Raw genomic sequence first — 57671 nt, 5'->3', positions numbered from 1 at the left:
GAGATGGTTATGTCCATCGGGAGTTTCTCGAACCTCCAAGATTCGGGACGTTGGGTAGTAAGCGTAGGTGACGGATAGGGCAGTTGCGCCCGGCGGCCGCTTGGATGGGCCCGCGGGCACAGGAGCGATCGCTAGATTACGAAGAGGATCACCGCCATGAACTGGAAGATACTGCCGGCGAGCACCCACAAGTGAAACACACTGTGCAGGTAACGCACGTTTTTGGCGATATAGAACGGCACGCCCACGGTGTAGCACACGCCGCCGACGGCGAGCAGGGCAAGCGCCACGGGGTTGAGCAGCGACACGAGCTCGGGCAGCTTAAAGACGACAAGCCAGCCCATCAGCAGGTAGACCAGGCCACTTACCCAGTGCGGTTGACGCTCGCGCATAAAGCACTCGAGGGCAATCCCGACGATGGCGATGGCCCACACGGCAAAGAACAGCGCAGGGCCGCCGTCGTTTGCGAGCGTGATGAGGCAAAACGGCGTATAGCTGCCGGCAATGAGCAGGTAGATGCAGCTGTGGTCGATGATGCGAAACACACGCTTGGCGCCCGCGGGCTGAATCGCGTGGTAGAGCGTGGAGGCTAGGTATTCGAGGATAATGCTGACACCATAGACAATCGCCGCGGCCATGTGGGCCGGGCCTCCGCCGCGCAGGGCAGCGAATACGATCAGGAGCACCAGGCCCGCGATACCCAGCAGGCAGCCGACACCATGGGTGACGGAGTTCATGATCTCCTCGCCCACCGTGTAGTGTGGAACGGCCGCGGTCTTGGGTCGCGGCTTAGAACTGTCGCTCGAATCGGACATGCCGGTTACATCCTCCAACATAAAAGAGTTCTCAACACTATATCAAAGCGTCTGGGCGCGTGCGAAATTTGCACCATACGTGACCCTTTGTTTACCCATTCTTTGTCTGTTGACGCATCAACGGCGAACGTCCATAATGCGCTTGCATTAAATGTTGATGTATTAACATCTTATAGGAAAGCTTCTTATGTCTCAAAACGCACGTTCCCATCGAAAGCTCAAGATAGCCGGCATCGTTGCACTGGTGGCTGTCGTTGCGCTGCTCGGATTTGCCGGCAACTTTCTGTTCGACTTTGCCCTGAACCCTCGTGCCCCCTACACCATGAAGATGATGCAGGACGGCAAGGACGACAAAGAAAGTGAGCAGCCGGATGCCGAGGGAACCGAGGCGCGGGCATGGTTTAAAGAGAACCGCGAGAGCAGTAGCCTCACCGCAGATGACGGAACCGAACTTGCCGCTTGGTATTTTGCCGCCCCAGAGACCACACACAATTACGCTGTCTGCTTACACGGATACACCGATGAGCCTATCGGTATGGCCCGATACGCCAAACGATTCCATGACCGCGGCATGAACGTACTCGCACCCGCCGCCCGCGCCCACGAGCGCTCCGGCGGCGACTATATCGGCATGGGCTGGCCCGAGCGCCTCGACATCGTCGCGTGGATCGAGCGAATCGTTCAAGCTGACCCCGAGGCGCGCATCCTAGTCTTTGGCGAGTCGATGGGTGCGGCAACCGTCATGAACGTCGCGGGAGAATCTTTGCCGCCCAACGTGAAATGCATCATCGAGGACTGCGGTTATACGAGTGTTTGGGACGAGTTTTCTCTGCAGCTCAAGGACGTGTTCGGCCTGCCCAGCTTTCCCTTGCTCGATGTAGCAAACTTGGTGTGCAACGTGCGCGCGGGCTACGACTTTCATAAGGCGAGCAGTGTGGAGCAACTCAAACACGCGACGGTTCCCATGCTGTTTATCCACGGCGACCAGGACACCTTTGTGCCGTACAGCATGCTCGACCAAAACTACGACGCGTGCGCCAGCAAGGTCAAGCAAAAGCTCACCATCCATGGCGCCACCCACGCCAAGAGTGCGCAAGTTGACCCCGAGCTCTACTGGAATACGGTCGACGACTTCCTCGGAAAGAATTTTTAGGCAAAAAGCAACGTCCGGGGCTTTATCTGACCCCCTATTTTCGAAGTATGCGGCAAAATCTGGAACTGCCGACCAGACCGCAGTTTTATCAACAATTTATCAAGGGTTTTGTTGCCAAAAAACGTCGTGTGCTCGGCGGTCTCGAAATTTGCCGCATACTTCCGGAAATCCGCCCGCGAGCGCTGTGCTCGCGGGCGGATTTTGCTCGACTTACGCCACAGAGGCGCTTGTTTTGTCCAATAGCTAGGTGCTACTTGACCTCGATGAGCTCGTACTTACTCGTGCCCAGGCCGATCTTCTCGGCATGAGCGATGCACGCGCGCCAGTCGGTGTCGGGATGCGTGATGCAGAAGGGATCCTTGGCCTGCTCGCCCTCCAAATGCTCGTGGTTATGCTCCATCTTGGCCGCGCTGTCGGTAAGCTCGGTGTTAGGCAACGGCTCGGACGCCAGGACAGCGTCGGCGCAGGCCTGATCGATGGCGACCGGGTCGAAGCTCGCGAACATGCCGATATCGTTGACGATAGGCGTGTCATTCTCGGGATGGCAATCGCAATTGGGGCTGATGTCCATTGCGAGCGAAATATGGAAGCTGGGGCGATCCTGGACAATGGCCTTCGTATACTCGGCGATCTTGTAGTTGAGTACGTCGGCCGCGGCATCATAGTCGGGCTTGATGCAGTCCTGGTTGCACGCCGCAATGCAGCGTCCGCAGCCCACGCAGCGATCGTGGTCGATGGCAGCCACGTGAACCGTGCGGGTGCTGCCGTTGGCAAGCTCGCGCTCACGCGTACCGTCAAACGTGATGGCGCTGTGCGCGCAAATCTTCTCGCAGGCACGGCAACCTACGCAGTTGGTAGTATCGACGCTCGGCTTGCCGGCGGCATGCTGCTCCATCTTGCCGGCACGGCTGCCGCCTCCCATGCCCAGGTTCTTCATGGCGCCGCCAAAGCCCGCCTGCTCATGGCCCTTAAAGTGGGTGAGGCTAATCACGATGTCGGCGTCCATGAGCGCCTGACCGATCTTTGCCTCGCGCACGTACTCACCGCCCTCGACCGGGACGAGTGCCTCGTCGGTGCCCTTGAGGCCGTCGGCGATGATGATCTGGCAGCCCGTGGCATACGGGGTAAAGCCGTTCTGATACGCGGTGTCGATGTGCTCGAGCGCGTTTTTGCGGCTACCCACATAGAGCGTGTTGCAATCGGTGAGGAAGGGCTTGCCACCCAGCTCCTTCACGACATCTGCGACGGCGCGGGCGTAGTTGGGGCGCAAAAAGCTCAGATTGCCCAGCTCGCCAAAGTGAATCTTGATGGCGACGAACTTGTTCTCAAAGTCGATCTGCTCGATACCGGCGCGGCGAATGAGGCGCTTGAGCTTGTCGAGCTGGCTCTCGCGAGCATGCGTGCGCAGGTTGGTGAAGTACACCTTAGCGGGTGCTGCGGGTGCAGTTGCGGTCATAGATCTATCCCCTCGGTCTATATGGCGTTACAGACATAAGAGGATGGTACCCGTTGAAGTAGGGTCGAAGTCAAGCGCAACACCGAGTCGTTAGGCACTCATTGGGGACAGACTTAAATGAGTGAAACCACTCATTGGGGACGGACTTAAATGAGTGGCAGCTAGGAACGTTCCCTTCCTGCCGACAGTTGAGGACAGTCCTTGCCAGCCCGGCCGGCGAGCCGGCGAATCGGCAAAGACCGTCCCCGATGACTAGTCGTTCAAGAACGTCCCCGATGACTACTCTTGCACCTTGAGGGCCTCGGCTAGGCTGACGTGCTTGATAGAGCGCGTGTGTAGCAGCGCCACGACCAGGTAAGTTGCAAAGCCGATGCCCACGCACGCCGCCATGGACCAAGTGGGCACGTAAATCTCGATATTGCCGTTATAGGCGAGCAGCATCGAGCGGAAGATGGCCGTGAGCGAGCCAATAATGACCGGCAGGCTCAGCACGAGCGATGCCACCACGCACAGCGTGATCGAGCGGATGTACAGATGCGAGATCTCGCTATCGCGATAGCCAAAGACTTTCATGTAGCTGATCGAACGGGCGCTGTGGTCGATCACCGCTTTGGTCAGCAGGTACATAAACAGCAGGAAGATAAACACCGCGAGCCCGATCATCATTCCGATCATTTTGCTCATCATGCCGATGAACTGGTCACCCACGGCGCGCATGTCGTCGGGCGTGGTGTCGCCGGCAAAGTAGCGCGCATCGAGGTCGAGCTCCTCATCGCTCACATAGCCGTTGAAGTAGGCGGCATCGTTGCCGAACAGCTCGTTAAAGTCGTCGATACTCATGTAGATATTCATGTCCGACTTGGAGCCCCAGGCGCAGTCCTTGCCCGCATACTCAAGGGAATAGTGCTCGCCCTCGTACTTGTCGCTGAGCGCGACCTTCTGGCCCTCGCTCCAGCCAAACTTGTCGAGCAGGCCGCCGCCAAAGACAACGCGGCCGTCGCCGACATCGAGGTTCTTCCAGTAGCGCGAGTTGGGCGAGATGCCGTAGACAGAGATGGCCTCTGTGCCGTTTCCCTCGCCTCGGTCGTATTGCAGCTGGTAGACGGCATATTTCTCGGCCTGCGCGATTGCGCCCGCGCCGTTGTCGGTCGTATTGACCGGGTGGATATCGTCGTTGTCAGTGTCGATTTTCGACGCCTTGTCGATCAGGTCGATAGCCTCATCGCGGTCGCAGCCGAGGGCATCGGCAAGATCGTCAAGGCGCGCGTAGAGCGCATCCCTCTTGTCCTGGACCTTGGCGAGCGCATCCTGCGCTGCGGCCAGGCTCTCGGCAGACGGAGATGCGTTCGCGGCGTCGGCTGCCGCCTGCGCCGCATCGGCCGCGTCGTCAAGCTCGTCATCGGCATCCTGGGCGGCGGAAAGCAGCGCGCCGTCAACCGACTGCAAGCGCTCGAGTGCCGACCACTGCTCGCGCTCCTCGGCAGTGCCCTCGAGCTCCAGCGGAGCCTTAAGCGTGTACTGGTGCTCGGCGACCAGGCTCGTCTCGAGGTTGTCCGCGTAGTGCGTCATCGTGGGCAGAATCGCCAGGCCAAAGAGCAGCAGCAGCGAGGCAAACGCAATGCCCACGAAGAGCGTGGCGAAGTTGCCCAGGTTGCGCAGGAAAACGCGCAGGCGAAAGCGCGAGACAAAGCCCATGCGCTCCGGCAGCTGCATACCGCGCTTGGTGCCCGACTTACCGCTCGCCTCGTGACGAAGGAACTGCAACGGCGTCTTGCCCATCTTGCGAAGCAGACCCACCAGCGTGATGAGAATGAGCGCGGCGGCGGGAACCACGGCACACTTCACGAAGATCTCCCAGCTCCAGTACACCTGGAAGGGCGGCAGGCTGTACGAGCCGTAGTAGAGACCGCGCATGGGCTCGGTAAAGAACGCAACGCCGAGTGCGGTGCCCAAAAGCGCCGCGACCACGCCCACGATGGCGGGAAGTGCCAGGTAGTGCAGCACGATCTCGCGGCGGCGATAGCCGCTGGCGAGCAGCGTGCCGATGATGGCGCTCTCCTCCTCGATGGTGGCGTCGGTGAGCACCACAAAGACAAACGCCATGATCACGATGATGATGTCGAGCAACGTCATCCACATCATGGAGTCGCCGTCCACGTCGTCGCGCGCATAGCCAATGCCCTGGTTGGAATCGGCATCGATCAGATCGTCCACGCGCGCATCGGCATCGGTCAGCGCCTCGACCATATCCTGCTCCGCATCGATGCGATCCGCGGTGGGGAGGTCGCGATCGGCAAAGGTGAAGGAGTAGGTGTAGGCAGGCGCGCCGCCGGCATCCTCGAGCGCAGCAAAACCGGCGTCGGTGACCTCGGCCACGCCGTACGTGATGGTGTTCACCGTAAAGTCCGAATTGTTGAGGAACAGCGCCTGGCTATCGGGCTGGGTCATGATGCCGCAGATGGTGTAGGTGCGCCCCTCGAGCTCGACTTTATCGCCGATGGCGAGGTCGTTGTTGGTGGCAAAGACGCGGTCGATGGCCACCTCGTCGTCCGCCTTTGGCTGCTTGCCTTCGCAGTAGGACGCGATATCGACCTTGGTGCGGTGCGCATAGGTGCGCAGCGTGCGTTTGGTGCCGTCGTCGCCGGCGGTCTTTTTGATGATGGCATCGATGGAGAAATTCTTGTAGAGCGTGACGCCGCCGACGTCGTCGGCTGCATCCTTGGCTGCCTTGAGCTGGTCTTTGGTGGCCTCGAAGGAAGTAGTCACGCGGCCGTCCTCAATCGTGTAGTCGTCGCGCATGTCGTCAATGAGGCAACCGATGGAATGCGCCGCGAGCAAAAAGCCCGACGTGAGGGCGATGCTTCCGCACATAAGCAAAAAGATGCCCAGGTACTTGCCGATATTGCGGCGCAGCTCGCGCGGGAGACGTTTTGCGAGAGGTGTCATGGCGCCGCCTACCAATCGAGCTCGGCGGCCGCGACGGGCGACTCGTTGAGCTCGTCCTCGACGATGCGCCCGTCGCGCAGGCGCAGCACGCGATTTGCCATGTGCGCGATGGCCGCATTGTGGGTGACAATGATGATGGTGCAGCCGTAGGTGCGGTTGACATCCTCCATGAGCCGCAAGATTTCCTTGGATGTCTTGTAGTCGAGCGCGCCCGTGGGCTCATCGCACAGCAGCAGGCCCGGATTTTTGACGAGCGCACGGCCGATGGCGCAGCGCTGCTGCTGGCCGCCCGAGACCTGGCGCGGAAACTTGTTGCGGTGCTCGTAGAGGCCCAGCGAGCGCAGCAGATCGTCGACATTGAGCGGGTTTTTGGACAGGTGCGCCATGACCTCGATGTTTTCCTTGATGGTAAGGTCGGGCACCAGGTTGTAGAACTGGAAGACAAAGCCCAGCTCGCGGCGTCGGTACTCGCCCAGATCGGCGGGCTTGAGCGCCGTGAGATCGCAGCCGTCCACCATGATGGAGCCGCCGTCGGCATCCTCCAGGCCGCCGATCAGGTTGAGAAAGGTCGACTTGCCCGAGCCCGAGGGCCCCAGCATGACGCAGATCTCGCCGCGGTTGATGGACGTGTCGATGCCGTCGAGTACCGTCAGGCGCGCATCACCGTCGCCGTAGTGTTTCCTGAGCCCGCTGACCTGGACATACGCTTGCTTTGTCGCCATGCTATCCCCCGTTGTTAGCCTTCAGCTACTTTTCTAGGGTAATAGTAAACCCAGGCGAACTATTTTTAAGCGACAGGCGCAATTTTTTCCAACCTACTCATTGGGGACAGACTTAAATGAGTGAAATCGCTCATTTAAGTCTGTCCCCAATGAGTGCCGGCAGGAAAGGAACGTCCCCAAGTGCCGACATATTGGGACAGTCCTTGCCAGCCCGGCCGGCGAGCCGGCGAATCGGCAAAGACTGTCCCCAGCGACCAGTCGTTTAAGAACGTCCCCAATGACTAGGTGGCTAGGCGTGGGATTTGTTGTGCGCGAGGGCTAGGCCTACGGCGGCGATGGCCGCGGCAAAGAGCACCGTGACGCCCAGATCGCAGGCGATGTCGCCCAGCACGGTGGACGTCAGGTCCGCGGCGAGCGCCTTGCCGATCGCGTCGTTCACCCAATACGTCGGCACAAAGTGCGCCACCGTCTGCACGGCCGAGCCCATGAGCGACAGCGGCATCCAGGCGCCGCCCAAAAACGTCATGAGCATGCCGAGCAGGTTGCCCACACCGTTGAGCAGCTCCTCGCGCGCGCCCAGGCTCGACAGCGTAAAGCCAACGGCCAGCGGCGTGCACGCCAGGGCAAACGTTGCCGCCAGCGCCAGGCACACGCGACCCACGCCGACCTCGGCAACCGCGCTGGCAAAGCCCACGACGCCCATCATGCTCGACACGAGCCAGATGCAGACGGTGAGCACGGCGGCGGCCGCGAACACAGCGAGCGAACGCTGGCGCTCGGGGATTGGGCCGGCATCCATACGACGCACGCGCTCGGGCTCATTCATGCCCGAGAACACCAATCCCACCGACACGATGACCGACGAGATGATCGCGTACGCGCCAAAATTGAAGTACGATTCGAGCGTGGCGGCGGCAGTCGAGTCGACCTTGACCTGTTCGATCTGGACCTCCGCGCGCTTTGCAGCGGCATGCTCGGCAGCTTTGGCGACATCGCTGTCGGAAGCAGCTGGCTCAAGTGCCGCCGCAGCACCCGCAAGCGAGATCCAGCGCGAGGCCTCGGCAGACGAAAGCGCTGCCGCCATGGTGCCGGAGCCGTACGTCACGTCGAGTTTGGGCAGGGCCTCCCCCGCGCGGGCGGCTGCAACAAGATCGTCCTCAAACCCCTCCGGGATAAAGAACACGCAATCGGCGCTGCCCTTGGCGCTGTTGCTCTTGGCGAGCGCATCCGCAAGGTCGTACGTGTCGTCGCCGACGCCCGTGACCAGGTCAAAGCGTGAGCCCAGGTGCTTGGTAAGTGCCCGCGAAAGGTCGCTATTGTCGCGGTCGACCACGATCACGTTGGTGTCGTAGGGCTTGTACTCGGTAAGCTGCGACGAGTTCCAGCTCACCGAAGCCGCGATGAATACGCCCATGAGCGAGATGAACACCGTATAGATGAGCAGGTAAAACGGGTGCGCCAGCGCCATGCGAAGCGCGGTCTTAAAGGTGCTCATAGCGGCTCCTTCCAAAGATCAGCGTAGCGGCGGCGACAAACACCAGGGCCATCAGGACGAGCGCGCCGGCGCGAACAGCGAAGGGCCCCAGGTCCTCAAAGAAATACAGGCGATTGAACATGTCGCAGATGAGCTTGACGGGGTTGAGCCAGCACTCGACCGGACAAGCGCGGGCGACGTCGTCGGCAAGCGCCATCGCCGGCTCGCCGTAGAGGCCGGCGAACAGGGCGCACGTGGTGGCAAAGCCCGTGAGGATGCCCGACTTGGATGCCTTGCCGCCCTTAACGGGAAGCGTGCCCACAAAAAGCCCCAGGCCCGTGGCGGCAAGCGCGGATGCAGCCCCGCCCAGCAGGCACAACCCCTCGCGCCCGCCAAAGTCGACGCCCACGACCAGGCGCACGTAGCCGATCGCAACCGCCATCGATGCAAAGGAAACCAGCCACGAGCCGACAAAAATGCCGGCCAGCGACGCCGTCTTGGAAAGACCGCCCACGCAGCGGCGCGCGCCAAGGCCCGACAGATTAGGCTGCAAATCGACGACGCTCAAGGCGGCAAACTCGGCAGACATCATCGCGACCAGGCCAAAGAGCGCGTAGTAGTAGATGACCGTGCCATCGGGCGTGGCACGAGTCAGGCTCACGCGGCGGGTTCCGCCCTCGAGCGACAGGGCGTGCGCAACCGCCGCCGGATCGGCGAGCGTCGCCGGGTTGTCCTGGGCAATCTGGCGCATGAGCTCGACATTTTGCGTATACGAGCTTGCCGCCGTTTCAAGGATGCTGCGGTCGGTGAGCACCGACGAGGCGCGCGAGCTGTCGTAACTCGACAGCAGCGTGAGCCTGGGCGTGCCCGCGGCATCAACCGTATAGATGCCCGCGACCTCGCCGGCCTTGAGTGCTTTGCGCGCGACAGCCAAGTCTTCGTACTCGCTCACATCGAGCAGCTGATCGTCGCTTGCCTTGGCAAGCGAAGCTGCCACGTCCTTAAAGGTCGAGGCATCCCAGGCCTCGTCCGCCACGACGGCAACCGGCACCGGGTCGACCGTGCCGTCGGAGCTGAGGTTCGCAAACATAAACATGAACATCGTGGAAAGCGCAATAGGAAAGAGAGCGCCCCAGACCCACGTGCTCGGCCGGCGCAGCAGCGTCTTGACCGTGGTGATGATGGTGTTGAACATGGCCGCCCCCTAGTCGCGCAGCTCGCGGCCGGTGATCTCGAGGAACACGTCGTTGAGGGTCGGCGGTTCGGAATAGATGCGGCCGAGCGGCACGTCATGCGAGCGCAGCGCATCGAGAATGTCCGTCAGGTTGTGCGGGCTCGCTTCGCACGAAAACGTGAGCTGTCCCGCCGTTGCCGAAAGGTCCAGAACGTGCGGCAGGCTTGCGACGGCACCGAGCGCCGCACTCGGAACCTCGCCGACCTCGATTACAATCTTCTCGCCCATCTGAATCATGCGCTTGAGCTCGTCGTTAGTGCCCTGCGCCAGCACGCGGCCGCCGTCCATGATCATGATGCGGCTGCAGATCTGCTCGACTTCCTCCATGTAATGGCTGGTATACACCACCGTGGCGCCCTCGTCGCGCAGGCGGCAGATGCCCTCCAGGATGGCGTTGCGGCTTTGCGGGTCGACCGCCACCGTGGGTTCGTCAAAAAAGATGAGCTCGGGCTTGTGCGCGATGCCGCAGGCAATGTTGAGACGACGCGCCAGGCCGCCCGAGAGCTTGCCGGGGCGGAACTTGGTAAAGTCGCCCAGGCCGACAAAGTCGATCGCCTCGTCCACCAGCGCGCGGCGGCGCTTGCGGTCGTTGACGTAGAGACTGCAGAAATAGTCGATGTTCTCGCGCACGGTGAGCTCGTCGAACACCGCCACCTGCTGCGGCACCACACCGATGCGGCGCTTGAGGTCGTAGCGGGCGGGCGTCATGCGCTCGCCGAATAGCTCGATGGTGCCCTTGTCGTAGGCGAGCAGCTGCAGGATGCAGTTGATGGACGTGGTCTTGCCCGAGCCGTTGGGGCCCAGCAGGCCAAAGATCTCGCCAGGGGCGATGCACAGGTTAAAGTGGTCGAGCGCGATAAGATCGTCGTAGCGCTTGACGAGATTTTCGACGTGGACGATGTCTGTCATGAGGCGGCCCTTCTGTTGATTGCGGCCCGGTACGATTGCATCATCGCAGGAACCGCCGGCGCGCACCAGTGAGCTTTGTCACGAGTGCGGGGCTTGGTCGCGTGGCCTGCTGACGCGACCGCCCCGCCGCGTGGGAGGAATGTCACGCTTGCTCTGAGTGGCGCCTCCCCCGTGCGCGGCATCGCGTACAATACCCGTATGAACAGGCTATTCGACAAATCGATCGTGCTGGCGTGCTGCATCGCAGCCGCCACGGGCCTTGCTGTGGATGCTCGCCTGGTCGCGGCGTTTTGCCTTGGCGTTATTGCCACCTCGCTGGCTGAGCTCGCGCAGGGGAAAAGCGCCCGGCGCGCGAGCGAGACCGCGAGCTGCGCTTACGTCATCGCGGCCGTTTTCGTGCCGCCGTTTGTGCCGTTTGCGCCTCTCGCCCTCTATGACATCGCGCGGCGGGCGCGCCGTGAGCACGCCTGGGCCGCGCTGGGCATTGGCGCCACCTTTGTCTTTGCGCTCGTCGCGGACCTTCGCACCGACGCGCTCACCGCCCGAACGCTCCTGCTGACCGCCATCCTTTCGGTCGCCGCCACGTTGCTGTCGCTGCGCACCGCGCAGCTGGAGCGCGAACAGGAACGCATGCGTCGCACCCGCGACAAGCTGCAAGAACGCGCCCTGGCACTCGAGGCACGCAACCGCGACCTCGCCGACCGCCAGGACTACGAAGTCGAGCTCGCGACGCTCGCCGAACGCGCCCGCATCGCGCGCGAAATCCACGATAACGTGGGCCACCAGCTCACGCGCGCTTCGCTTCAAACCGAAGCCCTGCGCGTGGTCCATGCCAACGAGCCCGGCGTTGCCGCCGATTTCGCCGACGTCAAATACACCGTTGACGAGGCGCTCCAGCTCGTGCGCGCCAGCGTCCACGCGCTCAACGACAATGCAACCAACCTCTCCGTGCAGCTCGAACGCATCGTTGAAGGCGCACGCTCGGACAGCGGTCCGCAGATTGAGCTTGAGGTTTTGACCGAGCATGCGCCCGCCAACGTCGCCAACTGCTTTGCGGCGGTGCTGCGCGAGGCGCTTTCCAACGCCATGCGCCACGCCCATGCCAAAACCATTACCGTGCGGTGCATGGAGCATCCGTCGTTTTACCAGCTCATCGTTACCGATGATGGCGCAGACGCGACCCCGGCGAGCAGCAGCAACGTCGCAGAAGGCATGGGGCTCGTCTCCATGCGCGAGCGCGTCGAGGCGCTTGGCGGAACCTTCACCGCCGGCCTGCGCGCCGGCGCCCCCGGCTGGCGCGTGTTTGCCACCGTCCCCAAACAGCAAGGAGATGACGCCCGATGAGGCTCATAGTTGTCGACGACGACCGCTTGGTAGTCGATTCGCTCAAGATTATCCTGGGCGCCCAGCCGCAGATCGAAGTGGTGGGCACCGGAGCCGACGGCAACGACGCGGTGGCGCTCTACGCCGAGCACGCGCCCGATATCGCGCTGCTCGACATTCAGATGCCGGGGCGCGACGGCCTTTCGGCGGCGCGCGAAATCCTTGAGCGCGACCCTTCGGCGCGCGTGGTGTTTCTGACGACATTCTCGGATGACGAGTACATTGTGTCGGCGCTCAAACTGGGCGCCCGCGGCTACCTGATTAAAACCGATGTCGCCGTCATTCCTCCGGCGTTGGCGCAAGTCATGGACGGCAAACGCGTGCTCGAGGGTAAGGCGATCGAAGATATCAACTTTGATGGGACGGGCGTCGATGCCGGCACGACCCGCCGGCCCGCGGCCTTCGCCAGCCTAACCGACCGCGAGTTCGAAGTCGCCGAGCTCATCGCCCGCGGCCTCGACAACAAGGAGATTGCCGCCACCGCCTATATGGGCGAAGGCACCGTACGCAACCACATCAGCTCGATCCTGGCAAAGATGGGCCTGCGCAACCGCACGCAGATCGCCATCGCCTACCTGCGAGGGTAGTTGCCCGACGATCAACCGCTCCGGCATAGCAAAATGGCTGCCACCGATTTAATGCCATTTCAAAACTATGCCGGTTTCCGGGGCTGAGTCACGAGTCCCCAACCATGCCGATATTCGTGAAAATAAAACCGCAGGTAGACGAGCCGTCATTTTGCAGAAAACGCGGGTATGGATGGGAGTCCTGAGTTTAGCCCCGAAAACGGCATAGTTTTGTTTGAACGGTCCTGCGCGAACGCACCCACCAGCCGCGTGGGGCCAAAAATGATCCGTTTTCCTCCGTCCCCGGGGGATCATTTGGCGGCGCCAACCACGAAATCGGCCCATCTACTACGTTTGACTCGATACCCCCGACCATACCCCTGTTTTCCAGAAAACCGCAGGCGTTCTACCTGCGGTTTTGTTTTCGCGTTTTTTGGCATGGTTGGGGGTAAGGGGATAAACGTAGTAGATGGGCCGATTTCGTGGCGGCCCTTCCTCCCCTGCGCACAAAAGTGCCGCCACGGAGAAGGGAGACGTCTCCGTGGCGGCTGGGGGTGGGGGTGGGGCTATGTTCTGGCTCCCCGCCGGCCGCCCGGGGCCTTTTGGCCCCGGGCGCTGCCAGCGTGCCTAGCGCTTACGGATACCCCAGACCAGGGCTCCGACGCCGGCCATGGCAATAACAAATGCCATGAGCAGTGCGGCGGCCTGCTGGTCACCCGTGGTGGGCAGGAAACCCTTGACCGTCTTGACGATGTTCGTCACGGTCTTGGGCGTGCCGGGATCGGGCGTCGGCACGGGCGTCTCGGGCTTCTTGTACGTGTTGTTGAACACGATACCCTCGACGCTCTTGTCGCCCTTGGTAAAGGTGACGTTCGCCTTGAGGTTGCCCTCGCCGTCGTCGACCACGTTGACGGTCGCGGTAAAGACGGACTTGTCGTAGGTCATACCGGCCTCGTCGCCCTTGACCTCGCTGATGGTGTAGACGTACGTACCAGGCTCGTCGTACTCGAACTTGTCGAAGTTAATCTTGCCGTCGGCATCGTTGGTGACGGTGGACTCGATGTCCTCGCCAACGAGCTTAAAGCTAAACTCGTCCTTCTTGAGCTCGCGTCCCTCGAGCACCTTGATGGCGCCGATGGAAACCTGCGTGGGCATGGCGTGATACTTGTTGGTAAAGCCAGCCGACTCGGTGGTTCCCTCGAGCTTGTGCGTCGCGGTCAGCGTGCCGTCACCATTGTCGGAGACGGTGGTCACGACGGTGTAGGTCGTACCGTCATAGGTGACGCCCTTGTACAGGCCGAGCGCGTTGGGGCAAGCCTCGCGCAGCGTGTACATGTGCGTGCCGGGTGCCTCGTAGCGGATCGGGCTCAGCGTAACGGTGCCGTTAGCGTCGTTGGTGCCGCTAGCGACAGTCACGCCGTCCTCGAGCAGCTCAAACGTGAACTCGCCAGCTGCAAGATCACGTCCGGTCAGACGCTTGACGGTCGTGACCTGATCGGTCACGGAAGAATCGGTAGGCGTCACGCTGTACGTGTTGGTGAACGTAAAGTCCGCACCGTCGCCGCCGTCGCGCTTGACGCTCAGGTGCCCAGCGCCGTCGTCAGTCACGGTGTAGGAAACCTTGCGCGCGGTATTGGCGTCGTTAGTCACGCCAGGGGCGGTGCCGGACTCGGTCACCGTGTAGGTAAAGGTGTGCGAGCGCGGGGCAGCGGGACCTGCGGGCTCGGACTCGTCGCTGGGCTCGTCGGCGTTGGCATCAGCGTCGGCGTTGGCCTCTTCAGCCTCTGCCTCGTCGGCCTCGTCTGCCTCGGCCTTATCGGTCGCATCGTCCGTCACGCCCAGGGCGCGGTTGAGGTCCTCGAGCGTAAAGTGGATCTTGCCAAAGTCCACGTTGCCGGCCGCGTCGTTGGTTGCGGTCGTGCGCTCGGGCATCGGGGCACCCGCCTCATCGGCGGCCACGGTAAAGGTAAACTTACCCGTGATGTCGGCCGGGGTCAGGCCCTCGGCAGCCTGGAGCTTCTTGGTGCCGGCAAGCGCGGCGTCAACGGCATCGGCGCCGTAGACGTTCTCGAACAAGGGCTCGATGCCACCGTAGTCGACCGTTGCCGTCAGGGTACCGTCACCGTTATCGACGACGATAACCTTAAAGCCAAAGTACCACGTTGTAGCAGAAACGCCGTTCGGCAGCCCGTGTATAGCTTCGTAGGCCGTGTAGTTAATGGTCCAAGCAAGCTTACCGTCCTTGTCGGTACGATGGGCAAGCCCGGCAGACTCAAGATCGGCAAGCATCTTGGTGTCGTAGTGCAGCGCATCAAAGCTCACGTGCCCACCGATATTGGGCTTGAGATTTTCATAACCCACAAGCTCACCCTGATAGGCGATACCGAACCAGAACTCGCCGTCAACCATCGGGCGACCGGTCAGGGTCTTGGCGGCAACGACCTGAGCAGCGGTGCCACCAGGCGTGTTGGTCGTAGCGCTATAGCTGTTGACGAACGGGACCACGGCGCTCTCGACCGCGGCCGCGCCGGTCTTGTACTCGGTCACCAGCGTGCCCTCGGAACCGCCGGAGACGGTCGTCGTGGCGGTGAGCGTGCCGGCGGTGTCGTCGGCGATGGCGATCGTCACGGTGCGGACAGCGTCGTCGTAGGTGTAACCCGGCTGGCCGTCATTCTTCTCGGCAACGGTGTATGTAAAGGTCTTGCCGGCATCAGCCTGCGTAAATTTGACCTCATGGCCCGCCAGAATGTCAATCTGGCCGACTGTTCCCTCTATCGTTGCGGGGGACTCATAGTTGTTGGCCCCGGGCAGCAGGCCAAGTGCGCTAGCCGAACCATCGTCGGCGGGCGTCACGGTAAAGGTGAACTGGCCCTCGGTCATGGGGCGTCCGTAGAGGGTCTTGCTGAGCTTGAGGCCGCCGGCCGCGGCGTAATCGAGCTCAGTGCGGTACGTGTTGGTAAAGCGTCCGTTTTCCTTCTTAGTGACGTTGGCGGTCAGGGTGCCATCGCTGTCCTCGGTCACGGTCACTTCGGCGGTTGCGACATGCGCGTCATACGTCATGCCGACCGTGCTGCCCGCGTTCTCGCGAATCTCGTACTTATAGGTTCCGGCAGCGGCGTAGTGGATCTTACCGAACTTGATGGCGGCGATGCCGTCCTTCGCGTCCCTCTTGCTCACGGTTACGGTTGCGGGATCGGGCAGCGGGGTGCCTTCGGGGGCGGTGATGGTAAAGCTGAACTCGTCCCCATCCGTCCAGTCGCGACCGTCAATGGCCTTGCTCAGGCCAAAGTCGAGCTCAGTGTCGAGCGGGGTCACGCTGTAGGTGTTCTTGAAGATTGCAGCCTCGGCGTTCTTCAGAACATGCTGGGCGCTGAGCGTGCCGTCGCCGTTATCGGTGATGGTCGTCTCGATGGTGAACTTGGCGTCACTGTAGGTAATGCCCTTGCTAGTGGTTCCACCGTTGACCTCGCGCAGCGTGTAGGTGTGCGTTCCGGCCTTTTCGTACTTCACGGGGCTCATCGTAATCGTGCCGTCGGCGGCGTTCTTGCCGGTGGCGACGACCTTGGCGTCCTTGTCCCCGCCCTCGACGAGCTCGAAGGAGAACTCGCCCTCAGCCATGTCGCGGCCGGTCAGGAACTTGGTCGCGGTAATCTGTTCGGTGACGCTCGTCTCGACAGACTTCACGTTATAGGTATTGGTGAACGCAAATGCCGCATCGCCGTCCGGCTTGTGGGATACGCTCAGATTACCCTTGCCGTCATCGGTCACGGTGTAGGAAACCTTGCGCGTGGCGTTAGCGTCGTTGGTCACGCCAGCGACCTCGCCAGACTCGGTCACGGTGTAGGTAAAGGTGTGCTCGCGCTTCTCGGGCTTCTCGCCCAGGGCCTTGTTAAGGTCGTCGAGCGTAAAGGTGATCTTGCCAAAGTCGACCTTGCCCTTGGCATCATTGGTCACGCTCGCGTTCGCGGGCATGGGTGCGCCCTCTTCACCGGTCACGGTAAAGGTGAACTTGCCGGCAATATCGGCCGGGGTCAAGCCATCAGGAACCTGCAGGTTCTTCTTACCCACGAGCGATGCCGCGACGGGCGTGGCGGTGTAGGAGTTCTCGAACTTAATGCTCTTAACGTCCTCGGCGGCGCCCTGCAGCTCGTGCGTAGCCACCAGCTGGCCCTTGTTGTTATCGCTGATGGTCGTCACGATGGTGTAGGTCGTGCCATCGTAGGTGATGCCGCCGGCATTGCCCTTGACCTCGTGCAGCGTGTAGATGTGCTGACCGATCTCGGTGTACTTGATAGCCTTGAACGTAACGTTGCCGTTGGCGTCATTCTTGACGGTCTCGATAACCTTCGCGTCTTCGCCGAGACCCTCGCGCAGCTCAAAGCTGAACTCGCCGGCCTTGAGGTCGCGTGCGGTCGGGACCTTGGTCACCTTGATCTTGTCGGTGACGCTTGAATCGACGGAATTTGCAGCGTAGGTGTTCTTGAACTCAGTCTCGCCCGAAGTCACCTGTACGTCAGCGCTGAGCTCACCCTTCTTGTTGGGCGTTACCGTCACGGTAATCTCCGCGACATTCCCACTGTAAGTGATGCCATCGATAGTTTGGCCGGCGTTCTTCTCGCTGACCTTATAAACGTACGTGCCGGGCTCGGTGTAGGTAATCTCGCCGAAATCGATGGCTTTGTTGCCCTGGGTCGCGACCGCGGTCGTGGACTTCGGCATCGGGGCACCGTTCTCGGACGTCAGACCAAACTCAAACTTGTCCTCTTTCGTCCACTCGCGACCCTCGAGCACCTTGGTCAGGCCAAAGCTAGCCTTGGTGTCAACCTTTGCCGGCGTCATGTCGTACTTATAGCTGATCTTGCCGTTGTTGCCCAAGTAGGAATTGACATGCGTAGCACCCGCCTTGGCGGACACGTTGTTCCACCTGGGGTTGAGCACGTCGAGCGCGGTCTCGGTCAAGTTGCCGCCCACACCCTCCTTGGTGGTGTGGAGCTCGTCGATAAAGGCCAGGCGCGCGGTTCCCACGCTAAACGAAAGGTTATCGTCCTTGTCGCGAACTATGGCGCCGTCAAACTTCGCAGCGTCGCCGCCGATAAACTCGATGACGGCAGTGGCGGACTTGGCCTCGTTGTTCTCGCCCTGCTCCTCAAACTCATCCTTGTAGTAATAGGTGCCTTTTTCTGCCAGTGAAATCTTTGCAGGCTGCGTGCATTCCTTATCGGTGTAAATGGGAGTCTGCTTCTGGAAGTAGTAGTAGCGGTTGGTATCGGCCGGCTCAAAGGTCGCAACCGTATCACCCAACGCACCGGTCTTCCACTTGTTTGCGTAGAAGCTCACGGTCTTGCTGTCATCGTCGGCAACGGTCGTATTCTTTTCGATGTAAGTCTTGAGCCCCGTGACCTTCTCAGGCGTAAATAGGTTGTCGAGCGCAACACTCTTCACGCTCGAAGCATACTTCACCTGGATGGGCTTAACGCTGTCGACCGAAAGCTTGCCGTCTACGGTCTTAAAGTGGCTCAGCGGAATCAACGATGCAGGAATGTTAACCGTTACGATATCGCCCTTCTGGGGATTGTCATCGCCGGCACGCTGCACGGTAATGAGCAGGTCTTTTGCCTTGCCGGTGAACTCATATGTGTCGGTATTGGTTTCTTCATTGAACGTCTTGCTCGCCTCGGTAAACGGCGTGCCGTTGATGACGACTTCGGTAAATCCATCGACCTGCATAAAGTCGCCCAGCTCGTCGGTAAACGTGATGTAGCCAGACTTGGTCTTGTCATATCCCTTATGGATTTCGGTCGGATAAGGCGCCTCCGATGTGATGGCCTGCGAGATGTCGTCGAAGACCTTCTTGAGCTCTTCGGCATTGGTCGCCGACTTGTAGTAGTCGGAGTTTTCCGCGCGTGCACCATGAGTATCCCATGCCGTGGCATTGGGGTAGTTGCTCGAAACGGCGTGCATGAACTTGTTCTCTTTTTGGCTTTTTCCCGAATCCTGGATACCAGCGCTGGGGTCCGCGCCATCAAAGATGCCGATAGTATAAACGGTGGCCTTGCTGTCCTTCATGTTCTTAGCAGCTGTCACGGCAGCGTTGGCGACACCCGCATCGAATTTATTTTGCTTTGTTGGCGTACCGTCGGTAAAGAACACAATAATCTTCTTGGCGTCTTTGCGGCCAGAAGTGATAGTGATTCCCTCGGCCAGCTCTAGGCCATAGTCGGCGCGCGTGGCGCCGGCAGGCTGAATTTGATTAATTGTATTCTTCTTGAGATCATCCGCATTGCTGCCGGAACAGTAGGTCAATTCTTTCATAACCTGGGTGTAATTGTAGGAGTACCCTCCGTCGCGATACATATTGTTGCCGATATCGTTGGACTTCTTGCCCGCAAACTTAACAATGGCAACCCTATGCTGCCTATTGACGCCCTCGATGCCCTCGTTTTGCTTGGCAATGGTATCGATAAAGCTATTCGCAGCGTTCTTCAACGCATCGATACGCTTAGGTGAGTCTATACCGCCCATATGATCATCCATCGAGCCAGAGGCGTCCAGCACCATCACGATGTCGAGTGGCGTGGTAACCGTTACGGTTGAATTAGACGTCGAGGACATCGCCGAAAGCGTAGTCACAAAATCTGACGCTTCGTTTTCTCCGGCTTTCTTGACCGTCTTGTCGGTCCAGATTCGGCCGACGTTTTGAGTCGTTACTTTGTTACCGTTGTGACCGGCCGCCCAGATTTCCCAGCGTCCGCTGGTGTCGGGGTCGACGACCGTTCCGCTTACTGTCGGCCCGTCCATTCCGGTGCTGGACCTGGCGTTGGCCTCGGGCAGCATGGCAAATGCTGCAGCCGGCAACACAAGCACTACGGCAAGTATCACCGCCAAGAGACCCCTCGTGTACTTACTCATCACGTCTCCCTTCTCGCGGTCTCAGACCTTGCATCAGCCTAAAGTTACGGAATGAGACACAATTAGGGCAGGTGACACATGTTCCAGATTGTGTTTTGGGCGTGAGACAAATGTCTCACCAAAGTTGAGACACGGCGTTTTCGCAGGAAAACGGGTGCGACTCGAGCCATCAGGCAAAAATGACCCGTTTTCCTCCGTCCCCGGGGGATCAATTGGTGGTGCTCGCCTCAAAACTGGCCCATCTACTACGTTTGACCCGATACCCCTGACCATAGCCGCATTTCATGAAAAACCGCAGGCATTTTACCTGCGGTTTTGTTTTTGCGTTGTTCGTTATGGTTGAGGGTAGCGGCCTAAACGTAGTAGATGGGCCCATTTCGTGGCAGACGGGTCACGCGGCAGCCCTCGCAAGGCCAAAATGATCCGTTTCCCTCTGTCCACGGGAGATCAAGGGATGCTACGGATATGGTGGTATTTCAAAACTATGCCGGATTACGGGGCTAATGTCGGGGCCCTTATCCATACCACCATTTTTTGAAAAACGGCAGGCTAATTACCTGAGGTTTTGTTTTTGCGATTTTCTGTATGGTCGGAGGTTCGCTATCCAGCCCCGTAATCCGGCATAGTTTTGTTCGCGGCGGCTCCACCGCTCGTTTAAGCGCGGGGCCGGTGGGGCATTTGCCCCATCGGCCCCTATCCCAGCCCTATTCCGGTTTGGTTTCCACCGTGGGAGTCTTGTCCGCTGCGACTGGAGTGCGGGCGGTGTCCATAGTCAGGCAGTGCTTGGGGCAGCTCTCGATGCACTCACCGCACACCACGCAGGCATACGGGTCAATCGACCACATTCCGCCCTTGCGATCGACCGCAAGTGCACCCGCCGGGCAACGGCGCGCGCACATGCCGCAGCAGATGCACACGTCCATATCGTTGACGATATGCCCGCGCAGGCGCTCGGGTGCCGCGAGCTTCTCCTGCGGATAGCACACCGTTACCGGCTGCTTGACCATAGAACCCAAGGCCGTCTTGGCAAATGTCAGCAAACTCATGCCGCGCCTACCTTTCCGTGCAGCTAATACAGGGGTCGATGGTCAGGATAATCATGGGCACGTTGGCAATGAGCACGCCCTGCAGCGCATGCGTCAGACCCGCCAGATTTTGCGACGTCGGCGTGCGCACGCGAAAACGGTCCAAGTTCTTGGTGCCGTTGCCGCGCACATAGTAATACGCCTCGCCGCGCGGCTGCTCAATCACAACCTCGCCGCGTGCGCCGTCGGCCGGCGTAAGCTTGGCGCGCCCGCCGATCCCGTCGTGCGGAATCTTGCCCACAAGCTCCTTGATGATGTCCATGGCCTGCGTGACCTCGGCGCAACGCACCTGGCAGCGGGCATAGCAATCGCCATCGGTAGCAACGATGGGCTCAAACGCAGCCAGGTCCGCATAGGCACCGTCGCCGAACATGCGCACGTCGTAGTCCACGCCCGAGGCGCGCCCAAACGGGCCGACCATCGAAAGCTCCAGCGCGTCCTTCTTGCTGATCACGCCCACGCCATGCAGGCGCTCGCCGCAGCTATTGTCGTCCAAAAACGTATGCACCAGGGCCTCGTAGTCGGGGCGCATGGCATCGAGCGCCTGGACAATGCCCGCCAGCTCAGAGTCCTCAATGTCGTGTTTAAGGCCGCCGATTTCGTTGATCGACAAAATCACGCGGCCGCCGCAAGTGCTCTCAAAGATCTTGAGAATCTGCTCGCGCAGGGTCCACGAACGATAGAACAGCGCCTCAAAACCAAAGGCATCGGCAAGCAGACCCAACCACAGCAGATGCGAATGAATGCGCGAAAGCTCATGCAGAATGGTGCGGATATACTGCACGCGACCAGGCACCTCGATGCCGAGCATACGCTCGCAGGCGCTGGCGTAGCCGCAGCTATGGCCCACGGCGCAGATGCCGCAGATGCGCTCGGCGATGTAGCCAAACTGATGCATGTCGCGCTTTTCGGTGAGCTTCTCGAGTCCGCGGTGCACAAAGCCGATCTGCGGAATTGCCTCGATGACGCGGTCGTCTTCGATCACCAGGTCCAGATGAAGCGGTTCGGGCAGCACCGGGTGCTGCGGGCCAAACGGAATAACGGAGCGATGTGCCATGGACCTTACGCCTCCTTTTTCTGCTTGTCGCGGGCGGCCTTGGCGGCAAGCGCCGCGCGGACCTTGGCCGCTTTCTCGGGATCCATGGCGGCGAGCTTTGCCTCCATCTCGGCGGCCTTGAGCGCCGCCTTCGCAGCAGCCCCATCGTGCTGAGTATCGGAGCCGGCAGCCGCAGCGGGCTGAGCAGCGGCGCCCGCGGCATCGCCGGCGCCCGCAACGCCCTCCCCTGCAGCAGCCGCAGCCGCGGCGGCCTTCTCGGCAGCGGCCTTGCGCGCCTTGGCCTCGGCAGCCGCGCGGACCTTCATGGCCTTCTCGCGCGCGGCCTTCACCTCGGGCGTGATAACGCTCATGGGCTCGGCAGTCGAAACCTGGTAGAAAAAGCCCTTAAAGTCGATCTGCATATCGGTAATGGCAAGACCAAACAGGTCGTGGGCCTCATTTTCAAATGGGAACACCGCGGGGTAATACGAGCTGATGGACGGAATCTCCTGGTACTGGTCGATGCCCTCAACCACCAGATTCTCGATCGCATAGCTGCCGTCCTGCGCAATATGTTCCTGAGCAGCGTGAACGTTGATAAACGTATAGACCAAGCGATACGAGCCGTCGTCGACGTTGCGCTCGGTGTGCATTTGCACAAAGCGCGCGCCGACGCCCTTGAGCGCCTGGACATGCGACAGGAGCTCGTCGATCCCAACGGTGGTATAGATAGCCTTTTGCATTACTCGGCCTCCTTTGCAGCGGCGGGTGTCCCAGCAGGTGCGTCGCCAGCGGCGGGCGCGTCGCCGGCCTCAGCCGCGGCCACAAACCCGTCCTCGCCCAGCTCAACACCACCGTCCCAGGTAGCGGCACCGCCCACGGTAAGCGGATCGCCGCCGGCGCGCATCACGGCCTCCTTCTGGTCCAGGATGCCGCACGCCTCCACGATGGCATCGATCATGGTCTCGGGGCGAATGGCACACCCGGGCGCGTACACGTCCACGGGGATTGCGCGGTCCACGCCGCCGATCACGTTATAGGCATCGCGGAATACGCCGCCCGAACACGCGCAGATGCCGCAGGCCACCACGCACTTGGGCTCGAGCATCTGGTTGTAGATCTGGCGCACGACGGGCAGGTTCTGGGCATTGACCGACCCCGTCACCAAAAAGATATCCGCATGCTTGGGGTTGCCGGTGTTGACCACGCCAAAGCGCTCCGCGTCGAACAGTGGCGTGAGCGAAGCAAGCACCTCGATATCGCATCCGTTGCAGCTCGAGCCGTCGTAATGAATAACCCACGGCGAGCGCGACATTTTATAATCCATGGATGCCGCCTCCTAAATAAACACGTCGACGAGGATGGGCATAAGGTTGAGCAGGCCAAACACCAGCGCCACGCCCCAGCCGAGCTTAAAGCAGCTGCGCCAGGTGCTACGGGCGAAGGTGTTGTCGATCAGCACCTCGACAAAATACGTCGCGGCCATGACGACCAGGGCGACCACCCAGCTCACCGGGTTGTCCCAAACAAAGAACATGCCCACCCACATCAAAAACAGCACGGTCTCGCACCAGTGCATAAGGGTCATCTTGGCCAGCGTGCTGCCGCTCATCTCGGTGGCGACGCCCTGGACAATCTCCTGATGCGCGTGATGCGAGTACGAAAGGTCAAACGGCGACTTACGCAGCTTGATGGTGAGCACCGCGAGCAGCGCAAGGAAAATGGGCGCACTGTACACGATGATGGGCGCCGACTGCCCGGTCACGGCGATGGAATCAAAGCTATCGGTGGCGAGATACAGGCCCGCGCTCATCAGCAGAACGGCGGGCTCGTAGCTCATAACCTGCAGCAACTCGCGATCGGCGCCGACCTGCGCAAACGGGCTTTGCGTCGAGGCGGACGCCAGCACCACAAAGATCGCGGCGAGCGTCACCATAAAAGCACACAGCAGCGTGTTGGAACCCGACACAAAGATGCCGCCGCCTACCACGGTAAAGATGAGCGCACATGCCATATAGGTATCGTCCATGGTGTTTACGCTGGCAGGAGCCTTGCGCAGCAGCTTGGCAACGTCGTAGAACGGTTGCAGCAGGCGCGGGCCCACACGGCCCTGCATGCGGGCCGAAAGCTTGCGGTCAAGGCCGTCGATCAGGCCACCCACAAGCGGCGCAATCAAGGCAAACGCCACGGTACCAATAAATATGCCCACGACACCCGAACCTTCAAAATACTTACCGCGCAGCACCGAGGGCGCACTCATGGCAAGTCTCTCGGGCCCAATCCACGCGCAACACAGCAGCGCAAACAAGATAATGCTGCAGCACACGACGCTACCCGCGGGGCCAATACGCTTCTCGCCAAGGGCGTCCTCCGAGTACCAATTGCGCTTTTCGGCCTTCACCTCGTGTCCCATCGAGCCGCGGAAATGGCGGTAATTGTCGGTTCCCACGCCCGAAAGATATACGTTTACGTGCGGTTTGTTGCTCACGCGGAATGAAGTCAGCAGCACCACGGCGATAAAAGCCACGATAACCACCATCAGATACATGGCATCCTTGCCAATAACGTACGGCACGCGGCCAAACACCATGGCCAAGTAAGGCGACACCAGACCGCTCGAGATAACCGGGAACGCCACGCAGCACAGAATCAGCAGCGCGGCGATGGTGTTGAGGGCCACCCATTCGGTCTTATGGACATTGACCTCAACGTTTTGAGCCGTGGGGTCGACGCCCGAAAGCTTGGCAAGCCACTTGCCCCAGAAGAAGAACGTCGCGGCCGAGCCAAAGGCAAGCACCATGATCATGAGCACGTTGCCGGTCTGCGCAAACGCCACCAGGGCGCCCCACTTGGACACGAGCATGCCAAACGGGGCCACGAACATGCCCATAATGCCCAGCATCATCAGGCGCGTCAGGTGCGGCATGCGGCTGAACATGCCGTCCATGTCCTCGATATTGCGGCTGCCGATATGATGCTCGGCCGTGCCTACGCACAGGAACAGCAGCGACTTGGCCACCGTGTGGAACAGGATCAGGAAGATCGCGGCCCACACGGCCTCGGGCGCGCCGACGCCCAGGCAGGCGCTGATAAGGCCCAAGTTGGAGATGGTGGAGTACGCGAGCACGCGTTTGGCGTTGCTCTGCGAGATGGCCATGAGGGCAGCGAGCAAAAACGTGATGGCACCCACACTCGTGACCATAAAGCCGGTCACGGGATAGATGGCATAGAGCGGGCTGAGCTTGACCATCAGAAACACGCCGGCTTTGACCATGGTTGACGAGTGCAGCAGGGCGCTCGTGGGAGTGGGTGCAACCATGGCGCCCAACAGCCAAGTGTGGAACGGCATCTGTGCGGCCTTGGTGAGTGCGGCGAGCGACAGCAGGATGACCGGCATCACCAGCAGCGCGGACTGCGCGGTTCCGGTGCCGGAAAGCTCGATCATGCCCGAGATGATCAGCGGCATGCCGTTAACGTGCAGGTACATGAGTCCGGCCAAAAACGCGATGCCGCCCAGCATGTTGAGGATGATTTGGGTAAAGGCGTTCTTGATGGCCTCGGGCGTACGCGTGTAGCCAATCATAAGGAACGAACACACGGTGGTGATTTCCCAGCCGCAGAACAGCCACTCAAGGTTGTCGCTCGTCACGATGACGAACATGGCCGAGAGGAACAGGAACATAAGCGCCAGGAACTGCGGGCGACGGTCAGGCGCGGTTTGCCCACGCAGCGCGGCCTCGTGCTCGTCGTGGGCCTGGAAGTCCTTCATATAACCCAAGGCATACACGCAGACAAGGCTGCCGACAATGCCGACGGCGAGGACCATGATCACACTCATGTAGTCCAGGTAGAGCGGCGTCGCCGTGACGGCTTCGGCCGCGGGCAGCGTCATGGCTGCAAAGGCGAGCGAGCCCACCAGCTGGACTATGCCGAGCACCGTGGTGAGCGCGTTCCTATATTTGAACGCGTTGTACAGGATGACGACGCACAGGATGACATCGATGGCGGAGCTGATGATCGAGAGCACATGCGAGGTGCCGGGGGCAACCTCAAAGCCCTGCGGACCCGTGCCAAAAAACATGACGGCGACTACAACTGTCACCGCCATAATAATGCCGGAGCCTATGAGCCCCACCGCATCGCGGGCGCGGTTACCGCGCACGAGCAGCATGCCCAGCGCCGGTACCAGCGGAAACAGGGTAAGGAAATACAGTAGCGTCATACCATCACTCCCCCATGCAAAACGCTGCAATTGTTTAACGTTATAGCTCAATTGAGGAGTAGCGGCGGCAGGTTTTCGGTCAACTGGGGAGTTTTAGGCGCACGGGGCAAGGAGTCTGTCCGCATTGGAGTAGAGGGGCGGCAAGAAAAATGCGCCCCTGTGGGCGCACCATCCCGTTCGCTATTCCGCCTTTTTAGCGCGCGGCTTGCGACCGCGCGGCTTATCGACCAGCGCAGATTCACCGCTCTCGCGATACTGGCGGCACCAGGCCTTAACCGAAGACTCGCTGGGAATCTTGTACTTGATCATGGCCTCGCGAACCGTCAGACCGTTTTCCAGACGGTCCTTAACCACGGCGAGCTTAACCTCGTACGAATACGTGTGATGGTGAGTGCCCGCGTTGAGCACGGCGTCGGCACCACCCACGGCATATGCACGGGCCCACTGACGAGCCGTGGCCTGGGGAATGCCAAGCTTTGCGGCGAGGGCGCGGTGACCGACCCCCTCTTGGAGGATCTCGACGGCGCGCTGCCTAACCTCGGGCGCATGCGTGCGAGTCCTAGTTGCTTCCGACATACCTGCCACTTCTTAGCCTTAACCGTTAATCTGCTTTCTTACGTACAAGTTAGATAGTAGCTTTTTACTGTTTGCTCAAAGCAGTTAATTAAAATAGACGCGGCGTTATCTGGGCATTTGGCACCAATTTACGACATTTCTTTATCGATTATTTACGCTGGTAGCTGACTCGCAGCCAATCGTCATTCGCCTGTCAACAAAATTGACACCTCTTTATGTCCTTTGCTATAGCGGATATGATTATTAACACCTCCCCCAATAATTTTGAGAATCGGCAAGGCAGTAGACGTCCTTACTCCTCATGATTACCGCGCATTACCATCCACCGGAGCAAAACAAAAAGGGCGGGGCCTGCTGCGCTTGCAGGCCCCGCACCGGTTGACACCCGACGGGACACAGCCGGGCGAGGCGGATCCGTGCTACCGCCCCGCCTGGCCGCGATGTTCAACTACAGCTCGTTGGCCGCGTGATACGCCGTGCGAATGGCACTCGCAATGTCGGCGGTGCGCTCGCCCGAGCAGTCGCCCACGCAGGTCACGGGCACCGTCACGCCCTCCAAGTCAAATGCGTTGGCCTTGGAGCCCACGGCCATCACCACGTAATCGCAGGCGATCTTCACCGGCTCCTCGGCGCCGTCCTCGGTGGTGTGAACGGCCTCCACGCCCTCGTCGGTAATGGCGGTCAGGCGGGTCTTAACATGCTGCTCCACGTTGTGGGCGGCAAAGTCGCTCATGATCAGCGGCAGAATGGTCTCGGACTCGCCCGCGGCAATCTTGTCGAGCATCTCGACAATCGCCACCTCGCAGCCGTGCTGCAGCAGGTACTCGGCAGTCTCGGTGCCCACCAGGCCACCGCCAATGACAGCGACGCGCCCGCTGAGCTCCACCTTGCCGGCCAGCACGTCCCAGCTCGAGACGACCTTGTCCGAATCGGCGCCCGGAACGGGGATGACCACGTCGTGCGCGCCCACGGCCACAATCGCAGCGTCAGCGGCATTGAGGTCCTCAGCGGTAGCGGCATGGTTGAGCTCAACCTTCACGCCCAGGCCAGGCAGAATCTTCTCGTAGTACTCGACCGAGCGCATGATCTCGTCCTTGCGCGGAGGCGCAGCCGCCAGCACAATCTGGCCGCCCAGATGATCGCTCGCCTCGTAGACGGTCACATCGTAGCCGCGCTTGGCCGCCACGCGCGCGGCCTCCAGGCCGGCAATACCGCCGCCCACCACGGCGATCTTCTTGTCGCCCTCGCCCGACTTAATGGCGATGGTAGCCTCGTCACCGTTCTCGGCATTCAGCACGCACGAAATGTACTTGCGGTTTTGAATCGCATCGACGCAACCCTTGTTGCAGTTGAGGCACTCGCGGATGGGCTCACCCGTGGCAGCCTTCAGCGCAATGTCGGGGTCGCACATGAGCGAGCGGCCATAGGCGATGATGTCGGCCGCGCCGTCTTCCAGAATCTTCTCGCCGGCCTCGACCGAAACCACGCGGCCGACGGTTGCCACCGGCACGGAGACCAGGGCCTTGACGCGCTCGGCCACGGGCAGCGTCCAGTTGTAGGGCATGGCGCCCATGGGCGGAATGGTGTCGCCCATGTTGCCGGTGTGGTTGGCCTGTGCAACCTGGATCATATCGATGCCCGCGCCCTCGAGCAGCTTGGCGAACTCGCAGGCCTCATCGGGCTGCAGGCCGCCCTTGCCGCGCGGCGTGCCGTCGGGGTTCTCCATGATCACGGGGAGCTTGTACTCCACCATCAACTGCGGTGCGGCTTTCTTAATGGCGGCGACGACCTCCAGCGCATAACGGACGCGGTTCTCGAACGAACCACCGTACTCGTCCGTGCGCTTGTTGAGGATCGCGGAGCACAGCGAACCCACCAGACGGTCGCCGTGGACCTCGATGGCGTCGATGCCAGCCTGCTGTGCGCGGGCGGCCGAGGCGGCGATAGCCTCCTTGATCTGGGTGAGCTGCTCTACGCTCGCCTCGTTCACAAAGTGCTGCATGTCGTGGTGCAGCTTGGCGTATGCCTGCTTGCGAATCTCGTTGGACTCGGCCATCTTGGCGGCAAAGGTCCCCTCGTCGCCGGCGGCCTTGGCCTCCTGCGCGGCCTTAGCGGCAGCCATGGAACCCATGACCATGCGGCCGACCCCGGGCACGTCGTACTCGGGGTGGAACAGCTGCAGCGCAACCTTGGCACCGTGCTTGTGGACGGCGTCGGCCAGCGCCTTAAACGTGGGGATCTGGGCGTCGGCTGCCAGCTTGGGCGTGGGGCTCGCGGTCATGACGGGAGCGACGTCGCCGATGACGATGTAGCTCACACCGCCACGGGCCAGGCGCTCGTAAAAAGCCAGGCTGCGTTCGCCGATGGAACCGTCGCGCTCCTCGTAGCCGGTGGTCAGCGGCGGGAACATAATGCGGTTTTTGAGCTCAAGGGGGCCAACCGTAATGGGCTGGAGCAGCTTGGATGCAGGTGCGGTCATGGATATTCCTCTCTTGTAGACGCGGCGGCGATGATGTCGCGTAGTTGTCTAGAGGATATGGCATGGGGGCACAGCGGCACGACGGAAATCGGCGAATATCAGGTGGCGGCAGGTGGATGGGGTGGGGTGGCCCGTCGGTTTGTCTCAATCTGTAACAGTTACTCAGCAAAACCGGGGTCTACCTGTTACAGATCAAGACAAACGGAAGCGTTCCGTCGGAAAATCTCGATCTGTAACAACTACAGACCAAAAACGACCCTAGATGTTACAGATTGAGACATTTCTCTCAACCCATCCCTAACAATCTAGATCTGTAACATCTAGACCGACTTTTGCCCCTTTACTGTTACAGATCGAGACAAACCAATCTAGCCTGCCGAAAGATCTAAATCTGTAACAGTTAGCGCCCAAAACGTGCCAAAAACGGGCACGGTACCCACGTACCGCGCCCGTTCGCTAGCACAAGTCCCTTCCAGAGCTTATTGTTGACGCTTAACGCTCGCTTCTGCGCTTAAGCAGACGAGAAGCCGCGATGACCGCCGCACCAAGGCAAAAGGCAAGACCCGCGAAGAACATGGAGCTGTCACCCGTACCGGGAAGATCGGCCTTGGTGCCCTTCTTGTCACCCTTGTTCTGGGAACCCGTGCTGTCCTTGTCTGTAGAAGCGCCACCGGAGCCGGAGCCGCCCTCGCTACCGGAGCCGGAGCCGCCGGACTGCTGCTTATTCCACTTGGCGTAGAGCGTAATGTCGGCATTCACTGCAGAGTCGAAGTCAAACGTATGCTCGCCGTCCTTGTCAGTGCACCACCCAGCGAAGTCATAACCTTCTCGCGTGGGGTCAGCAGGCTTGGCCAACTTGCCGCCCTCGTTAAGCTCGACCGTAGACTTGTTCCCGCAGCCGTCATCAAACGTCACGGTAACCTTCTTTGCAGGGGCCTTGACAACCAGAGCGTCAAGCGCTGCCTTGAGAGCCTCGGCGGCATCCTTGACCTCGCCGTACGTCACATCCTGCCCGGCATTGATACGGTCGATGACGTCATGTGCGCGCTTCAAGGGATCGGTAAGACCCTCCACCGACTCATACGAATCGGCATTCTTCTGAGCGGTCTCTGCGCGAGCGATCAGAGAGAGCAGTCCGTTCTCACCGTTCAGGCCATACGGATCGTTTTGCTTGGTGACTCCGAAAACCTGAAGCTCGACCACATGGTTTTCCTTCGAGACGCCCGTGCCCTTGACACCGGAGGCATACAGACGCACATAGCGTGCTGTCGTCGCTGCCGTAGAACCGGAGGCGTCGAAGAGCTGCTTGCCCTCAGCTGTCTCGGCATACAGGCTGTCCTTCGGATCCTCGCCCAGGCCAAACACATCGCTATCGCCCGAATAGTAGAGCACCTGAGCGTCCGAGAAATCAGACTTGCTTGCAACCACGAGCGCAGTCGCCTTATAGGTGCGCGAGTCCGCCCAATAGCGCCACAGGTTCACGCCGGTAATCTCGTAATCGGAGCCGAGGTCGACCTGCATGTACGAGCCCGCTTCCTTACCATCGTTGCCAAAGATACAATAGCCGTTAGTGTCCGCATTGTTGCCATCAGTCGCAACGGTCAGGGCACGAGAAGCGTCGGAATTCGTCACCGGAGTCGTGGTGTCACCGTCGACCCAAGCAGCCGTCGGCACCTTGCCCAGGGCAAGGTTCACGGTTTTGTTTGCAGGAACAAGCTTGAGGTAACCCGCGTAAAGGTTGTCGTATGCGGTCTTTTTGGCAGCAGCGTCACCCTTCAGCGCCGCCTTCGCCTGATCGATCAGGTTATCCATATCGGCGTTTGCCCAGGACGCATCGCTTACCTGGTCCTTCTTCGCCTCAACGGTCTCGATCAACTCCGCCAGTGCAGAAGTGGGAACCTCGTCGTAACCAAGAGCATGATCATAGACGGCAAGCGAAGACTGCTTCGCGCCGCCGCCTGCCGTGATCGCACCAGTGCTCACAGCGTGGTCGGCGTTATTTTCACCCAGGTAGGCGCTGCCGGCAAGCTCACCATCAACGTAGATCTTAAGCATGCCGTTATTCTCACGGACGCCCGCGACTGTAACACTACCGCCCGCGACCGTCACATCGGAGGTAGCGGTCGTACCGTTAACGGTAAAGTATGCCTTGCCGTCGTTGTCGATACCGAGCTTCCATTCATCGCCCTGAGAAAGGAGCGCCGTCGAAGCTGCAGCATCAGAAACGTTTGTGGCAACGGTGAAACCGTTCTTGCCTTCAACGCTATTCTCGGCATCCGAGAGCTCGCCACCAGCTGAGGTGGCAGCAGAGGCAATGACCCCATCCTTGTGATAAATACCCGAGACACTTCCCTCAAGGCTGTTGCCACAAGCATCCTGGCCCTGAGCAGCCGCGACCTCGATCTTGCTGCCGTTCTTCACACCGTTTTTCAGCTTGATGTCGAACGTGCGCATGTCGGCGGATGCCTCGACGTTCTCGCACTCAACCTGTTTGCCGTCGACCGTTACGGTGAACTGTGCATTGGTCACGTGCTTGCTTGCCTGAACGCGAAGGCTCTTTACGCCCTTAACATACATGGTGTCAAGCTTTGGAGCCTCGGTATCGCCCTTCTGGCTCAGATTCCAAATCTGGGTCTCGCCGGGCTTAAGCGCCACGGCAACCGTATCACCCTGAGCATAGCTGTCCTTCGAAGCACCGAGCGCGCTTCCGTCCGAGGTGTAGGATTCAACGATCGAGCGCTTAAAGGTGCCAGCATGCGAGGCACCCACACCGGCATCGAGCTTGAAGGTAATGGTCTTCTCGCTAGCCGATGGGTTGCGCATCGAAATGATGCCCTCGTCGCCCTTGCTGTTGAAGCAGGCAAAACCGTAGGCATCCTGCGTTCCCGCGCCGCTGATACCGCCGAGCTTAACGCCCGAAGCAGGGACGCCGCCAATCATCTTAGCGTTCTGAAGCTTGTCGAAGTTCGTTTCGGCCCACTCGAGGAAGTCGGCGTTCACCAGATATTTCTCGTCATCTAACAGGCTGTCGGAGTAATAGAGCTCCCAGAACGACGTACCGCGCGTTGCCATCATGTACAGATAGTTGCGGAACTGGGCGCCGTTCATGGAGTTGGCACTGATGCCCGTACCCTCTTTGCCGTAAATCGGGTCGTGGTTGTAGAGGTTGGACAGCGGGAACTGGAAATCGTGGTTCTTGACGAAGTCATAGTAGGCTCCGTCTCGATAGCTCAGCATGTTGTCCATCTTGTTGTTAAGCGTGGAGTTGGAAACCTCGCCGCGGTCATGCGTGCACTGGATCCACACCGAGTTGGACCATTGCAAGAACCAAGGACTCGGGTTCACATAGCAGGTAAGAGAGACCCACAGGTTATCAATACCAAGATCGTCTGCCTTGTCCCACACGTTCTCAAACAGGACAATCCACTTTTCCCACAAGTCGGTAGCGTGATAGAAACCGTTCGGCCCACCGTACATGTGATGGTGATTCTCGTCGTAGCCTACAACGCCCTCGCCCTGAGAGAATGCGTTGTACTGCGCGTTGTCAGCATAGCCATCCCATTTCCAGTAGTTGACGCCGTAATCAGCCATCCACTGCAAGGCAAGATTCTGGAAATTGTCAACGTAGCGCTGGTCAGCAACATCAATCGAGCCACCAGCGGCCGAACCGTTACCCGCCTTGGAAATAATATCTGCAAGTTGACCGTAGAAGTTGTAACCGCCGCGCGGGCCAACCCAGACGCCGAAGTTCGATCCGAGTTTCTCCACAAGCGATGAAGACGTCGTGAGCTTATTGGGGAACTTAGAGTTAAACGTCCAAAACCCGTCGGTGTTTTTACCCGTGCCAGAACGGCCCGGGTCAACCGACGCCTCGGTGTTGTTGTAGTTGTTCCAGCCGTCGTCAACGACATAGGAGTCGAGCGGACGAACGCCCGTGGAGGAAAGGTTCTTGTCCACCGCCTTGAACGAATCGAGAATGTTATTCTCGTCGATGAGCATCATATTGTCGAACCAAGAGTTGTACTGAATGCGGAACTCGCTCGGCTTTGAGATGCCCTTGATATAGCTGTAGAAGTCGGTACGAACCACGTCGTTGTTCGAGCCGTCGGAGTGGGTGGCACCCACAACAGTCTGCCACGAAACGTACTTGCCGTCCGAGGTGAGCTGCCCATCGCGCTCAAAATCGGTGAAATTCTTGCCAGTCCAATAGCGCATACGGCCCAAGTCATCGACAATCTGAGTGTCGGTTTCAGGGAACTCCGAACCCAAGAATAAGCCGTTGACATAAATGGGCTGGCCCAGGTTGGCGCGCGCCTCGGTCATCTCGACAACCCCACCTTTACCCGTGGGGATAGTCCAGGTGTAGCTCGCATCCTTGACGTTGAGGTGTTCGCCATCGATGTAGTTGAAACGGATGTCCTTATCCCCGGAATTGACCTCAAGGAACTTACGCATAAAGTGATCGTCATCGTACATGACGACCTTCTCAGTCACCGTCGCAAGACCGTTACCAAACTGCACCGGCTTGAAGGTGAACGTCAACATCTTGCCAGATTTCTCGACGTCGTTAATCGTCGCGGTGGTATCGCTAACCTGCACCGGTCCGTCCAACTCAAGATTGCTCGTCTTGAGTTGCGGTTTGCCCGAAGCGTTCTCGAACGTGTCGAACTTCTCTTGATACAAATCGAGCTCGGCACCAGAAGCAAAACTGCCTCCCCAAGCCTCGAGCACCCGGATGCCTACATAACGGCCGGTCTGAACCTTATCGAGCCCAAAGTAGGTCATCTTGCAGGTTCCGTCGTCGTTATAGGAAGAGCTCAAGTCGACCGAGAACGTCCCTTTCTTGTTCGAATCATCGAACAAGCCGTCCTTGCTATCCGAGACATACACCGCGAACTTCTTAAAGGTGCCGTTGGCACCCTTGACATTGCGGCCCGCGTAGCCAACCGTCTGGAAGGAACTCTTCGCTCCCTCACCGCGGTCAATCGTCAAATCGACAGGCAGCTTCTTCGTATCGCCCTCACCCGCGCCGTAGCGAGAGTGATAGTAGGTGGTGAAGTCGCCATCGACCAGCGCTTCGTAACCGCCGCCCTCGTTGGTGGCAACGGACGTGCCCGTCACGGTCCAGCCCTTAGATCCGTGCACGACGGAGTTGTCCGAGGCGTCAAGCACATCGAGCTCCGCCACGTTCATGTACTTGTTCTCGTTGGAGGGCTGCCAATGATAGGTCGTGAGACCGGTCAGGCGGACCGCCTTACCCTGCACGGCAGCGAACTTAATGACCGTGGTGCCCGTGTCGTTCATGGTGCCGTTCTCTACGAGCGTCGCCCATGTGCCATCGGCCATCTGGTACTCGAGCTTGTAAGTCTTAACGCGACCCGTGCAGTTATAGCCCACCGATTCATGATGGCGCGGCGTATAGCTAACGCTTGCAATGGTCTTAGTACCGCCAAAATCCACAATGAGGTTTGCTGTTCCTGCGGCCTCCGCAGAAGACGCCCAATAAGTGCCAGCATCCTCATCGATGGCCTTCGACGCCAAAGCGGCCTCGCTCGTGTCAACGGAGGAGCCCGTAACTGTCACGGCCGTGGGCCTGACGCTCGTGAGAGCACCGGCCGGCTCAAGTCGCGTGGCCTCGGCAAGCGATTGAATAACAAATTCCTCGGACCCCGACCCGGGAACGAGAGTGGTAGAGGCGAGCTTGTTGTTGATTTCGACAGTCTTGAGCTTACCGGCAGCGGTGCTGAACGTTCTCGAAATCGCATTGTTGCCAATGGTCACGTTGCCGTTCGATTCATTCACCACCACGTTGCCATAGCCGGCCGCAAGAGCGGCGGGCGGGGCCGACAACCCCAGAAAGCCCGCCACTGCAAACACGGCAGCCACAAGATAGCGTTTTTTGAGCATGTGCTTCCCTTTCATTTTATCCGTGCGACGCCCCATAGTTCTCGGGCGCAACCTACCGACGCAGTATGATTAATCTCATTCATGATAAAGAAGCTGTTTAACACGGTTTGTAGCGGGCCAGCTAAATCGGCGAATGGTAGATTCCCCCCCCCCAATGGCATTCGTTATTCGTCTCATCTTTTTTTACATACCAATTGGTATTAATTATCAAAACCACTGGTAATCGCTATTTAATACCACTAGCCACTTTTTAGTTTTCTACAATTCAATGAAGTTGAACGGGAGATTCAGTTGATTTATTAGCCCCCCCTATTAGCGCACGCAATGGACATCAGCGCCGATCAACCTTGCTGTCCCCGCTTTACCAAAACCGCCATCACTGGGTCTCGCGCCGCTTGCTGTCGCGTCGGATTTCGCCCCTGCCGCGGCAAATCCAAGCCGAACATGAAGCCATGCCCGTCGGCGTGCCTTAATCTGTAACAGTTAGCCACCCAAATCGGGCCCAGGTGCTGCAGATTGAGATTTTGATTGGCGCTGAGGACTGGGCCGAGGGGTACCGGAAGGGGAGCCGCGGACGAAGCGGCGGCCTCGCCCCGATCCCGCACCGACAGCTGCGCCACGTCATCTCGAGTGCAGGGGCAACCCCTCAATTCCGGACATTCCAGCCTCTTTCCGGACATTTTTGACCCGTTTCCGGAATGAAACTCGGTCAGCAGTAGCCCCTGGTTCCCTAGTACAAGTTCCCCGGTTCACACCTTGCTGGTGTGCGTCAGATTGGATACGCGGTCCACTCCCTCGGTATAACGGGAGGCGTCCCGGCGAAATGTCTCGATCTGCAACATTTGCAGACCAAAATCAGCCCTAACTGTTACAGATCGAGACAAACCAAACCCGCCTGCCAGAAAATCTCAATCTATAACAACAACTCGGCAAAAACCGCCCCTCGTGTTACAGATTTAGACAAACCGTCCAGGCGGGGACTCAACATCTCAATCTGTAACACCTAGCCGCCCAAATCGGGTCTAGCTGTTACAGATCGAGATTTTGTTTGAGAGGCCGAGAATTGGACCGAAAACACGGTCCTCAGATAACAAAAAAGCTCGCCGGCTAGGCCGACGAGCTGCAAGTTCTTGGTCGCGGGGGCAGGATTTGAACCTACGACCTCCGGGTTATGAGCCCGGAGTAATTATTGTTAATCATAGTAAATGAATTCTAATTATAGAAAAGAAAATAGCAGGTAGCTAGTTATTTTTGCTTGTGCTTTATTTTGATTTACAAAAAGTTTCACCCGCAATTCACCCGCAGAATTTCACTTGTGGGTGAATTTCTTTCACAATTCGGGATACGATACTCCCTGCCCGTGCCTTTAAAGGCACGGGCAGGGAGTATCGTATCAACCCCGTCAGCAGGAGACGCCCTATGGCCATCGAAAAGGGTCGCAAACCCAACACCTGGCTCATCACCTTTAACCTTCCGGAAAAGGATGCCAGTGGAAAATATAAGCGTGCACCCAAGCGAACCATACACGGGCTTAAATCGGATGCCAAAAAGGAACTTGCCCGTTACCGGGTCGAATACGAAAGCGGGCAGGCAGCTGGGTCGAAAAATACAGTCGCAAGCTATTCGAGCAAGTTCCACGCCCAACATAAGTTGAACTCACCCCTCGCCTACGACCGGGAGGCCTTGGAAATCAAAAAGATCGAAAGGCTATTCCGTGGCGTAGCACTCACATCCCTAACTCCTTCGAGGATCCGCAATGCATATTCGGCAGAACGTGCAAGGCGTGCAGTATGGACGGAAGGGTGCGGAGACGAAAGGCCCCTTTCAGAAAACGGCCTCTACAAGGTCCATGTCAAACTAAGACAGGTGCTTAAACAGGCATACCGAGATGGGGAAATCCCCAGCAATCCCGCCGATATGGTCGATTTTCCAAAACCGCCTCAGGAGAACAAAAGAAATAGCCTCACCCTCTCTGAGGCCCGACGGTTCAGAAAGGCCATCCTACGCAAAATTGAGACAGAGGGGGACGCAAAATACGTCGGGATCCTCATCATCCTCGGAACGGGCTGCCGTCGCGGAGAGATGCTGGGGCTAAGCTGGGGTGATATTGATTTCGCCAGCAATACCATTACGTTTTATAACCAGTACGCAAAGGACAAAGTCCTTCGTAATCCCAAAATGAGCTCAGCGGGCCGACGCGTCTGCATGGACGATACCCTGGCACGAATTCTTGCTGTCTGGAAAAACAGCCAACGCCTCAACCTGGAGCATATCAACGGCCTTCGCCTGAAGCATTCCATGGAGCCTTTGGCTCTGGACAGCCTCATGCCGGTCGTTAACGGAAAATACGGGCAGAGGATTGACCCCGACGGTTTTGACAAGTTCTTCCGCAACTTCTGCGTCGACAACGGATGGGGCGAATATACGAAGGACGTCGTCACCAAAACCTATGGTGGGAGAACCTTCACGCGGGGAAAGGGTTATCAGGGCCTAACGGTCCATGAGCTTCGGCACACCGTCGCTAGCCTTCTCGTTGCCGAGGGCCTGGACGTCAAGACCGTTCAGACCCAGCTTGGCCACAAGTCTGCCTCGACCACGCTCAACATCTACGCCCATGCCTTCGAGGAGCGTTCCCGCGAGGCCGGTAACACCATCGGCCGCCTGCTGAACGGGTAAGCATGCATTAGCATACGAGATATCCGTCGCCCTTGATCGCTTTTAGGTTATTACTCCGCTTGCTTTCTGCGAGATATGCAAGCGCACGATCGATCTCCGATATTTCAAACATGCCCTCGAGGGGCTGTTTGTAAATTAAATCGCGCGCCCGAACGATATCGCCAACGTTGCAGTTGGTCTTAACCGCCTCAGCCACCAGAGAGCGAGCCTTCCGCTTCCTGTTCTTGTCGTCCTCGTCTTTGCGTACCTTGCACTCCTTCACGGGATCGAGCTTGCAGTACTTCATATTGCTAGGCTCCGGAATGAAGGCACGCCCGCAATAAGGACAGATGCGGATTGTTCCATGGGAAAGGTGGGAGGCAAACCCCGCCCACAACCTTTCCAGAGTAGAGTTATAGGTCACGGCAGCACACTTGTCGACCAACCTCGTCATCACGGCATGAGTGCCATGACAGCCGATAGTGCTATCGAGAATCCCGCGAAGCAGCGCCGTTGCGATCTCGGCCAGCCTTTCGTCTTCCATCATGAAACGCGGCGTGATATCCGTGAACGGCGCAGCTTCGAACCTCGGGTCAATAAAGTCAGCTGCCATCTGGGTTTTAAGCCTGGTGATGCCGTCCCCTGTTTTCAACTCGCAGGTAATATACGAGCCCGCCCCATTAAGCCCGATCAGACGCGAAACGCCATCGGTTTGGTCGATGACGGCACTCCCGTGAACGGCAACTTGCGCCCCCATGTCTGTGGTAGCGATATGGCCAGACTCGAGCCAGAAGGATTCCTGCGAGGCGCGTTCCAGGAGTTCAGCATATGCAGGGGTGAGCCCGTCATCGATTAAATGAGAACACGTCCACATCGAAAACTGGCTTCCGTCGGCTTTGGATGCAATCGCTTCGGAGAAATGAAGATCGTCAAGAAGAGGAACCGCATCGCGCCCATCCTTGAGGAACGCGACAAGCCTGCTCGCGAACAGAGCAAAGCCGGCAGCGGCAACCCATTCCGCGATGGGCTCCCTGACCACATCTCCATCGACATAACCGACTTGATCGCCATATAGCCCAAAGAGCGGCCCCACGCGCTTCGCGAGCCGTAGCAGGCTTCCGTCGTCGCGCAAACAGTACTGCCCGTCTTTATGGCGAATCATCCGCATGCCGTCGTCGGGCCCCGCCAAGAGATATGGCGGCCAATCGGCACTCTCGGGATACCTCTCTTTATGCTTGTTGTCGACTAGGTCCGCGAGGGCGACGAAACAATCCGCATCGTCGACAGTAAGCCTTCCCCTTTCGGCAATCTTATGCTGAGACATCCCTGTCGACTTATCCCAATCGTCCGCATCTTTAAGCGGCCTCGCCCCCTTCGCCCATATCGGCGCATCCAAATCGGTCGAACGGAAGCCGAACACAAGGCATCCGTCAGCAAGACTGCCTTCGACGCGGACATCAAAGTCACCCTTAAATTGTCCAGTCGTCCCATCTAGCTGCATAAAGATAATCCAATCACGTTGTCCGCGGAGTTACCCCCTCTTTTCGCTGAAGCAATCACGGGAAACTACAGTCAGCTCGAGCACAGCACTTATACCCACGAATAGAAGGGAGCTGCCATGGTCAATCAAGTCGCCCATCGTGACGGCCCGCTTTATTGGTCGACCGATCGCGTCATGGCGGAGCTGGGCGTCAGCCGCCCTACGGCTTACAAGTTGATGCACGCCTCCGGCGCGTGCATCAAGGCCATGCGCCATATCCGCGTGTACGCGCCCAGCTTCATCGCTTACGTCAACTCGATTAACGACAAGGAGAGCCACGATGCCTAGCCCCAACCATCCCCCCGCCGTGCCCCCGGCCTTCCGCGGCGGCATCCGTCCCCTGCTCGACTGCCTCGATGCCGTCTTCATTGGTACCGACGGCCGCGTTACCTTCGAGCCCGCTCCGCTCAGCGCCGAGCTCAACGGACTCGGTGAGGAGCTCGTGCTCCTCACCGGCGTCGCCGGCGGCGGCAAGACGGACCTGATCTTGAACATGGGCCTCTCCATGGCGCGTCACCGTCACGTGGTGATCGCCAGCTACGAGATCGCCCGCGCGGCCTGCGTCCGTCGCATCCTTCCTGCCGCGTCATGTCTCATCCCCGGTGGCACACCGCTCACCGAGGCCGACTTCGCCGACGAGAGCAAGCGTGAGGTCGTCGATGACACTGTCGCGGCCGTCCGCGCCATCTCAGACAACCTCATCATCGTTGACGATCTCACGATGGACGACGTGCGCGGCCACAGCATCGAGTGCCTCACCGAGGCAGTGCACGCCATCGCCATCCGCGATGGCATCCCGCCGGCGGTGATTGTCGACTACGCCCAGCTCGTTACCGTGTCCACACCGGCATTCTCGACGACGGATATCCTCGACCGCGTGTCCTTCGGCCTCGCACAGATGGCGCATCACGAGCGCACCCCCGTCATCGCCGTCGCCATCACCGGCAAAGATGGCAGCTTCCGTGGCACCGCCAAGCTCGAGTTCGACGCGGACATCATCCTCTCGATCATGACCGACCGCGAGGATGCCGAGAACGGCAGCCGCGATCTCCATGTCGACATCAAAAAGAACCGCAACGGCGCCGCGGGCGGCCGCGTCGACCTGACGTACTGGCCTGCGTACCACCATTTCGCCGCCACCGAATAGCAATCTGCGGGGCGCAAATGCGCCCCGCTCAACCCCAAGGAGTATCACATGAGCACCATCAAGAGCAGCAACAAGATCGTCCAGAAGGGCTACGGCCTTCCTCTTGTTTTCGATATCGCTAACCGCCGTTACACCTACCGTGCCGCCGACGACCCCCGTTTCCTCAACCTCGACTCTATCGCGACCGCAAAGAGCGCTTGGGTTCTGCGCTTCAAGAACAAAATCGATGGGCTTCCGCAGGCCTATATCGTCTTTAGCCAGACCGAACGCCCGCTTGACCCCATCGAGTATCTCGCTGACATTGACGAGCTCTACGGCATCCCCGACGATGAACTCATCAAGGTCGCGGCACGTTCCTATATCGTCGACGGCTACGGTGAGGCGCATGACACCTTCTGCGATCGTTATATGCGTCGCCTTGAAGACATGGGGCAGGAACTCGGGATCTTCGCCGCAATCCCGGCCCGCTTCCTCAAAATTATCCCAAACAACACCTTCACCTACCAGACTATCGAAAACATTGACGACTAATCCGCCACGCGCCGCCGCCTACACAGGCGGCGGCCTTTTCTTTAACGGAGAAGGAAAAATGACAACGAGAAATGTCAGCGTAAAAATCGACCACAAGCTCTACACCGCCCTCAAGACGCGGGCGGAGCTCGACAACTCCAGCGTCAGCGACGAGATCCGCTCGCTCCTGCGCTCGGCACTCGCCGCGGAGGAGCTCGACCTCTACGGCAACGAGGTCGCAAGCTTCATCCGCGGCGTCGTCGACGCGCGGATGGACGTCGCCGCACTCGACATCGAGCGCAAGCTCGACGCCACCGAGGACCGCATCGCCGCGGTCCTCTCGCGCCCCATGACCGCCGCCATCATGGCGGGCCTCATGTCGGCCGACGTCCTCAAGGCCTCCTACGCCTCGCTCGACGACGTCCCCGTCGCGGACATCTGGAAGAACTACCTCGCGCAGGCCGGCGAGCTCAGCCGTGCCGGCCTCGGCCGCATCGGCGAGGTGAAGCTCCACGCGCGCGAGCGCGCCGATGGCTAGCCCGCCCGTCATCGTCAACCACTCCGTCGTCCGCGCGGGGGCGTCAGCAAGGGCGGCCGCCGCGGGTCTGGCGGCATACGCCGGCACCCGCCGCGGCGTCGTCATCGAGGTCAGCGAGGCGGACGGCAGGAGGCTCGGCGTGGACGGCCTGGCCGCCTACGCCGCGAACAGGACCGGCTCGACCGGCGGCCTCTGGGGCGCGGACGGCCCGGTCCCCGTGACGAAGGCCAGGCGCGCCATCGCCCAAAACGGCGGCGCGGTGCTCACCACCGTCGTCACGGTCCCGAACGACATCGCCCCCGGAGCCGGCCTCGACCGCCTGGACGCCTGGCAGGCCCTGGTGCGCTCCGAGTGGCCGAGGCTCTTCTCCGAGATGACCGGCGTGCCCGAGAGCCGCGTGGAGTTCTACGCGGCGATGCACATCAACGGCACGAGCCACCACGTCCACATCCTCACGGTCGACCGCGAGGGCGACTGGGACTCCCTGCTGCCCAGGGGGAAGATGGAGACGGCGCGGCTCGAAATCTCCTCAAAGGCCATGGCGCCGCTGCTGCGGGAGGCCTACATCGAGCGCGACCTCGCGAGGGAGACCGCGCTGGACGCCGTCGCCCGCATCGACCGGAACCGTTTCGATATCGAGCTGCCGCCGGACGGAAGGATCGAGGCCGCCCACCTCAGGCGTTTCCACCCGGAGGCCTCCGCCGCGTTGAGGGAGGCCCTCGGCCGGGCGGCGTCCGACTCCCCCGCACTCGCCGGCGCACTGGAGCGCCACAGGAAGGCGGTCGAGAGGTGCGCCGACCTCAAGTGCCTGACCGGTGAGGCGCGGGATGTCTACGTCCGCAAGGCAGCTGCCGACCTCGGCCTCCTGTGCGAGAACGCGGCGCTTCGGGTCATAGTCCCAGACAGAACGCCGGCTCGCGAGGAGGTGCCGACACGACGCGCCGCGCCCCAAACCGGCCCCGCGACGGAGAGACGGCGGGAAGCCGGACTCGTCACCGAGGCCCGGGCCTGCATCCCGAAGACGCGCCTCGAAAGGATCACGCGAAAGGCCGCGCGCGGCCGGACCCTCGAGCCGGCAAACCTCAGGGGGTGTCCCACGGCGGACCGGGTATTCAGGCGCGCCCCGTCGGCAGGCACCGCCCTAGGGCGCGCCGCCGCGATGGCGACCCTGGTCGCCAGGGAAGCCACACGGGACGCCAGAGGACGCGACATGGGAGACGAGGCCGGCGAGAGGGCGCTGCGGCTCATCGCCGCGACCTTGAGGATCCTCGTCTCCGGCGGCACCGGGCCGACGAACGTCACCGCGCTGAAGATTACAAACAGGATAGAGAGGACGATTACGAGATGAAACCAAAATCCTTCAACCGCGACATGAAAAAGGAACTCGCCGGCACGCTCGCGGCCCACGGCGTCGCCGCCACCATCGCCTGCACCGCGACCGCCGGCGCCTGGGACTACGCCAGGTGGTGGACTCTATCCCTCATCTCGGGCCTCTCCGTCCTGCTGCGACTGCCCACGGCCGACCCGGGGCCCGAGCCCGACTACGTCTTCCGCGGCCCCCTCGAGGCGGCCGCCGATGCGGCGGCGTCGGGCCAGGCGGGCGAGCTGCTCGCGGCGCTCGCCCTCGTCGCGGCCTCCGTCCTCGCGCTCGGATTAGTTTCTTGGGGCCGTTCATGGGCGAGGCTCCACGACGGGACGTTCGCCGGCGACCGCGCGCCCACGCGCACGCACGGGGACGCTTGGCTCGAGTCGAGGCCCTCCAGGGTCGCGAGGCGCTGCCCTCCCTGGGACGGGAAGGCCGCCGCGGAGGGGCTCGTGGCGGCCGGCTGCATCGGCGGCGGGATCGCGATGGTCCCCGCCGTCCACTGCCTCATAAGGGCGGGCAGTGGCGCCGGCAAAAGCAGACGCGCGACGGCACCCTCGATCGTCGCGGCGATCGACCGCAACGCCCACGGGATCCCAACGTCCGTCATCGTCCATGACCCGAAGTCCGAAATCCGCGCATGGACCGAGCCGCTCGCCAGGAGGGCCGGGATGGAGGTCGCCGCCATCCGGCTCGACGAGCCCGTCAAGTCGGCGAGGTTCAACCCCCTCGACCGCGCCATCGCGGCACTCGGGACCGAGGGCGTCGCAGGTGCTGTGGCCGAGCTCCGCGAGCTGTCGGCGGCCATCGTGCCCGACGCCTTCTCCTCCGGCCAGAGGTTCTTCACGGACGCCAGCCGCAACCTGCTAACCGGCCTCTGCCTGCTCGCGATAACGGACGGGCGGATCCCTGACAGCGCCCGGAACCTATCGACCGTGCTCGCGCTCCTGGAGCCCCGCGACGGGAAGAGCGCGGTAAAGTCGCTGGAGGAGCTCGCCGCGGACCTGCCGGCGGGAAACCCGGCGCGCCAGTTCCTCCTCGTCGCCTCGTCGAACGGCGGCGGGGGCGAGGCCCTCGTCTCCACCGCGCGCAACTACCTCATGTCCTTCTGCGACGACGACGTCAGCCGCATGCTCTGGGACGGCGAGGTCGACCTCGCATCGGTCGGGCGCAAGCCCACCATCCTCTACATCGCCAGCGCGACGGACCGCGGCGACCGCGGCGCGCTCGTCTCGTGCATCTTCTCCCAGGCGCTGTCGGCACTGCGCGAGATCGCGCGCCTGTCCGGCGGCAGGCTGCCAGCGGAGACCCTGCTCGCCATCGACGAGGGGTCCGGGATCCCCAAGATCCCCCGCCTCCTCGGCGACCTCGCGGAGGTCCGCAGCATCGGGCTGCACGTCGTCTTCGTGCTCCAGAACACCCATCTGCTCGAGGCGCGATGCGGTTACTCCAGGGCGGAGTCGGACGCGCTGCTGGCGCTGCTCGGCACCCAGGTCGTCCTCTCGGTGGAGTCCGTCGGCGAGGCGGAGGAGATCAGCAAGCGTCTCGGCGACTACAGCGTCAAGACGACCGGGCAGAGCTCCACCAAGGGGACGCAGAGCTCCTCGTCCGGCAAGTCGTTCTCCGTGGCGCGCCGGCCGCTGATCACCCCGTCAGAGCTCATGGCCTGGAGCGCGCGCGAGAACGGCGCGCTCGTGATCGACGCGGAGGGCCCGATGGCACTCGCCAGCCGCGACATCACCGAGACGTTCCTGGGACCGCTGCTCGGCATGACGTCGCCGGAGGCCGAGGGCGCGCTGCTCGCGCGGGCGCTCGAGGGGGAGGTCCGGAACACCTCCCCGGCACCGGTGTGGCGCATCCCGGAGAAGCCGAAAAAGCCCAAGGGGTCGCCGTCCGGCGGCAGGAAGCGCAAGGTATCCGCCGCGCCCGACGGGTTCTGATGCGTCATACGGCCCTGCCTGCGAAAACGGCCCGCCGTCATACGGCGCGCGAGGCGCGTATGACGGCGGGCCGTGGCGGTCTTTCGGTTTATCTTTCCACGCTACCAGCGGAAACGAACTCGGCACGCCGAGTTGCGCCGCAAAATCCCGGGCGCCCGTAGTGCGCCCTTATCCTGCTCATAAGGACCGGCTATCCCTTACCTGTGACACAATCTCAAACGCACAGAACAGAATCATCAGTCCAATCATCGCATAAGAGGCAGCCGAACCTTCAAGCACTATTCCACAAAGAACAATCTCCGCGCCGCCAATAAGAACTGTTATCAGGCGCTCTGCCTTTTTGCTCTCGCCGCTCGCATAAAAAGGCGGCAAGGCGCACAAGATCACATATAGCCCGGGAAGGGAATACAGGATCGATAGTCCAAGTCCCCCATCAACCGCAGTGTTTTGCGCAAGAATCAACTGAACCCAAACGACAATTATCACTGAGCAGGTTGTCGATAAAAGAAGGCTAGAAATATAGCACGCAACAAAGTCCCGTCGCATTCGAACAGAGAAATCCGCGAACTCTCTTCGCCGCGTGGAAACAATAAGGTACACAGAAATTGCAATAGAACCAATCAGAGAAAACAGCGGAACAACCAGCAATTCAAGCTTATTACCCCATCGATCAACCACACCCCCACTCCAATGAGCGGGAATTGTATCAGGGAGGACTGACCAAGCCGCCCATAGAATCAGAAATGGAAGAATAGAGAGGATGAAGGATGATAACACTGCGGTAATTTTTTTTGAGGCTCTCATCGATTCCGCATCTCCTTGCGCGCTCACATTCCACTCCGCCTTAAATCAAGTATAAATACACAGTCTTTCAAGACAGCTATTCAACATTGGTGGTCACCGCTATGGACAATGTGAACCACCTAAACGAACTCTCAATACAGTCCCAGCTTAGCACCCTTGAAAAACTGGTCGCGGACGCGGAACAATCTACCGACGCAAGACGCGATTTCGAAGCTCAGCCTCGTGCCGTATTCCAGAAATATGGAATTACAGACCTCCAAATCAAAGCGGGAAATCGAAAAGTCTCTGTACGAACTGGTGGAGTCAACCGAAAAGGAGGCGCGTGTCCCCGTTGCACGCGCAGTATATCGTCGTATCCAGCTCCCACCGTCCAAGGCACTTGGACGGTGGGAGTTCCGCATCCCCGGGAAAGGAAAAGCGCGGCCCATCCGGACCGCGCCCGCGCCCTCCTCCCATTTCACCCCGCGACGTAAACCGTCCGGCCCGTCTCGCAGTCGATGGTCTCGGCGTCCCCGAAACCGACCCGGACGGCAGCCCATCCGCCGGCGACCGCCAACGCGTCGGCCTCGGACCTCGCGGCGGCGATGAGGCGCTCGAGCGCGGCCGAACCCGCCGGTGCGGTCCCCACCTCGAACGCGCCGCCGTCGCCGCCCGACTCGTACTCGACGACGACCGTCGAGCCGAGAGCCTCCTCGAGGGTCTCGCTCAGGCCGCCCATGCCGTCGAGGGCGTGCCCGGCGACCGTGGCCAGCGGGTAGCGGGCCATCCCGGACGCCGCCGAGCGGACGGCCATGCGAAGCAAGCCGGCGGCCTCGAGCGCCTCGATGAGCGCCGCGGGGACCGCGGCGTCGATGGCGATGTTGCCGTGCCCGCGGCACCACTCGGCCGCCGACGGCACGTTCGCCGTGAGCACGCCCCACCCGGCCATGTAGCCCTCGGAACGCGGGTCCGTGGCGTCGAGGAGGAGGACGGCCAGGCCGCCGCCCACGTACTCCCCGGCCACGAGGGCGAGGCGGACCGCCTCGCCCATGGAGTCGAACTCGACCGTGACCATGCGGCTACCTCCTCCTGACGGCGCTGAGCGGCTTCGGGGAGAAGTGCTCGTCGCGCTCGACGGCAGCGAACCCCATCTGGCGGTTCAGCTCGGCCATCTCCTTGATGCTGAAGTAGCCGAGCTCGTCGTCGTAGCCCTCGACGAGGCCGAACGCCTCGTCCGTGCCGTCGAACTCGAGCAGCCACCAGTCCCATCCGTTCACGCACGAGAAGTAGTGGGCGTAGACCGTGGGGTCCTCCGCCCCGTCCTGCCCATAGAGCCCCGGCACCGTCTTGGCGATTTCCACGGTCATCAGCTGCTGCATGTCTTCCTCCGTTCCGGGCACGTGGCCCTCAACATCTCGCCCCTGCGGGCAAAGCCGAATGGCGACGCCGCGCGTCGTCGTCGGCTTTGCTCCCTGCAAAGCCGCACCGGAGTGAAGACGGGTCAAGGGAGGTCCATGACGACCTCCACCAACCGGAGCGGAGCGGAGGTTTGTGCGGGGTCTCATGGGCCCCCTTGACGCGGCGTAGCGGAGGTGCCACCCGGCCGCGGAGCCGTGGCCGATTCACGGCGGACGCCGGCAGCCCGCGTCCAACATCGATACCATTTAAGGCCCTATTTACTTTTTGAAAGGAGTCGCATGGAACTCGAAGACATCATTTACGAGCTCACTTGCCTTCATGAGTCGATGCTTTTCTGCTGCGAGGACCGATTCGGTAAGGAGGACCCGGTCTTCGCGCATTACTGCATGGCGCTGGGGAGGATCGTCAGGGACCTCGAAGAAACCGAGCGGCGCATTCGGACCGAAACGGCCAGTGCTAAATCACGTCAATAAGAAACGCCCCGGCAATTGAACTGCCGGGGCGTTTTTTAGAGCTCGATCTCCGCGATTATTTTTTTCATCTCGAGGGCCCATCCGAGCTGCTCCTCGATGTACCCCGGCCATGCGTCCTGGTGGCCCTTGATGGGGTGGCCCGCCTTGTAGAAGCGCAGCCCCGATGCCTTTTTCGCATCGAAGGGTGCCGCCGTCAGCCCGAGGTGCTCCTCGAAGACCCCGCTGTTGGCGATGGCGCGGTGCCCGATCTCCTTGTCGTCGTCCACGTACAGCTCGATGCCCGTGCGGCCCCTTTGCGTATCGATGAGCAGGGCGAGATGGTATGCCGAGACCCCCAGGCGAAGCGTCGACCAATGGTCCTTGCTGGGCTTCTGCGGGCTGAACTCCTTGAGGAACTCCGGATGGCCGCCCGCCACATCGCGGTAGGCCGTCCAGTACGCCAGCTTGACCTTTTCGGTCTCGCTGAGCCCCTCGGAGAGCTTCACGGTCTTGGTCCACTCGTTCGGCTGCTCGACCACGCCGAAGCGCGGGGCGGGCAAGGAGTCCCCGATCTTCCAGAGCTCGACCTCGACCAGGAAGAACCCGAAGTCGCTGTCGGTGTGCTGGTTGAGCCACTCGATGGCCTGGCGGTGCTCGTCGCGGGCGCGCGCCACGACCCAGATGACGACCTCGGCGCCCTTGCCGGCGGCGTACGTGATCACCTTGCCGAGATGGTCGTGGTTGGTGTCCTCGAGCTGGTTCTCGATGATCACCTTGCGGCCCGTACCGGACTCCTGCGCGTAGATGTCCACGTTGAACGATCCGACCGAGGACTCCGTCTCTATGAGCTCGAGCTCGATTCCGACCGCCGTCCCGAGGGTTGCGAGGTTCTGCTCCTCGGCCAGCCACTTGGTGAAGTCGTGGGCCTCATGCGGCCACACCTCGCGCAGGGGGACCTTATGGATGGTGTCCAGGTTATAGGTCTTCATCCGCCGCCCTCTCGACCGATAATCCAGTGCCGTTGTAGAGCCTCTCGCCGTCAAACGAACGCAGCAGGAGCCCACGACGTTCGTCGACGTCCTTCAGCTCGCACGGATACACGAATAGCAAAATGTTTTGTCGGTACTTGTAGTCAGCGTAGACATCCGGATCGCCCAATCGCGTAGGTATGGACGCGATATCGTCCGCCATACGCTCACTTGACCCCACGTATATTCCGAGATAGTCGCTGAAGTTCTTATCGTGGTCATGCCTGCGGTATGTCGCGATGAGATAGCAGCCGGGCATATCGTAGCCGCTGAACGCAGCTTCGGAGGCTTTGACCTGCTGGCAGATGAACTCGTGCAGGGGCATCACCGTCGACGCGCCTTCAAATATTGATTGCCTGGCGGCATCGATCTTCTTGCGAGCCTCCGCGGCGGCCCTTGAGTCCTGGAACGCCTTCGTGGCATCCCCCAACGCGCCGGCTGCCGCGCCGACGCCTTCCGCCGCCGCACCAAATCCCTTGCCGATGCCGTCGGCAACAGCACGCGCGCCGTTGGTTGCCCCGTCGGCAGCGCTTTTCACGGCTCCATCGACATCGAAACCGAGCTGCTTTGCCCCATCGACAACCCCGGCGGCGGCGGCTAAAACCCCCGCTGCAAGATTCACCGTGTCTTTTACGGTTTTCAAATTGACGGCCATATCGAGCCTTCCCTTCTATTCCGCCTTGCCAAATCGGTTCATGACCTCAAGCAACTCGCCCGTCGTGACGATTTTTGCCTGCGAGTTGCCGCTGAAAACTGCGTCGAGCTTGCTTCGTCCCACGTTGTCGCCTATTGCGAGGTACTTCGTGCTCTGCGCGGGCTTGCCATCGGTCGCTTTCATCCCGCATTCCTTAAGTGCGGCAAGGATCTCATCGCGATTGTAGCCCGGAGTAACGCCGGATACCTTCACCTTGAGTCCGACCGGATCAGTGATTTCGCCCGGATCGCCCCTGTGGCCCGCCTCCTCGGCTTTCGCCAAAACCTCTTCGATGGTTTCCTGCGACCCGTTCACCAGTCCCAAGCCCGTGAAAACACGCTTGCGGCCATGATGGGAGGAGGCATTCGGAGCCCAAACGGCGGGCTCGAGCGCACCGAACTCGCCGGCCAGCCCACGGAAAACCCCAAGGCACGCCTCGGCGTCGCTCATGGCATCGTGGTGGCTATCAAGATGCACGCCGTAATGCTCGCAGAGGTCGACAAGCGCTCCGGGCAGACCCTTCTGCTTCGCCACCAGCATCGTATCGATTACTTCGATCTCGGGCATTTCGATGTCGTAGGCAGCCAGACTCTTCTTGATGTGGTGGATGTCGGCGCCGTTGGCGTTATGCGCGACCAGGATGTAGTCTCGCAGCAAATCCGCCAGACCGGCATCCTCCCAGAAGCGGACAAAGGTCGGCATGTCGTCCAGTGAGTCCCAATCGATTTCCAGATGAGACCTACTCCACCAACCAATCTCGCTCTCAGGATTGATCACCCGGCAAACCGGGTCGCCCAGGCAGTTTCCCTCAAGATCCGTGAGGATATAAGCGACCTGGCATATCCTCTGCTGGGGATTCGCCGTCTCGCTGTCCCAGAAGATATATCCCTTTTTCGCCATACGGCTTCCTTTCCCTTAAAACAAACTGTTATCCCATTCGGGTGCCTGGGTTATCGTCCCGACACGGGAAAGGAACAGCGCGTAGAAGGGGTCGTTCTTGAGATAGTAAACGCAGGCCGCCTCGTACTTGTCGCCCTTCTCCTTGGTCGTTGCCGACCCGTTGACGATAGGGTCAAGGGCATCGTAGACGGTCTTCATATAGCGACTCCCTTGTTGTTATTCAGACGTCACTATTTTAGCTAAGGACCGCCGGGACTCCTCCCAATTGGAGTTTATCGGTCGATAAGTCAAGCCGACCGGTCCGCGATTATCAATGGTTTATCTGCTTCACATAATAAATTGACTCAGGATTCACCCGCAATTCACCCGCAAGGTAAACCGATAAAGAAAAAGCTCGGAAGCAATTTTGCTTCCGAGCTGCAAGTTCTTGGTCGCGGGGGCAGGATTTGAACCTACGACCTCCGGGTTATGAGCCCGGCGAGCTACCAGACTGCTCCACCCCGCAATGTCTGGGCGCCTCATGTGCGCAAGAAAGAATCTTACGCGGGAGTTCGGTAAACGGCAAGGAAAATCTCGTAGAGCATAATTCCTTCATATTTAAACCCTCAGCCAGTATCACCGTGAACGGATCACAGCCGAGCGCCGTCGACGGCACGTATACAATGGTGCGCGTCCTTTTACGCCAACACTGGGAGTAGACATGCTGCTCGCTATCGATATGGGAAACACGCAGACGGCCATGGGCCTGTTTGACGGAAACGAGCTGGTGCAGTCGTGGCGTATGCCCACCGACCGCTCCTATACCGCCGACGAAATCCACGTGCGCCTGATGGGCTTCTTTAAGATGTACGACCTCTCGCTCGGCGCGGTCGACGCGATCGCCTTTGCCGGCGTGGTGCCGCAGCTCTCGCGCGAGTGGCGCGCCGTGGCCGACCGCATCGCGGCAGATGCCGTTGTCATCGGGCCGCAGACGGCGGCCGTGACCAAGCTACGGGCGGCACGCCCCCAGGCCGTGGGTGCCGACCGCATCGCCAACGCCGTCGCGGCTGAGGCCTTCTACGGCGCCCCGGCGATCGTGGTGGACTTTGGCACCGCAACCAATATCGATGTCATCGACGAGGACGGCTATTACATTGGCGGAGCGATCGCGCCGGGTATCCGCATCTCCATGGACGCGCTCGCCGCCCGAGCCGCCAAGCTCGCCAGCGTGCCGCTCGAGGCGCCCGAGCATGCCATCGGCCGCGATACCGAGGAGTGCATCAAGGTCGGCGCCGTGGTGGGTGCCGCCGCCATGGCCGAGGGCCTGGTCGCGCGCATGAAGCGCGAGCTGGGGCGCGAGGACGCCACCGTTATCGCCACGGGCGGCCTCGCCAGCATTGTCGCCGGTTCGACCGATGCCTTCGATGTGGTCGACGGCCAGCTCACCATCAAGGGCATCTGCGAAATCTACCGCCGCATGCAGGAACTGGGATAGGGCGAGGGCCTAAGTCGAGCACGAGCGCGAGCGGCGAACCAGGCAACGTATCGGCCCTATTCCTCAAAATCGAAAATTTTTCAGTTTTGAGGAATAGGCTTTCTGCTACGCCTCGCCGCACAGCCACCTCGCCAGGTCCACGATCTGCACTCCATCGCGATCCGTGGCCTCGTGATGCGTGCGGGCGAGAATCATCTTGGGGTACGCGTCGCCAATGCTCAGCAGTGGTGAAATCTCGCGTTCAAATGTCTTATCCGAGCTGATGTTGTCGCTCACCTGAATGTAGAGCTTCTCGCTTCGCTTGATTGCCACAAAGTCTATTTCCTTTTTATAGAGCACACCGACGTATACCTCATATCCGCGGCGCAGCAGCTCGATGGCCACCATGTTCTCGTACACGCGACCCCAGTCCATATCGCGTGTACCGAGCAGTGCGTATTTGAACGCGTGGTCTGCCAGGTAATACTTCTCGCCGCTCTTAAGGTATTTCTTGCCGCGAATGTCATATCGACGAACTTTATAGAAGGCAAACGCATCGCACAGGTACCCCATGTACGCACCGACCGTCTTGTTCGTTATCTTTAGCCCATCCGCATTCAAAACATCCGTAATGTTGCGTGCCGACGTTATGTTGGAGACGTTGTCCATCATGTAATCGGCAATGCGCAGCAGTGCCGATTCGTTTCTCACGTTATGCCGTTGCACGATATCCCTCACGATGAGCGTTTTAAAGACACTGGAGAGATATTGATAGCGCTGCTCCTGCAGTGGATAAGGGTAAGAGCCGGACATACCGCCGGTTCTCGCGTACCCATCGAAGTCGCGGTCGACCTCGCCCTCGTCGCCATAGAGACGATACTCCTCAAACGAGAATGGAAAAACCTCGATCTCGAAGGTGCGCCCCGTAAAGAGCGTCGACAGATCGCTCGACAGCAAAAAGGCATTCGATCCGGTGATGAAAATGTCGTACTGCTCGGATGCATGGAGGCTGTTGATCGCGCGCTCAAAGCCCTCGCACATCTGAACCTCGTCGATAAGCAGGAAGTTTTGCCTGCCGGACACTCGATGCTCTTTTACATAGGCGAGCAGGGCATGATATTCGAGCAGGCCCTCGAACTCGTCGAGGTTGTAATTGATATGGATGACATTCGGATTGGACAGATTTGCCTCCACGTAATCGCGGAGAGCCTCGAGCAATTTTGACTTACCGCTACGGCGAATGCCCGTTATGACCTTGATATCCGGCACGCCAATAAGGCTCGTCAATGTGTCCATATACGACGCTCTATTGATGAGTTTCATTGGCGGCCTCCTCGCGGTCTTTTTTCTCTATTCCTCAAAAACGAAATATATTCAGTTTTGAGGAATAGATTCTGTAACGAATATACCTCGCAAAGGACCGAGCTGGCTTAATCCTATTCCTCAAAATCGAAAGATTTTCAGTTTTGAGGAATAGGGTGCTGACAACCCATTCCCCAGACAACAAGACCCTCCCCAGCACAGGCCGAAGAGGGCTTCGTTGTCATCGCTATCTTTGAGCGCGGGCACCTCGCGTTACAGTCCGCGAATCCGTACGGCCTCGGGCGGAAACTCCTGCTCGCCGGCATCGGTCTTGATGGTCGCGCGACCCCAGATGTCCAGGCCCGCAAACACACCGACCGCAAGCGGCAAGCCGCTGGGCGACACCGCCGCAACCTGACGACCCAGCAGTGGCACCATGTCAAAGTACTCGCCCAGCACCGGAGCCAGCGGGCCGGCAGCGCCCTGTGGTGTGTTGGCGGCAACCGCCCAGGTGTCCACGCGGACCAGCACGGCGGTGGCCAATGCCTCGACCAGCACCTCGTCGGCCATATCCACGCCAAGCTCGCTCAGCGCCGCACGTTCAATATCAACCGTCACCGCGGCAAACATGCCCGCAGCACCGGCACCGCCGTTCACGGCAACACGCGCGAGCGACGTCTCAAACGCAGGCGCACCGCACACGATATCGCTCGGCCACTGGATACCCACTTTACCGGCAAGGCCCAACCCCGGCGTCGAAGCCGTGCCCACGAGCGCGTCCATCATGCCCATCGCGGCCACAAACGGCAGGCCGTGGAAGGCGTGCATGTTCACATCGGGGCGCACAACCAGCGAAAACGTCAGCGAAGCATCGCCCACGCTCCACGCGCACCAGCCCGCGGACACGCCCTCGCGACCCGCGTCACGCGCCGCGTCAAGCTCAGTGGCAGCGACTACAGCGTTCATCTCGATCATCTACATACGCCCCAATTCACCCACGATATGGCCCACACGATCCTCGGGCTCCTTGACCTCGACGCCGTTGTAGCGGAAGAACCGCGCCGGGTCGTGCATCAGGTCCTCAAGCGGCACCAGCACAAAGTCGCGCTCGCCGATCAGTGGATGCGGCAGGCGCAGCTTTTTGCCGCCGTGGGTCTCGCCGTCCATCCACAGCAGGTCCAGGTCGATGGTGCGCGGACCGTTGGCCTTGGCCTTTTTGGAGCGGTCGCGGCCCAGCTCGGCCTCGATCTTCATGAGCTCGTCGAGCAGCACCAGCGGCGCCAACTCGGTCTTGATCTCGATGACGGCGTTGGCAAACGCGTCCTGGCGCGTCTCGTAGGCCGGCTCGCTCTCGTAGATCTTGGAGGAGTTGGACACGCAGGTAAGTGGAATCTCGGCGATCATGTCGCGTGCGGCGCGAATGTTGTCGCAGCGATGCCCCAAGTTGGATCCCACGGCCACAAACGCGCGGCGCGGCTGCGGCTTGGCAACCGCCCAGTAGCCGTTCAGGAACTGCGCAAAACCCGCGGCGTCGTGCACGCGCACGATGTTGGCACCGGCCTGGATGGCGCCCAGGCACACGCCAAACGTAGCGGCATCGCGCTCGGCGGCCTCGGTCACGCCCGAGACGGCGCCCACAAAGCGCTTGCGCGATACGGCGCACATGAGCGGATAGCCCAGTGACGCCATCTTGGCAGTCTCGCGCTGGATGACGATGTCCTCGTTAGCCGACTTACCAAAGCCCGGGCCAGGATCGATGCAGATGCGGTCGCGCGACACGCCGGCGTGGATGAGCGCGCGGGCCTGGTCGGACAGAAAGCCCATGACGCGGCGCATGATGGGCGCCGAATCGGGCAGGGTGAAGCGGCGGAGCTGCGAGGTGGGCACGTAGGCTTCCTCGCGGCGGGCGCTGCGGCGCATCATGGCGGCCAGGCGGTCATTGGACTCCGATGCGGCCTCGGTGGCCTCGGGCGCGGGCGCGACGGTCTCGGCGGCAGCAGCCTGCTCGGCGGCCGGCGTCTCCTGCTCGCTTGCAGGCTCGGTCGCGGGCTCAGGTTCGCCAAACGGCAACGAGGGCTGCACCACGCCGCCCGGAAGCTTGGTCTCCGGCTTAGGCTCGCCCAGCAACTTGCCGCGACGGCGGCGAGCCGGCTTCTCGGCCTCACGCGCGGCCTCGGCAGCCGCCTCGCGCGCCTTCTCGGCAACAAACGCCGCGGCCGAGGTATCGAGCTGCACCGTCGCGTGCGTACGAGCGGGAGCGGCGACCTCGCCGGCATGCATCACAATGACGCCGCAGGTGCTCGTCTTAACAAACTCGACCATCTTGGAGTCAGTGAAGCCGGTCACGTCGTTGACGATCGAGGCGCCGCAGCGCACGGCCGCCTTGGCAACCGCCACGTGACGCGTGTCGATCGAGACGATGGCGCCCTCTTTGGCCAGCGCGCGCACCACGGGCAGCACGCGGCGAGCCTCCTCGTCGGGATTAACCGGGGTAAAGCCGGGGCGCGTGGACTCGCCGCCTACGTCGATGATGTCGGCGCCGGCGTCGAGCATCGCCAGGCCGTACTCGATGGCGGCATCCGGGTCGAAGTGCTCCCCGCCGTCGCTAAACGAATCGGGCGTCACGTTGAGGACGCCCATGATGCGCGGACGGTCAAAGCTGAGCTCATACTTTCCGCACCGCCATGTCTTGCTGTCGTTCGCCATGAACATCCTCCTAAAATGCCCACGCCGCCGAGCTTGGGGAGCTGGCGGCGGGGTCGCTTTGCACTCAGTCTTTCTATTGTATCCGCGCACACGGGCTAGAACGCAAACGCGGCCGCGATGTCGCAAGAAATCAGCAGGTCGGCATTTGCATCCTGATCGGTAGGCGCCAAATTGCAAATGGCCAGCGTATCGCCAGTAAAGTAACGCGTAAGGCCTGCCGCCGGATACACCACGAGTGAGGTCCCGCCCACAATGAGGGCATCGGCCGCGGCGATGGCGGCAACGGCACCGGTCAACACATGCTCGTCGAGCGGCTCTTCGTAGAGCACCACATCGGGCTTGATACGACCACCGCACGCGGGGCACACGGGCACGCCCGCGGCGTCCTCGTGCTCGCGCGAGCAAATCCACTCGGCGCTATAGATCGCGCCGCACGACTGGCAAATGTTGCGATGGACCGATCCGTGCAGCTCGAACACGCGCTGTGAGCCGGCCATCTGATGCAGGCCGTCGATGTTTTGCGTCACCACGACATCGAGCTTGCCAGCTCGCTCCAGCTCGGCGAGTTTGGTGTGACAGCGGTTGGGCTTAGCGTTAAGCGCGATCATCTTGGTGCGGTAAAAGTCGAAGAACTCCGCCGGATGTGTCTCGTAAAAGCTGTGCGACAGCATGGTCTCGGGCGGATAGGCAAACTGCTGGTGATACAGGCCGTCCACGCTGCGAAAATCGGGAATGCCGCTTGCCGTGGAAACACCAGCGCCGCCAAAGAAAACCACGCGCTCGTGGGTGTCGAACAGCTCCGCCAACGCCGCGGAGGCCTGCTTGGGATCTGTTATCGCTTGCGTCATGTTTGTCCTCCGTCCATGTTGGTCGGGGCGGCTGCGATTGCGCCGTCGCCCACGGAGCCCACCCCGCCCCTGTTGCGCTAATCTTAAGCCTGCCAACCCCGTCGAAAGGACACCATGCCTCAGACTTACACTTTCGCCTCGTGGAACGTCAACGGCCTGCGCGCCGTGCTCAAAAAGGACCCGAGCTTTATCCAGATCGCGCAAGAACTCGACGTCGATATCCTGGCGCTGCAAGAGACCAAGCTGCAAGAAGGCCAGGTCGATATTGACCTGCCCGGCTATCACCAAACCTGGAGCTACGCCGAGCGTAAAGGCTATTCGGGCACTGCGGTCTTTAGCCGCCAGGAACCGCTGCGCGTGCTGCACGCCGACGCGCTGCTACCCTACGCCGGCGAGGGTGAGGCGGCCGCACTCGTCGCCCAAACCGTAACCGAGGGCCGCGTCTGCGCGCTCGAGTTCGACAAGTTTTGGTTTGTCGACGTCTATACGCCCAACGCCCAAAATGAACTCGCCCGCATCGACGTGCGCATGGCGTGGGACGACGCCTACCGCGGCTTTTTGAACGCGCTCGAGCGCGAGACCGGCAAACCCGTCGTGACCTGCGGCGACTTTAACGTGGCGCACGAGGAGATCGACCTTAAGAACCCCAAGTCCAACCGCGGCAACGCAGGCTTTTCGGACGAGGAGCGCGGCAAGTTTACCGAGCTGCTCGACGCCGGTTTTACCGATACCTGGCGCGCGGCAAACCCCGACGTCGAGGGCGTCTACAGCTGGTGGAGCTATCGCTTTAATGCCCGCAAGAACAACGCCGGCTGGCGCATCGACTACTTCCTGGTAAGCGACGCAATCGCCGACAACGTACGCGACACCGGCATCCGCGGCGACATCTTCGGCAGCGACCACTGCCCCGTCACCCTTACGTTGGAGCTCTAGCTCCAGCTGCCCCCGGAGACGAAGGAAAACGGATCATTTTGGGCCTCGTGAGGGTGTCCGCGTGACCCATCCGCCACGAAACACGCCCATCTACTACGTTTAAGCCACCACCCTCAACCACAGCGAACAACGCAAAAAGAAAACCGCAGGTAGAAAGCCTGCGGTTTTTCATAAAACGCGGTCATGGTCGGGAGTATCAAGCTAAACGTAGTAGATGGGCCAGTTTCGTGGCAAGCGCCGTCAACTGATCCCCTGGGGACATCTGGGGACGGAAGAAAATGGATCAATTTGGCTCTCTGAGGGCCACGATGCCCGTCATATCAGCCGGCCATTCCAAAACTATGCCGGTTTACGGGGCTGAATCGCGAACCCCCAACCATACGCAATTCCGAGATAATAAAACCGCAGGTGAACGGCTTACTCTATTTCGAAAAAAGCCGGCATGGTCTGCCTGCGCCAATCTAGCCCCGTAAACCGGCATAGTTTTGAAATGACACTTCGGCAGTATTGATTCCCGCCCCGACGCAACCAGCCCTACAGCCTGTATTTCACGACGACACGGTTAATGCGACGGCACCAAGGCTTGTA

The 57671-nt window shown here is 60.5% G+C and carries 43 protein-coding genes and 1 tRNA gene (2 of these 44 only partly in view); 13 read left to right on the top strand and 31 right to left on the bottom strand.

The window, feature by feature from the left end; all coding sequences use genetic code 11:
- On the bottom strand, window positions 1-17 hold the 5' portion of the coding sequence (locus DXD24_RS03765) for a hemolysin family protein (protein ID WP_117646192.1). It extends 1357 nt beyond the left edge of the window; 17 of the gene's 1374 nt are visible here — the first part of the coding sequence; it begins with the start codon at window positions 15-17; the stop codon falls past the left edge of the window.
- 114 nt (window positions 18-131) lie between these two features.
- Window positions 132-815 carry a hemolysin III family protein gene (locus DXD24_RS03760; protein ID WP_199407970.1) on the bottom strand — a complete coding sequence of 228 codons (684 nt, stop codon included), beginning with the start codon at window positions 813-815 and terminating at the stop codon, window positions 132-134.
- Between the two features lie 187 nt (window positions 816-1002).
- Here DXD24_RS03760 and DXD24_RS03755 point away from each other — a divergent pair, with 187 nt between their 5' ends.
- On the top strand, window positions 1003-1968 hold the full coding sequence (locus DXD24_RS03755) for an alpha/beta hydrolase (RefSeq protein ID WP_117646191.1): 966 nt from the start codon (window positions 1003-1005) through the stop codon (window positions 1966-1968).
- A gap of 250 nt (window positions 1969-2218) precedes the next feature.
- Here the strand turns inward: DXD24_RS03755 and DXD24_RS03750 are convergent, their stop codons facing one another.
- The 6 genes from DXD24_RS03750 to DXD24_RS03725 all read right to left on the bottom strand — a co-directional run bounded on the left by DXD24_RS03750 (window position 2219) and on the right by DXD24_RS03725 (window position 10709).
- Window positions 2219-3424 (bottom strand): DUF362 domain-containing protein, encoded by a 1206-nt coding sequence (locus tag DXD24_RS03750; RefSeq protein ID WP_117646190.1) that lies wholly within the window; start codon window positions 3422-3424, stop codon window positions 2219-2221.
- Window positions 3425-3703: 279 nt separating this feature from the next.
- Entirely contained in the window at window positions 3704-6370 is a 2667-nt protein-coding gene (locus DXD24_RS03745; protein WP_117646189.1) for an ABC transporter permease, read from the bottom strand.
- A gap of 8 nt (window positions 6371-6378) precedes the next feature.
- Window positions 6379-7092 (bottom strand): ABC transporter ATP-binding protein, encoded by a 714-nt coding sequence (locus DXD24_RS03740; RefSeq protein WP_117646188.1) that lies wholly within the window; start codon window positions 7090-7092, stop codon window positions 6379-6381.
- Window positions 7093-7381: 289 nt separating this feature from the next.
- Complete coding sequence (locus DXD24_RS03735) at window positions 7382-8587, bottom strand: ABC transporter permease (RefSeq protein ID WP_117564067.1); 1206 nt, start codon at window positions 8585-8587, stop codon at window positions 7382-7384.
- Complete coding sequence (locus DXD24_RS03730) at window positions 8574-9761, bottom strand: ABC transporter permease (protein ID WP_117564066.1); 1188 nt, start codon at window positions 9759-9761, stop codon at window positions 8574-8576. The genes DXD24_RS03735 and DXD24_RS03730 overlap by 14 nt, the downstream gene beginning before the upstream one ends.
- A 9-nt stretch (window positions 9762-9770) precedes the next feature.
- Window positions 9771-10709, bottom strand: a complete 939-nt coding sequence (locus tag DXD24_RS03725) for an ABC transporter ATP-binding protein (protein WP_117564074.1) — start codon at window positions 10707-10709, stop codon at window positions 9771-9773.
- A 198-nt stretch (window positions 10710-10907) separates the two neighbouring features.
- Here DXD24_RS03725 and DXD24_RS03720 point away from each other — a divergent pair, with 198 nt between their 5' ends.
- Together DXD24_RS03720 and DXD24_RS03715 are read left to right on the top strand one after the other, a co-directional pair.
- A complete protein-coding gene (locus DXD24_RS03720; protein ID WP_147324140.1) occupies window positions 10908-12053 on the top strand; it encodes a sensor histidine kinase in 1146 nt (381 codons plus the stop codon).
- Window positions 12050-12679 carry a response regulator transcription factor gene (locus tag DXD24_RS03715; protein ID WP_117564064.1) on the top strand — a complete coding sequence of 210 codons (630 nt, stop codon included), beginning with the start codon at window positions 12050-12052 and terminating at the stop codon, window positions 12677-12679. The genes DXD24_RS03720 and DXD24_RS03715 overlap by 4 nt, the downstream gene beginning before the upstream one ends.
- Window positions 12680-13285: 606 nt before the next feature.
- On the opposite strand, the gene DXD24_RS03710 is transcribed toward DXD24_RS03715, so the two are convergent.
- The 9 genes from DXD24_RS03710 to DXD24_RS03665 all read right to left on the bottom strand — a co-directional run bounded on the left by DXD24_RS03710 (window position 13286) and on the right by DXD24_RS03665 (window position 34872).
- Window positions 13286-19567, bottom strand: coding sequence for a Spy0128 family protein (locus DXD24_RS03710; protein ID WP_117646187.1), 6282 nt, complete (start codon window positions 19565-19567; stop codon window positions 13286-13288).
- A gap of 704 nt (window positions 19568-20271) precedes the next feature.
- Window positions 20272-20613: a 4Fe-4S dicluster domain-containing protein gene (locus DXD24_RS03700; protein ID WP_117564062.1), complete on the bottom strand. Its 342-nt coding sequence runs from the start codon at window positions 20611-20613 to the stop codon at window positions 20272-20274.
- Window positions 20614-20620: 7 nt separating this feature from the next.
- The gene (locus DXD24_RS03695) at window positions 20621-21709 is read right to left on the bottom strand and encodes a nickel-dependent hydrogenase large subunit (protein ID WP_117564061.1); all 1089 of its coding nucleotides are present in this window, start codon (window positions 21707-21709) and stop codon (window positions 20621-20623) included.
- 5 nt (window positions 21710-21714) lie between these two features.
- Entirely contained in the window at window positions 21715-22431 is a 717-nt protein-coding gene (locus DXD24_RS10085) for an NADH-quinone oxidoreductase subunit C (RefSeq protein WP_089573465.1), read from the bottom strand.
- Window positions 22431-23015 (bottom strand): NADH-quinone oxidoreductase subunit B family protein, encoded by a 585-nt coding sequence (locus DXD24_RS03685; protein WP_117564060.1) that lies wholly within the window; start codon window positions 23013-23015, stop codon window positions 22431-22433. Before DXD24_RS03685 ends, DXD24_RS10085 begins: the two co-directional genes overlap by 1 nt.
- 12 nt (window positions 23016-23027) lie before the next feature.
- Window positions 23028-25910, bottom strand: coding sequence for a proton-conducting transporter membrane subunit (locus DXD24_RS03680; RefSeq protein WP_117646186.1), 2883 nt, complete (start codon window positions 25908-25910; stop codon window positions 23028-23030).
- A 180-nt stretch (window positions 25911-26090) separates the two neighbouring features.
- The gene (locus tag DXD24_RS03675) at window positions 26091-26486 is read right to left on the bottom strand and encodes a helix-turn-helix domain-containing protein (protein WP_117646185.1); all 396 of its coding nucleotides are present in this window, start codon (window positions 26484-26486) and stop codon (window positions 26091-26093) included.
- Between the two features lie 448 nt (window positions 26487-26934).
- Entirely contained in the window at window positions 26935-28965 is a 2031-nt protein-coding gene (gene bilR / locus DXD24_RS03670; RefSeq protein ID WP_117646184.1) for a bilirubin reductase, long form, read from the bottom strand.
- A 492-nt stretch (window positions 28966-29457) separates the two neighbouring features.
- Window positions 29458-34872 (bottom strand): discoidin domain-containing protein, encoded by a 5415-nt coding sequence (locus DXD24_RS03665; RefSeq protein WP_158550139.1) that lies wholly within the window; start codon window positions 34870-34872, stop codon window positions 29458-29460.
- 1419 nt (window positions 34873-36291) lie between these two features.
- On the opposite strand from DXD24_RS03665, the gene DXD24_RS03660 reads away from it, so the two are divergent.
- Window positions 36292-37548, top strand: a complete 1257-nt coding sequence (locus tag DXD24_RS03660; protein WP_117646182.1) for a site-specific integrase — start codon at window positions 36292-36294, stop codon at window positions 37546-37548.
- A gap of 7 nt (window positions 37549-37555) precedes the next feature.
- Here the strand turns inward: DXD24_RS03660 and DXD24_RS03655 are convergent, their stop codons facing one another.
- Complete coding sequence (locus tag DXD24_RS03655) at window positions 37556-39028, bottom strand: hypothetical protein (RefSeq protein ID WP_117646181.1); 1473 nt, start codon at window positions 39026-39028, stop codon at window positions 37556-37558.
- A 117-nt stretch (window positions 39029-39145) separates the two neighbouring features.
- Between DXD24_RS03655 and DXD24_RS03650 the strand changes: the two genes are divergently transcribed.
- Genes DXD24_RS03650 through DXD24_RS03620 form a run of 6 tightly spaced genes read left to right on the top strand, consistent with a single transcriptional unit; the run spans window position 39146 to window position 44565 of the window.
- Window positions 39146-39355: a hypothetical protein gene (locus DXD24_RS03650; RefSeq protein WP_117646180.1), complete on the top strand. Its 210-nt coding sequence runs from the start codon at window positions 39146-39148 to the stop codon at window positions 39353-39355.
- Window positions 39348-40214 (top strand): DnaB-like helicase C-terminal domain-containing protein, encoded by an 867-nt coding sequence (locus tag DXD24_RS03645; protein ID WP_117646179.1) that lies wholly within the window; start codon window positions 39348-39350, stop codon window positions 40212-40214. Before DXD24_RS03650 ends, DXD24_RS03645 begins: the two co-directional genes overlap by 8 nt.
- A 48-nt stretch (window positions 40215-40262) precedes the next feature.
- Entirely contained in the window at window positions 40263-40745 is a 483-nt protein-coding gene (locus DXD24_RS03640) for a hypothetical protein (RefSeq protein WP_117646178.1), read from the top strand.
- A 58-nt stretch (window positions 40746-40803) separates the two neighbouring features.
- The gene (locus DXD24_RS03635) at window positions 40804-41262 is read left to right on the top strand and encodes a hypothetical protein (RefSeq protein WP_117646177.1); all 459 of its coding nucleotides are present in this window, start codon (window positions 40804-40806) and stop codon (window positions 41260-41262) included.
- Window positions 41255-42610 carry a hypothetical protein gene (locus DXD24_RS03630; protein ID WP_117646176.1) on the top strand — a complete coding sequence of 452 codons (1356 nt, stop codon included), beginning with the start codon at window positions 41255-41257 and terminating at the stop codon, window positions 42608-42610. Before DXD24_RS03635 ends, DXD24_RS03630 begins: the two co-directional genes overlap by 8 nt.
- Window positions 42607-44565 (top strand): type IV secretory system conjugative DNA transfer family protein, encoded by a 1959-nt coding sequence (locus DXD24_RS03620; RefSeq protein WP_158550137.1) that lies wholly within the window; start codon window positions 42607-42609, stop codon window positions 44563-44565. Before DXD24_RS03630 ends, DXD24_RS03620 begins: the two co-directional genes overlap by 4 nt.
- Before the next feature lie 177 nt (window positions 44566-44742).
- Here DXD24_RS03620 and DXD24_RS03615 read toward each other — a convergent pair whose 3' ends face one another.
- The 3 genes from DXD24_RS03615 to DXD24_RS10080 form a co-directional block, all read right to left on the bottom strand.
- Window positions 44743-45369, bottom strand: a complete 627-nt coding sequence (locus DXD24_RS03615) for a DUF1648 domain-containing protein (protein WP_117646173.1) — start codon at window positions 45367-45369, stop codon at window positions 44743-44745.
- Window positions 45370-45826: 457 nt separating this feature from the next.
- Window positions 45827-46423: a hypothetical protein gene (locus tag DXD24_RS03610; protein WP_117646172.1), complete on the bottom strand. Its 597-nt coding sequence runs from the start codon at window positions 46421-46423 to the stop codon at window positions 45827-45829.
- A 4-nt stretch (window positions 46424-46427) separates the two neighbouring features.
- Window positions 46428-46727, bottom strand: coding sequence for a DUF2958 domain-containing protein (locus tag DXD24_RS10080; RefSeq protein WP_158549349.1), 300 nt, complete (start codon window positions 46725-46727; stop codon window positions 46428-46430).
- 318 nt (window positions 46728-47045) lie between these two features.
- Between DXD24_RS10080 and DXD24_RS03600 the strand changes: the two genes are divergently transcribed.
- Window positions 47046-47240, top strand: a complete 195-nt coding sequence (locus DXD24_RS03600) for a hypothetical protein (RefSeq protein ID WP_117640482.1) — start codon at window positions 47046-47048, stop codon at window positions 47238-47240.
- Between the two features lie 35 nt (window positions 47241-47275).
- Here DXD24_RS03600 and DXD24_RS03595 read toward each other — a convergent pair whose 3' ends face one another.
- The 5 genes from DXD24_RS03595 to DXD24_RS03575 form a co-directional block, all read right to left on the bottom strand.
- Window positions 47276-48208, bottom strand: a complete 933-nt coding sequence (locus DXD24_RS03595; protein ID WP_117641068.1) for a DUF4268 domain-containing protein — start codon at window positions 48206-48208, stop codon at window positions 47276-47278.
- Window positions 48195-48902: a hypothetical protein gene (locus tag DXD24_RS03590; protein ID WP_117646171.1), complete on the bottom strand. Its 708-nt coding sequence runs from the start codon at window positions 48900-48902 to the stop codon at window positions 48195-48197. The genes DXD24_RS03595 and DXD24_RS03590 overlap by 14 nt, the downstream gene beginning before the upstream one ends.
- A 15-nt stretch (window positions 48903-48917) precedes the next feature.
- Window positions 48918-49841 carry an exonuclease domain-containing protein gene (locus DXD24_RS03585; protein WP_117646170.1) on the bottom strand — a complete coding sequence of 308 codons (924 nt, stop codon included), beginning with the start codon at window positions 49839-49841 and terminating at the stop codon, window positions 48918-48920.
- A 15-nt stretch (window positions 49842-49856) separates the two neighbouring features.
- The gene (locus DXD24_RS03580) at window positions 49857-50039 is read right to left on the bottom strand and encodes a hypothetical protein (protein WP_117641071.1); all 183 of its coding nucleotides are present in this window, start codon (window positions 50037-50039) and stop codon (window positions 49857-49859) included.
- A gap of 230 nt (window positions 50040-50269) precedes the next feature.
- A tRNA-Met gene (locus tag DXD24_RS03575) sits at window positions 50270-50346 on the bottom strand.
- A 195-nt stretch (window positions 50347-50541) separates the two neighbouring features.
- Here DXD24_RS03575 and DXD24_RS03570 point away from each other — a divergent pair.
- Window positions 50542-51315 carry a type III pantothenate kinase gene (locus tag DXD24_RS03570; RefSeq protein ID WP_117646169.1) on the top strand — a complete coding sequence of 258 codons (774 nt, stop codon included), beginning with the start codon at window positions 50542-50544 and terminating at the stop codon, window positions 51313-51315.
- A 105-nt stretch (window positions 51316-51420) separates the two neighbouring features.
- On the opposite strand, the gene DXD24_RS03565 is transcribed toward DXD24_RS03570, so the two are convergent.
- The 4 genes from DXD24_RS03565 to DXD24_RS03550 form a co-directional block, all read right to left on the bottom strand.
- A complete protein-coding gene (locus DXD24_RS03565) occupies window positions 51421-52617 on the bottom strand; it encodes an ATP-binding protein (RefSeq protein WP_117646168.1) in 1197 nt (398 codons plus the stop codon).
- 252 nt (window positions 52618-52869) lie between these two features.
- Window positions 52870-53571, bottom strand: coding sequence for a hypothetical protein (locus DXD24_RS03560; protein WP_117646167.1), 702 nt, complete (start codon window positions 53569-53571; stop codon window positions 52870-52872).
- Window positions 53572-55302: a 2-amino-4-hydroxy-6-hydroxymethyldihydropteridine diphosphokinase gene (folK, locus tag DXD24_RS03555; RefSeq protein WP_117646166.1), complete on the bottom strand. Its 1731-nt coding sequence runs from the start codon at window positions 55300-55302 to the stop codon at window positions 53572-53574.
- 95 nt (window positions 55303-55397) lie between these two features.
- Window positions 55398-56150 carry an NAD-dependent protein deacylase gene (locus DXD24_RS03550; protein ID WP_117646165.1) on the bottom strand — a complete coding sequence of 251 codons (753 nt, stop codon included), beginning with the start codon at window positions 56148-56150 and terminating at the stop codon, window positions 55398-55400.
- A 114-nt stretch (window positions 56151-56264) separates the two neighbouring features.
- On the opposite strand from DXD24_RS03550, the gene DXD24_RS03545 reads away from it, so the two are divergent.
- Window positions 56265-57083 carry an exodeoxyribonuclease III gene (locus tag DXD24_RS03545; protein ID WP_117564051.1) on the top strand — a complete coding sequence of 273 codons (819 nt, stop codon included), beginning with the start codon at window positions 56265-56267 and terminating at the stop codon, window positions 57081-57083.
- Window positions 57084-57617: 534 nt separating this feature from the next.
- On the opposite strand, the gene DXD24_RS03540 is transcribed toward DXD24_RS03545, so the two are convergent.
- Window positions 57618-57671 carry the 3' portion of a DUF6580 family putative transport protein gene (locus DXD24_RS03540; RefSeq protein WP_117564050.1) on the bottom strand. Its footprint extends 660 nt past the window's final position, so the window shows 54 of its 714 coding nt (coding positions 661-714); its start codon lies off the right edge, out of view; the stop codon is at window positions 57618-57620.

It is taken from the genome of Collinsella sp. TF12-2AT (assembly GCF_003436735.1).
Classification (GTDB): domain Bacteria; phylum Actinomycetota; class Coriobacteriia; order Coriobacteriales; family Coriobacteriaceae; genus Collinsella.
The sequence above is the reverse complement of the archived record's forward strand: the minus strand, read 5'-3'. Positions and strand labels throughout refer to the sequence as shown.

Bases quoted from the DNA above. Each gene is read 5' to 3' on its own strand.
- DXD24_RS03645 (WP_117646179.1), top strand. From the start codon at position 39,348: ATGCCTAGCCCCAACCATCCCCCCGCCGTGCCCCCGGCCTTCCGCGGC.
- DXD24_RS03725 (WP_117564074.1), bottom strand. From the start codon at position 10,709: ATGACAGACATCGTCCACGTCGAAAATCTCGTCAAGCGCTACGACGAT.
- DXD24_RS03755 (WP_117646191.1), top strand. From the start codon at position 1,003: ATGTCTCAAAACGCACGTTCCCATCGAAAGCTCAAGATAGCCGGCATC.
- DXD24_RS03650 (WP_117646180.1), top strand. From the start codon at position 39,146: ATGGTCAATCAAGTCGCCCATCGTGACGGCCCGCTTTATTGGTCGACC.
- DXD24_RS03730 (WP_117564066.1), bottom strand. From the start codon at position 9,761: ATGTTCAACACCATCATCACCACGGTCAAGACGCTGCTGCGCCGGCCG.
- DXD24_RS03565 (WP_117646168.1), bottom strand. From the start codon at position 52,617: ATGAAACTCATCAATAGAGCGTCGTATATGGACACATTGACGAGCCTT.
- DXD24_RS03695 (WP_117564061.1), bottom strand. From the start codon at position 21,709: ATGGCACATCGCTCCGTTATTCCGTTTGGCCCGCAGCACCCGGTGCTG.
- DXD24_RS03610 (WP_117646172.1), bottom strand. From the start codon at position 46,423: ATGGTCACGGTCGAGTTCGACTCCATGGGCGAGGCGGTCCGCCTCGCC.
- DXD24_RS03630 (WP_117646176.1), top strand. From the start codon at position 41,255: ATGGCTAGCCCGCCCGTCATCGTCAACCACTCCGTCGTCCGCGCGGGG.
- DXD24_RS03665 (WP_158550139.1), bottom strand. From the start codon at position 34,872: ATGCTCAAAAAACGCTATCTTGTGGCTGCCGTGTTTGCAGTGGCGGGC.
- DXD24_RS03615 (WP_117646173.1), bottom strand. From the start codon at position 45,369: ATGAGAGCCTCAAAAAAAATTACCGCAGTGTTATCATCCTTCATCCTC.
- DXD24_RS03680 (WP_117646186.1), bottom strand. From the start codon at position 25,910: ATGACGCTACTGTATTTCCTTACCCTGTTTCCGCTGGTACCGGCGCTG.
- DXD24_RS03600 (WP_117640482.1), top strand. From the start codon at position 47,046: ATGGAACTCGAAGACATCATTTACGAGCTCACTTGCCTTCATGAGTCG.
- DXD24_RS03655 (WP_117646181.1), bottom strand. From the start codon at position 39,028: ATGCAGCTAGATGGGACGACTGGACAATTTAAGGGTGACTTTGATGTC.
- DXD24_RS03760 (WP_199407970.1), bottom strand. From the start codon at position 815: ATGTCCGATTCGAGCGACAGTTCTAAGCCGCGACCCAAGACCGCGGCC.
- DXD24_RS03620 (WP_158550137.1), top strand. From the start codon at position 42,607: ATGAAACCAAAATCCTTCAACCGCGACATGAAAAAGGAACTCGCCGGC.
- DXD24_RS03585 (WP_117646170.1), bottom strand. From the start codon at position 49,841: ATGGCGAAAAAGGGATATATCTTCTGGGACAGCGAGACGGCGAATCCC.
- DXD24_RS03745 (WP_117646189.1), bottom strand. From the start codon at position 6,370: ATGACACCTCTCGCAAAACGTCTCCCGCGCGAGCTGCGCCGCAATATC.
- folK (WP_117646166.1), bottom strand. From the start codon at position 55,302: ATGGCGAACGACAGCAAGACATGGCGGTGCGGAAAGTATGAGCTCAGC.
- DXD24_RS03685 (WP_117564060.1), bottom strand. From the start codon at position 23,015: ATGGATTATAAAATGTCGCGCTCGCCGTGGGTTATTCATTACGACGGC.
- DXD24_RS03715 (WP_117564064.1), top strand. From the start codon at position 12,050: ATGAGGCTCATAGTTGTCGACGACGACCGCTTGGTAGTCGATTCGCTC.
- DXD24_RS03720 (WP_147324140.1), top strand. From the start codon at position 10,908: ATGAACAGGCTATTCGACAAATCGATCGTGCTGGCGTGCTGCATCGCA.
- DXD24_RS03660 (WP_117646182.1), top strand. From the start codon at position 36,292: ATGGCCATCGAAAAGGGTCGCAAACCCAACACCTGGCTCATCACCTTT.
- DXD24_RS03545 (WP_117564051.1), top strand. From the start codon at position 56,265: ATGCCTCAGACTTACACTTTCGCCTCGTGGAACGTCAACGGCCTGCGC.
- DXD24_RS03595 (WP_117641068.1), bottom strand. From the start codon at position 48,208: ATGAAGACCTATAACCTGGACACCATCCATAAGGTCCCCCTGCGCGAG.
- DXD24_RS03740 (WP_117646188.1), bottom strand. From the start codon at position 7,092: ATGGCGACAAAGCAAGCGTATGTCCAGGTCAGCGGGCTCAGGAAACAC.
- DXD24_RS10085 (WP_089573465.1), bottom strand. From the start codon at position 22,431: ATGCAAAAGGCTATCTATACCACCGTTGGGATCGACGAGCTCCTGTCG.
- DXD24_RS03590 (WP_117646171.1), bottom strand. From the start codon at position 48,902: ATGGCCGTCAATTTGAAAACCGTAAAAGACACGGTGAATCTTGCAGCG.
- DXD24_RS10080 (WP_158549349.1), bottom strand. From the start codon at position 46,727: ATGCAGCAGCTGATGACCGTGGAAATCGCCAAGACGGTGCCGGGGCTC.
- DXD24_RS03560 (WP_117646167.1), bottom strand. From the start codon at position 53,571: ATGATCGAGATGAACGCTGTAGTCGCTGCCACTGAGCTTGACGCGGCG.
- DXD24_RS03635 (WP_117646177.1), top strand. From the start codon at position 40,804: ATGACAACGAGAAATGTCAGCGTAAAAATCGACCACAAGCTCTACACC.
- DXD24_RS03570 (WP_117646169.1), top strand. From the start codon at position 50,542: ATGCTGCTCGCTATCGATATGGGAAACACGCAGACGGCCATGGGCCTG.
- DXD24_RS03735 (WP_117564067.1), bottom strand. From the start codon at position 8,587: ATGAGCACCTTTAAGACCGCGCTTCGCATGGCGCTGGCGCACCCGTTT.
- DXD24_RS03675 (WP_117646185.1), bottom strand. From the start codon at position 26,486: ATGTCGGAAGCAACTAGGACTCGCACGCATGCGCCCGAGGTTAGGCAG.
- DXD24_RS03640 (WP_117646178.1), top strand. From the start codon at position 40,263: ATGAGCACCATCAAGAGCAGCAACAAGATCGTCCAGAAGGGCTACGGC.
- DXD24_RS03750 (WP_117646190.1), bottom strand. From the start codon at position 3,424: ATGACCGCAACTGCACCCGCAGCACCCGCTAAGGTGTACTTCACCAAC.
- DXD24_RS03700 (WP_117564062.1), bottom strand. From the start codon at position 20,613: ATGAGTTTGCTGACATTTGCCAAGACGGCCTTGGGTTCTATGGTCAAG.
- DXD24_RS03710 (WP_117646187.1), bottom strand. From the start codon at position 19,567: ATGAGTAAGTACACGAGGGGTCTCTTGGCGGTGATACTTGCCGTAGTG.
- bilR (WP_117646184.1), bottom strand. From the start codon at position 28,965: ATGACCGCACCTGCATCCAAGCTGCTCCAGCCCATTACGGTTGGCCCC.
- DXD24_RS03580 (WP_117641071.1), bottom strand. From the start codon at position 50,039: ATGAAGACCGTCTACGATGCCCTTGACCCTATCGTCAACGGGTCGGCA.
- DXD24_RS03550 (WP_117646165.1), bottom strand. From the start codon at position 56,150: ATGACGCAAGCGATAACAGATCCCAAGCAGGCCTCCGCGGCGTTGGCG.